Origin of the sequence: Nocardia sp. NPDC019395 (assembly GCF_040632335.1) — a bacterium.
GTDB lineage: Bacteria > Actinomycetota > Actinomycetes > Mycobacteriales > Mycobacteriaceae > Nocardia.
Map to the genome: position 1 here is coordinate 1 of NZ_JBEYBT010000010.1, position 57039 is coordinate 57039.

Annotated in this window: 54 protein-coding genes (1 of these 54 only partly in view); 26 read left to right on the forward strand and 28 right to left on the reverse strand. The window is 65.6% G+C overall.

Annotated features, from left to right (window positions below):
• Positions 1-97: 97 nt before the first annotated feature.
• Positions 98-658 carry a helix-turn-helix domain-containing protein gene (locus ABZ827_RS21155; RefSeq protein ID WP_357239008.1) on the reverse strand — a complete coding sequence of 187 codons (561 nt, stop codon included), beginning with the start codon at positions 656-658 and terminating at the stop codon, positions 98-100.
• 403 nt (positions 659-1061) lie between these two features.
• Here ABZ827_RS21155 and ABZ827_RS21160 point away from each other — a divergent pair, with 403 nt between their 5' ends.
• Positions 1062-1244, forward strand: coding sequence for a hypothetical protein (locus tag ABZ827_RS21160; RefSeq protein WP_357239011.1), 183 nt, complete (start codon positions 1062-1064; stop codon positions 1242-1244).
• On the opposite strand, the gene ABZ827_RS21165 is transcribed toward ABZ827_RS21160, so the two are convergent.
• On the reverse strand, positions 1241-1660 hold the full coding sequence (locus tag ABZ827_RS21165) for a helix-turn-helix domain-containing protein (RefSeq protein ID WP_357239014.1): 420 nt from the start codon (positions 1658-1660) through the stop codon (positions 1241-1243). The genes ABZ827_RS21160 and ABZ827_RS21165 overlap by 4 nt on opposite strands.
• 195 nt (positions 1661-1855) lie before the next feature.
• Here ABZ827_RS21165 and ABZ827_RS21170 point away from each other — a divergent pair, with 195 nt between their 5' ends.
• The 8 genes from ABZ827_RS21170 (at position 1856) to ABZ827_RS21205 (ending at position 7236) form a co-directional block, all read left to right on the forward strand.
• A complete protein-coding gene (locus tag ABZ827_RS21170; protein WP_357239017.1) occupies positions 1856-2017 on the forward strand; it encodes a hypothetical protein in 162 nt (53 codons plus the stop codon).
• Positions 2010-2552: a hypothetical protein gene (locus ABZ827_RS21175; protein ID WP_357239020.1), complete on the forward strand. Its 543-nt coding sequence runs from the start codon at positions 2010-2012 to the stop codon at positions 2550-2552. Before ABZ827_RS21170 ends, ABZ827_RS21175 begins: the two co-directional genes overlap by 8 nt.
• A 133-nt stretch (positions 2553-2685) precedes the next feature.
• Positions 2686-2877 carry a hypothetical protein gene (locus ABZ827_RS21180; protein WP_357239023.1) on the forward strand — a complete coding sequence of 64 codons (192 nt, stop codon included), beginning with the start codon at positions 2686-2688 and terminating at the stop codon, positions 2875-2877.
• Positions 2874-3608, forward strand: coding sequence for an NAD(P)H-binding protein (locus tag ABZ827_RS21185; RefSeq protein WP_357239026.1), 735 nt, complete (start codon positions 2874-2876; stop codon positions 3606-3608). Before ABZ827_RS21180 ends, ABZ827_RS21185 begins: the two co-directional genes overlap by 4 nt.
• 818 nt (positions 3609-4426) lie before the next feature.
• Positions 4427-4699: a hypothetical protein gene (locus ABZ827_RS21190; RefSeq protein WP_357239028.1), complete on the forward strand. Its 273-nt coding sequence runs from the start codon at positions 4427-4429 to the stop codon at positions 4697-4699.
• Positions 4700-5497: 798 nt separating this feature from the next.
• Positions 5498-6403 (forward strand): hypothetical protein, encoded by a 906-nt coding sequence (locus ABZ827_RS21195; RefSeq protein WP_357239031.1) that lies wholly within the window; start codon positions 5498-5500, stop codon positions 6401-6403.
• Between the two features lie 157 nt (positions 6404-6560).
• Entirely contained in the window at positions 6561-6773 is a 213-nt protein-coding gene (locus ABZ827_RS21200) for a hypothetical protein (protein WP_357239034.1), read from the forward strand.
• Between the two features lie 115 nt (positions 6774-6888).
• Positions 6889-7236: a hypothetical protein gene (locus tag ABZ827_RS21205; protein WP_357239036.1), complete on the forward strand. Its 348-nt coding sequence runs from the start codon at positions 6889-6891 to the stop codon at positions 7234-7236.
• 290 nt (positions 7237-7526) lie between these two features.
• Here the strand turns inward: ABZ827_RS21205 and rmuC are convergent, their stop codons facing one another.
• Together rmuC and ABZ827_RS21215 are read right to left on the reverse strand one after the other, a co-directional pair.
• Positions 7527-9116 carry a DNA recombination protein RmuC gene (rmuC, locus tag ABZ827_RS21210; protein ID WP_357239039.1) on the reverse strand — a complete coding sequence of 530 codons (1590 nt, stop codon included), beginning with the start codon at positions 9114-9116 and terminating at the stop codon, positions 7527-7529.
• Between the two features lie 211 nt (positions 9117-9327).
• The gene (locus tag ABZ827_RS21215) at positions 9328-9525 is read right to left on the reverse strand and encodes a hypothetical protein (protein WP_357239042.1); all 198 of its coding nucleotides are present in this window, start codon (positions 9523-9525) and stop codon (positions 9328-9330) included.
• Positions 9526-9633: 108 nt separating this feature from the next.
• On the opposite strand from ABZ827_RS21215, the gene ABZ827_RS21220 reads away from it, so the two are divergent.
• Entirely contained in the window at positions 9634-10227 is a 594-nt protein-coding gene (locus ABZ827_RS21220; protein ID WP_357239045.1) for a hypothetical protein, read from the forward strand.
• Positions 10228-10579: 352 nt separating this feature from the next.
• Here ABZ827_RS21220 and ABZ827_RS21225 read toward each other — a convergent pair whose 3' ends face one another.
• Complete coding sequence (locus tag ABZ827_RS21225) at positions 10580-11194, reverse strand: hypothetical protein (RefSeq protein ID WP_357239048.1); 615 nt, start codon at positions 11192-11194, stop codon at positions 10580-10582.
• 70 nt (positions 11195-11264) lie between these two features.
• On the opposite strand from ABZ827_RS21225, the gene ABZ827_RS21230 reads away from it, so the two are divergent.
• Both ABZ827_RS21230 and ABZ827_RS21235 read left to right on the forward strand, forming a co-directional pair.
• Positions 11265-11612 carry a hypothetical protein gene (locus ABZ827_RS21230; RefSeq protein WP_357239051.1) on the forward strand — a complete coding sequence of 116 codons (348 nt, stop codon included), beginning with the start codon at positions 11265-11267 and terminating at the stop codon, positions 11610-11612.
• Between the two features lie 228 nt (positions 11613-11840).
• Positions 11841-12596 (forward strand): phosphotransferase, encoded by a 756-nt coding sequence (locus ABZ827_RS21235; protein WP_357239053.1) that lies wholly within the window; start codon positions 11841-11843, stop codon positions 12594-12596.
• 398 nt (positions 12597-12994) lie between these two features.
• On the opposite strand, the gene ABZ827_RS21240 is transcribed toward ABZ827_RS21235, so the two are convergent.
• The 10 genes from ABZ827_RS21240 to ABZ827_RS21285 all read right to left on the reverse strand — a co-directional run bounded on the left by ABZ827_RS21240 (position 12995) and on the right by ABZ827_RS21285 (position 25905).
• The gene (locus ABZ827_RS21240; protein ID WP_357239056.1) at positions 12995-13300 is read right to left on the reverse strand and encodes a hypothetical protein; all 306 of its coding nucleotides are present in this window, start codon (positions 13298-13300) and stop codon (positions 12995-12997) included.
• Positions 13301-13378: 78 nt separating this feature from the next.
• Positions 13379-14023, reverse strand: coding sequence for a hypothetical protein (locus tag ABZ827_RS21245; RefSeq protein ID WP_357239059.1), 645 nt, complete (start codon positions 14021-14023; stop codon positions 13379-13381).
• A gap of 279 nt (positions 14024-14302) precedes the next feature.
• Positions 14303-14545 (reverse strand): hypothetical protein, encoded by a 243-nt coding sequence (locus ABZ827_RS21250; protein WP_357239062.1) that lies wholly within the window; start codon positions 14543-14545, stop codon positions 14303-14305.
• Between the two features lie 47 nt (positions 14546-14592).
• A complete protein-coding gene (locus tag ABZ827_RS21255) occupies positions 14593-15609 on the reverse strand; it encodes a bifunctional lytic transglycosylase/C40 family peptidase (protein WP_357239066.1) in 1017 nt (338 codons plus the stop codon).
• The gene (locus tag ABZ827_RS21260; protein ID WP_357239069.1) at positions 15606-16607 is read right to left on the reverse strand and encodes a replication-relaxation family protein; all 1002 of its coding nucleotides are present in this window, start codon (positions 16605-16607) and stop codon (positions 15606-15608) included. Before ABZ827_RS21260 ends, ABZ827_RS21255 begins: the two co-directional genes overlap by 4 nt.
• A 73-nt stretch (positions 16608-16680) precedes the next feature.
• On the reverse strand, positions 16681-19206 hold the full coding sequence (locus ABZ827_RS21265) for a DUF87 domain-containing protein (protein ID WP_357239072.1): 2526 nt from the start codon (positions 19204-19206) through the stop codon (positions 16681-16683).
• A 3-nt stretch (positions 19207-19209) separates the two neighbouring features.
• A complete protein-coding gene (locus tag ABZ827_RS21270) occupies positions 19210-22248 on the reverse strand; it encodes a PrgI family mobile element protein (protein ID WP_357239075.1) in 3039 nt (1012 codons plus the stop codon).
• Complete coding sequence (locus tag ABZ827_RS21275; RefSeq protein ID WP_357239078.1) at positions 22245-24248, reverse strand: hypothetical protein; 2004 nt, start codon at positions 24246-24248, stop codon at positions 22245-22247. The genes ABZ827_RS21270 and ABZ827_RS21275 overlap by 4 nt, the downstream gene beginning before the upstream one ends.
• Positions 24249-24250: 2 nt before the next feature.
• Complete coding sequence (locus ABZ827_RS21280) at positions 24251-24658, reverse strand: pilin (RefSeq protein WP_357239080.1); 408 nt, start codon at positions 24656-24658, stop codon at positions 24251-24253.
• Entirely contained in the window at positions 24649-25905 is a 1257-nt protein-coding gene (locus tag ABZ827_RS21285; RefSeq protein ID WP_357239083.1) for a replication-relaxation family protein, read from the reverse strand. The genes ABZ827_RS21280 and ABZ827_RS21285 overlap by 10 nt, the downstream gene beginning before the upstream one ends.
• Before the next feature lie 529 nt (positions 25906-26434).
• On the opposite strand from ABZ827_RS21285, the gene ABZ827_RS21290 reads away from it, so the two are divergent.
• From ABZ827_RS21290 to ABZ827_RS21305, 4 genes are all read left to right on the forward strand, one after another.
• Complete coding sequence (locus tag ABZ827_RS21290) at positions 26435-27121, forward strand: hypothetical protein (RefSeq protein ID WP_357239086.1); 687 nt, start codon at positions 26435-26437, stop codon at positions 27119-27121.
• Between the two features lie 98 nt (positions 27122-27219).
• On the forward strand, positions 27220-28206 hold the full coding sequence (locus ABZ827_RS21295) for a DNA methyltransferase (RefSeq protein ID WP_357239089.1): 987 nt from the start codon (positions 27220-27222) through the stop codon (positions 28204-28206).
• A gap of 112 nt (positions 28207-28318) precedes the next feature.
• A complete protein-coding gene (locus ABZ827_RS21300; RefSeq protein WP_357239092.1) occupies positions 28319-29989 on the forward strand; it encodes a DUF885 domain-containing protein in 1671 nt (556 codons plus the stop codon).
• Positions 29990-30053: 64 nt separating this feature from the next.
• Positions 30054-30629 (forward strand): NUDIX domain-containing protein, encoded by a 576-nt coding sequence (locus ABZ827_RS21305; RefSeq protein ID WP_357239094.1) that lies wholly within the window; start codon positions 30054-30056, stop codon positions 30627-30629.
• A 108-nt stretch (positions 30630-30737) separates the two neighbouring features.
• On the opposite strand, the gene ABZ827_RS21310 is transcribed toward ABZ827_RS21305, so the two are convergent.
• The 3 genes from ABZ827_RS21310 to ABZ827_RS21320 form a co-directional block, all read right to left on the reverse strand.
• On the reverse strand, positions 30738-31664 hold the full coding sequence (locus ABZ827_RS21310; protein WP_357239097.1) for a nucleoside hydrolase: 927 nt from the start codon (positions 31662-31664) through the stop codon (positions 30738-30740).
• A 48-nt stretch (positions 31665-31712) separates the two neighbouring features.
• A complete protein-coding gene (locus tag ABZ827_RS21315) occupies positions 31713-32039 on the reverse strand; it encodes a DUF4254 domain-containing protein (RefSeq protein ID WP_357239609.1) in 327 nt (108 codons plus the stop codon).
• Between the two features lie 766 nt (positions 32040-32805).
• Positions 32806-33120, reverse strand: coding sequence for a hypothetical protein (locus ABZ827_RS21320; RefSeq protein ID WP_357239100.1), 315 nt, complete (start codon positions 33118-33120; stop codon positions 32806-32808).
• 157 nt (positions 33121-33277) lie between these two features.
• On the opposite strand from ABZ827_RS21320, the gene ABZ827_RS21325 reads away from it, so the two are divergent.
• Positions 33278-34129, forward strand: coding sequence for a DUF5753 domain-containing protein (locus ABZ827_RS21325; protein WP_357239104.1), 852 nt, complete (start codon positions 33278-33280; stop codon positions 34127-34129).
• Positions 34130-34143: 14 nt separating this feature from the next.
• Complete coding sequence (locus tag ABZ827_RS21330; protein WP_357239107.1) at positions 34144-34530, forward strand: DUF397 domain-containing protein; 387 nt, start codon at positions 34144-34146, stop codon at positions 34528-34530.
• A gap of 155 nt (positions 34531-34685) precedes the next feature.
• Here ABZ827_RS21330 and ABZ827_RS21335 read toward each other — a convergent pair whose 3' ends face one another.
• The 6 genes from ABZ827_RS21335 to ABZ827_RS21360 all read right to left on the reverse strand — a co-directional run bounded on the left by ABZ827_RS21335 (position 34686) and on the right by ABZ827_RS21360 (position 42841).
• Positions 34686-35486, reverse strand: coding sequence for a methyltransferase domain-containing protein (locus ABZ827_RS21335; protein WP_357239110.1), 801 nt, complete (start codon positions 35484-35486; stop codon positions 34686-34688).
• Positions 35486-36466, reverse strand: coding sequence for a UDP-glucose 4-epimerase GalE (gene galE / locus ABZ827_RS21340; RefSeq protein ID WP_357239113.1), 981 nt, complete (start codon positions 36464-36466; stop codon positions 35486-35488). Before galE ends, ABZ827_RS21335 begins: the two co-directional genes overlap by 1 nt.
• On the reverse strand, positions 36463-37497 hold the full coding sequence (locus ABZ827_RS21345; protein ID WP_357239116.1) for a hypothetical protein: 1035 nt from the start codon (positions 37495-37497) through the stop codon (positions 36463-36465). The genes galE and ABZ827_RS21345 overlap by 4 nt, the downstream gene beginning before the upstream one ends.
• The gene (locus ABZ827_RS21350) at positions 37494-38804 is read right to left on the reverse strand and encodes a phosphomethylpyrimidine synthase ThiC (protein ID WP_357239119.1); all 1311 of its coding nucleotides are present in this window, start codon (positions 38802-38804) and stop codon (positions 37494-37496) included. The genes ABZ827_RS21345 and ABZ827_RS21350 overlap by 4 nt, the downstream gene beginning before the upstream one ends.
• A gap of 498 nt (positions 38805-39302) precedes the next feature.
• Positions 39303-39779, reverse strand: a complete 477-nt coding sequence (locus ABZ827_RS21355) for a GNAT family N-acetyltransferase (RefSeq protein WP_357239122.1) — start codon at positions 39777-39779, stop codon at positions 39303-39305.
• Positions 39776-42841, reverse strand: a complete 3066-nt coding sequence (locus ABZ827_RS21360; protein WP_357239125.1) for an orotidine 5'-phosphate decarboxylase / HUMPS family protein — start codon at positions 42839-42841, stop codon at positions 39776-39778. Before ABZ827_RS21360 ends, ABZ827_RS21355 begins: the two co-directional genes overlap by 4 nt.
• Positions 42842-43248: 407 nt before the next feature.
• Between ABZ827_RS21360 and ABZ827_RS21365 the strand changes: the two genes are divergently transcribed.
• From ABZ827_RS21365 to ABZ827_RS21375, 3 genes are all read left to right on the forward strand, one after another.
• Positions 43249-43671: a hypothetical protein gene (locus tag ABZ827_RS21365; RefSeq protein ID WP_357239127.1), complete on the forward strand. Its 423-nt coding sequence runs from the start codon at positions 43249-43251 to the stop codon at positions 43669-43671.
• A 187-nt stretch (positions 43672-43858) separates the two neighbouring features.
• Complete coding sequence (locus ABZ827_RS21370; RefSeq protein WP_357239130.1) at positions 43859-45163, forward strand: cytochrome P450; 1305 nt, start codon at positions 43859-43861, stop codon at positions 45161-45163.
• A gap of 17 nt (positions 45164-45180) precedes the next feature.
• A complete protein-coding gene (locus ABZ827_RS21375) occupies positions 45181-46446 on the forward strand; it encodes a cytochrome P450 (RefSeq protein WP_357239133.1) in 1266 nt (421 codons plus the stop codon).
• Positions 46447-47178: 732 nt separating this feature from the next.
• Here the strand turns inward: ABZ827_RS21375 and ABZ827_RS21380 are convergent.
• Positions 47179-47502: an ArsR family transcriptional regulator gene (locus ABZ827_RS21380; RefSeq protein WP_357239136.1), complete on the reverse strand. Its 324-nt coding sequence runs from the start codon at positions 47500-47502 to the stop codon at positions 47179-47181.
• 182 nt (positions 47503-47684) lie between these two features.
• On the opposite strand from ABZ827_RS21380, the gene ABZ827_RS21385 reads away from it, so the two are divergent.
• From ABZ827_RS21385 to ABZ827_RS21400, 4 genes are all read left to right on the forward strand, one after another.
• On the forward strand, positions 47685-48680 hold the full coding sequence (locus ABZ827_RS21385) for a zinc-dependent alcohol dehydrogenase family protein (protein ID WP_357239138.1): 996 nt from the start codon (positions 47685-47687) through the stop codon (positions 48678-48680).
• Positions 48681-49500: 820 nt separating this feature from the next.
• The gene (locus ABZ827_RS21390; protein WP_357239141.1) at positions 49501-50838 is read left to right on the forward strand and encodes an NtaA/DmoA family FMN-dependent monooxygenase; all 1338 of its coding nucleotides are present in this window, start codon (positions 49501-49503) and stop codon (positions 50836-50838) included.
• 263 nt (positions 50839-51101) lie between these two features.
• Positions 51102-51698 (forward strand): TetR family transcriptional regulator, encoded by a 597-nt coding sequence (locus tag ABZ827_RS21395; protein WP_357239144.1) that lies wholly within the window; start codon positions 51102-51104, stop codon positions 51696-51698.
• A gap of 313 nt (positions 51699-52011) precedes the next feature.
• Positions 52012-52758, forward strand: a complete 747-nt coding sequence (locus tag ABZ827_RS21400; RefSeq protein ID WP_357239147.1) for an NAD(P)-binding domain-containing protein — start codon at positions 52012-52014, stop codon at positions 52756-52758.
• An 87-nt stretch (positions 52759-52845) separates the two neighbouring features.
• Here ABZ827_RS21400 and ABZ827_RS21405 read toward each other — a convergent pair whose 3' ends face one another.
• Positions 52846-54594 carry a CocE/NonD family hydrolase gene (locus ABZ827_RS21405; RefSeq protein ID WP_357239150.1) on the reverse strand — a complete coding sequence of 583 codons (1749 nt, stop codon included), beginning with the start codon at positions 54592-54594 and terminating at the stop codon, positions 52846-52848.
• Positions 54595-54833: 239 nt separating this feature from the next.
• Positions 54834-55769, reverse strand: coding sequence for a DMT family transporter (locus ABZ827_RS21410; protein ID WP_357239152.1), 936 nt, complete (start codon positions 55767-55769; stop codon positions 54834-54836).
• Between the two features lie 79 nt (positions 55770-55848).
• Here ABZ827_RS21410 and ABZ827_RS21415 point away from each other — a divergent pair, with 79 nt between their 5' ends.
• The gene (locus ABZ827_RS21415; protein WP_357239155.1) at positions 55849-56679 is read left to right on the forward strand and encodes a LysR family transcriptional regulator; all 831 of its coding nucleotides are present in this window, start codon (positions 55849-55851) and stop codon (positions 56677-56679) included.
• A 118-nt stretch (positions 56680-56797) separates the two neighbouring features.
• Here the strand turns inward: ABZ827_RS21415 and ABZ827_RS21420 are convergent, their stop codons facing one another.
• Positions 56798-57039, reverse strand: the final stretch of a protein-coding gene (locus tag ABZ827_RS21420) for a hypothetical protein (RefSeq protein WP_357239158.1). It continues 949 nt past the right edge of the window; 242 of the gene's 1191 nt are visible here — the last part of the coding sequence; its start codon lies beyond the right edge, outside the window — the gene reads right to left on this strand; its stop codon occupies positions 56798-56800.

Consider the following 57039-nt stretch of genomic DNA (forward strand, 5'->3'; position numbering starts at 1 on the left):
TGCGTGACCAACTCCATTTCCTGGCAACACAGTTCGACTACACCGCACGCACGACCCAGTAGATCGTCCCGGGCTGGACGTGCGGGAGACCAGGCACTCAGCCGGCGGTCGCGGCAAGACTGCGAGCGCTGTTCAGCAACGTCTCGATCACCGCGCGCCGCTGAGCCTGATCCCTCGGATGCGTCAGCAAGCCCTCGACAACGAAAACGCCGATCGCGACCAGCGAATCCACTTCATCAGCGGGCACACCGAGCTCGACCAGCTCCGCCCGGAACAATCCCTCGGCCAATGCGTGGAACTGCTCATGCCATTCCTGGATGGACGCGGACTTCTCGGCGCGCGTGTGCACCGTGCTCACCAATCGCCCCAGCTGCTCCAATTCCTCGACCAGCCACAACAACCGATCAGCCAGCCCCGAACCCAGCACTTCGCCGTAGGCGGCCATCGAGTCGGCCAGGACCGCATCCAGGACCGCAATCAACACCGCGTCCTTGTCCTGGAAGTACCAGTACAACGTGTTCGACACCACTCCGGCGTCACGGGCGATCCGCGTCATCGCCGCCGCGTCATATCCCTCCTCGACGAACAACCGCCGGGCGGCCACCACGATCTCCGCGCGCTTCTCTTCCCGATCCTGCGGACGTCTGTTGCGAGGCATCTCCAGTCCTGACCTAGTACCGGCCCCGATGCTATCTTGACCGGCCCCCAAGAACGGCCCCGGCAGGCGAACGGTCGGGCAGACGGTCCGATCGTCCGTGTAGCAGATTTTGCGCGAGACCCGATCGCCGCATCAGACGCCGGCCACGGTGAACAACTCCCACGCCCGCGTCGGCGCACCGGCCGGGCCTGGCTGCGTTTGTCTGTTCATTAAAGGCGTATTTCTGGACGGATTCACACCTGAACATCGCTGACCAGCGACTATAGTTCGCAGAATTGTTCAACAATGCATCAATTTCTGAACATGCATCCGATGTCGTCCGTCGAACCCGAAACCTCCCGGGTCGCAGTTGGTAGTAGTTGTCACCGACGGTGTGCCGCATTTGGCGCCGCTGTTACGAGCAGTGAGTTGGGATGGTCGATTCAATCCACGGGAAGGCTTGTTCGAAGGGACAGCTCGGCACTACGTCCGCTATCGGCCCGGCTATCCGGACGTGTTCTTCGAAGATCTGAACCGCCGATTCGGCCTCGACGGCACAGGCCGGCTCCTGGATCTGGAGCGCAGGGGGTTCCTGGCGCTGGGTTAGCGGATCTCGTTGTCGGGGTGCGCCTCGTCGTATGCGTTCCGAGCTTCGGCGATGACGCCACGGTGTGCGAGCGACCAGTCGGCAAGCGCCTTGACCAGGTGAGTCAGGCCGGATCCGGTGTCGGTCAGGCGGTAGTCGACCTGGGCCGGGACGGTCGGGTACACGGTGCGCAGCACGAGGCCGTCACGTTCGAGCCGACGCACGGTGAGGGTGAGCATCCGCTGGGAAATGCCGTCGATGGCGCGCTGCAGCTCGCGGAACCGGCGCGGCCCATTCGCAAGTTCCACGATCACGAGAACCGACCACTTGTCGCCGATGCGGTCCAGGACATCACGGATGCCGCAGTCGGGGTGGTCCTCGCGGCCACAGGGGTCGAGGTTGGCGGGTGCGGTTACCTCGGTGTGCGTGAGTGACATCAAACTGCCTTCTTGTGGTCGTCGGTTGTGCGTTCGAGGATCAAGCGTAGTTACTGAAGAGAACCACGACGGAAGAGCACGACTGACATGATCTTGGTGACGGGAGCAAACGGGAGCCTCGGCTCAGCCACCCTTGCGGCGCTGTGTACCCGCGGTGTTGATGCGACGGGCGCCAGCCGCACGCCGGGCGAGAGGGTGCGCTACCTCGACTTCGACGACCCCAAGGGGCTCGACCTCGCCGGTGTCTCGACCCTCGTAATGATCTCCGCCGGTTACGCGGAAGACGATCAGGTCATAGCTCGGCACGGCGCGGTACTGGATGCCGCCGCCCGTGACGGCGTCGGCCACATTGTCTAGCCTGACGGCAGCTGGCGACCACCTCGGGTTCGCACTGGCGCACCGTGCCACCGAGCGCCTCGTTCGTGCGAGCGGACTGCCGTGGACGATCCTGCGCAACGGCCTGTACGCCGAACTCTTCGGCGGGCTCCTGCTGTGGGGCGACGACGGTGTGGAGTCCCCATTCGGGGAGGGGGCGCTGGCGGCAGTTGCGCGGGAGGACCTCGCCGAGGCCGCCGCGATCGTCGCGGCGAATCCCGAGCGGCACGGTGGGCGGGTCTACGACCTTGTCGGCACGCCGATCACCGCGCGGCAGGTCGCCGACCAACTCGGCGTTCCGCACCGCACCATCGATCTGGGCGAGTACCGGCGCAGGCTCCTGCAGGACACACCGGGGCTCCTGCCGTTCCAGCCGCCCATGCTTGCCTCGATCGCCACGGGCATCCGGCACAGCTTCCTGGATGGCACCAACCCCGACCTCGCGAACCTCCTCGGCCATCCGACTCGCAACCCACTGGATACAGCGGTCGCAGCCGCATCCGCCGCGCGGCCGTAATGGTGCAACCGCATCGGGTGGGACTGCGCTGGATGACGCTCGTTGCTATGCCTGTGTGCTGCCGAGCGGAGCAGCAGCTGACTGTTCGACAGCACAGCCAGACCGGCCCGGCACCGGGCCGAGGAGGCCACGGGTGACCGGCCAGATCCGTGCCCGCCGCGACGGCGGCGGCCACCAGCTGGTCGGCTGGCGGGCCGCGTTCTGGGCGACGAGCGTGCTCACCGCGGTCCTGGTCGCCTGGATCAGCGCGGCGGTCCCGGACTGCCCGGGGACGGAGCGTGGCCTCTCACCCACAAGAGAAAACGACAAGGAAGACATGCTATGAAGTTCGCAGTGGCCGGTGGAACTGGGCTGATCGGCTCCAAGATCGTGGAGACCCTCGCCAAGGACGGACACGAAGCTATACCGCACGCACGATCCACCGGCGTGGACCTCCTCACGGGCGAAGGGCTCGTCGCGGCGCTGGCAGGCGCCGATGTCGTCATCGACGCGACGCAGTCGCCCACCGCCGACGACGCCTCCGCCGACTTCTTCCGGACCGCGACAGCCAACCTCCTCACCGCGGCCGAGGCGGCCGGTGTCCAGCACGCCGTCCTGCTGTCTATCGTCGGTGTAGACAGGGTGCCCGACCTCGGCTACTACCGGGCCAAGGTCCTCCAGGAGCAGCTGTTCAAGGCCGGAGCGGTCCACTACTCCGTTGTCCGCGCCACTCAATTCTTCGAGTACATCGAAGACATCATGTCCTGGACTACTGAGGGCGACACCGTTCGGCTGCCCTCTACTTCACTACAGCCCATCGCCGCCGCCGATGCCGCCCGGGCCGTCGCTGACATCGCCGCTGGCGCCCCCCTCCACGGCGTTCGCGATGTCGCCGGTCCCGACGTCTTTCCCCTGGACGAGCTCGGCACGATCACACTCGGCGCCCGCGGCAACGGCCGCACCATCCTCACCGACGACAACGCCGGTCCGTTCGCCTCCGCATCCGGCGACGCCCTCACCGCCACCGACGGCACGCAAATCGCTCCCACGCACTACCGCGACTGGCTCGCGGCCTGATTGTGATCTGGTTCCGACTGACACCAGGGCTGGTCGGGCGAAGCCAAGGGCTACACCTCAGGGGGGGGCAAACCAGGCGACCTATTGAAGATCGAGCGCTTCGCAGCGCTGTACGCCCTGGGCAACCGCGAACTACCTGCGGCCAAGTGGTACATCGTGAACCAGTTTCGCGATCGTGACCCCAGTGCGCGGCGTCCTCTCATGCGCAATCACAGCTCAGATGTCGAAGACTTCGCCGAAGGAGGGGGACTCGTACTCGACACACGGGACCTGTTTCTGCTCGACAAAGCAGTGACATCGGGTCAGCTCGGGGAAAACGAGGCCCGGAGGGCCCTTATGGGGGTGTGACCCGAATACGCCATTGCCCGTTTCTGGCGTATTCGGGTTACACCCCCCACGCCCGAGGAAACAGACCTGCGCAACCGCCTCCAGACCCAGATCCTCCAGCATCCAGGCAGCCAGTAGCCAGCCGGAATTCCCGTCTCATCACCATCTCTGACCAGGTCCAACGGCATATCCGTTGTTTTTTCGGCGATTACTACCGGAACCCCAGATCGCCAACGGCACTCGCCGCGGCGGGCGTTACGAAAGCAGGGCCAATTGGGTGGGAAGTGAAAAGTGGCCCTGTACCAGCGGCTATTCGATGTCCCAGATCGGGTTTGGCTGGATGGTCAAGCTGATACACTGTCTCCCAACGGGGACCTATATCCTCAGCCAGCCTCAGTCCATGGACTGAGGCTTTTTTGTCCCACAACCGAATCGACTACCTAAAGCCCTCGGCGCCGACGCCGGGGGCTTTCTTTGTTTCCGGAGGACCCTTGTACAACAGCATCATCCATTCCGCGGGTTCGGCCGTCGCAGCCAGTACATGGCCGGCGGCCATCTTTCTCGCCGCCATCACGCTCGTGACGGTCGTCGCCCTGGTCCGCGCCCCGCGAAGCGACGCTTCGAACATCTTCGCAGCGTTCGCGGCCGCTTTCGGATTCCGGGGCGTCGGTAAGCCTGGCAAGGACAACGACCACAGTGGGGGCCGCGGCCCTTCGAGCACAAAAGCATCCTGGCAGCCGATCGAACAGGAAGAGACCGAATGAGCAAGCGCGGCGCGAACCGTGCACCAGTGGAGCGGGCGATCATCTCATCGGACGCCGCCCAACAATTCTTCCAATGCTTCACCGACGCTTTCGAACGTGCATTCCTTTCCCCGGAGATACAAGACGACATCCAACAGCTTCGCGGCTGGGCAGTGCGGGACCCACAAGAGGTCATTGCCCGGGCGTTTCAGAGCATCGTGTGGGGAATTATCTCGTCGATGCTGCTCCGCGGAGGAGAACTGAGTTCGATGCTCGCTGCGTTGGACGCAGCCGACCGGGACCGGATGCTCCAGCAGATCGGGGACTTCGCAGCGGGAATCGGTGACCCTGCCATCGGGGTCGAGCCGAGACCGCTCACGTGGTGCGAGTACCACGGCTACACCCCTTCGCTCGGGCGTGGACACTGCCCGCAATGCCCGTGTGATCTGCCTGTTCAGTACGGCCGCGGGTGGGCAGACCGTCACATCCACCGCAGGATCGTCTTCTCCCGACGTCTCTTCCCCGCCCCTACTGGTCGATACCGTAAGTACTGCAGCAATGCCTGCCGGCAACGTGCGTACCGACAGCGGCAAGCCGAACTCAAGAAAAAGCAAGCCAGGCAGCGCGCCTATCGAGGCTGGCAGCGGACCGCTCGCAGCGGAGAAGAGGCCCAGGAACCTCCGGGAGAAAGGTTACGGTAAGAAACTGCCACGCGGGTGCACACGGCCAACGCGCCGAGGCAACTGCAGCATGCCGAACCGGCGGCCGACAAACCAGAGTAATGGTGCGCTGACCTGCAAAAATATCTACTATACGACTATGGTCGATGTGTCTGCTCCTGCCCTTCCACCGCTGGAAGTCCTGCGCTGGAAGGAAGGCTATGCCGAGCATCTGGCCGGGCCCCTCGCAGCAGAGATGTTCGCCGAGCTCGGAACCCCGCGGGATCAGGGCACCGATTCCGGACCTGAGATGGAGTTGGATAGCCTGCGTCAGGCGCAAAACTTCTGGATGTCCACCGACATGGTGACGATCATCGACACGGCCCAGGCCACGATGCCCGATGACGACTTCGTCGTCGCTGAAACGCCAGCTCCGCACGGGTTCCTGCTCATGGAGCGGCCCGTGCGCCTGCGATGCAACGAGCGGACCTGCGACATCTTGCACGTACTGCAGGGGTTCGCCTGGCATCCGGCTACCCGCACCCTTTTCGGCCGAGTTGATGACGGTGTCACGGTGTCCTGGCTCTCGCCGAACGAGCCCGATCTTCCCGTCAGTGTTTTTGGGCCGTTGGGCTCCTTCGGCGACTCGCTCTTTCTGCCGGTCGGTCATCCCATCAGCAACCAACCCAGTCGCGAGGCAGGGGTCCTGAACGCCCAGTCAGAAGTGTTGTGCCGCTATGTCCGAGCCACCTGGGCACTGATGGACGCACCGTTGGCCGACATCGCCGAGCCGGCCGTCCCGCGCCCGCTACGGCGACGACTGGGCAAAGCCGGGATCCCCTCGACACTGCTGACAGTCGACCTGAAGTCCCGGCACCGGCCGCCCAGCGGCACCGCAGGAGAGGCACCGGACTGGAGCCACCGGTGGATGGTCCGCGGGCACTGGCGCCACCTCAAGCATGCGCGCTTCAAAAACCCACGCGCTGTGTGGATCCCCGAATACGTCAAAGGACCGGAGGACGCCCCCCTCGTCGTGAAGGACAAGGTGATCACAGTCACCGAGTGACGCAGGATCGATGAGGGAACCACTGCACCACGCATTGACATCAGGCAACCTGGCCCGGACTGCCTCGAAAACTTGGTTATGAGACGCAGGGCGCATGCCGATTGCGTTGCGGGCGTTCGCACGTATGGTCGAACGAACTGGGATTTAGTATTGCGCGATGGGATTCGATGCGGCGAAGGGCGCCATCGTGGCAGATGCTTACCGCCGCACCAAGGGGCCGGTGGCCTACCTCGACGAGTCGTACCAAACGCACAAACCTGATGTGAAGCCGGCGGAGACGTTCTACGTCTTCACCGCAGTGGTTGTCCGCCAGCCGGATATGGCCGAACTTCGTACAGGTCTGCGGCAGATCGTCGGCGGCACCTACTGACACTCCACATAGGCCCTGCAAGATCCTGACGGTCCCGATGCGATGAAGGACATGCTGGATCCTCGCCGAAGGGTCCGACCCTGCGTGATCGCCCACCGCGTCCCCCTGGCCGGCGATGACCGCGACGGCGAAGCTTGCCCGCCGCGCGTGCTACCGCGGGATCACCCTCGAACTGGCCGCCGGCGGTGAAGGGTGGGATCCCGTCGAGCTGCTCGTGCTTGAAGAACGCAACCAGCAGAACTTCCGCAACAAGGATCGCGCCAACCACAAGGAACTGGTATCGGCGAACCCTCAGCTCCGAAATGTCCGTCTGCTGCAGACCTCACCGAGGTATGAGCACCTGCTCTGGCTGCCCGATGTTGTGTCTTCGGCCTACCGCCGTAGCCTCACCCACCGCGACCGGACCTCGCGGCTGTTCAGCATCGTCGAGAACCGCGTGCACTTCGTGAACCCGGTCGAGTGACCCACCCCTGGAAAAGAAGCAGCCCCCGGCTGCTGTAGCTACACCGAGGGCCAGACCGACCGTCGAGGCGTACGCCCGGACAGCCGGTTCCTTGCTTGCATAGAGGTTAACACGGAAACCGTGCGAATCCATCCCGTGTTATCGGAATCGCACAATGCCACCGACACGCGCTTGACCGGGGCAAATCCGGTGTCGAGAGGGGTAGCAATGACCTCCTGGGGCCCCGGCTTGGGGCAGGGCCTGGTGTCGGCTTTCTCGGTGGCCAAGCCGCCGGCCTCGCCGCCGGAGGGTTAAGCCGCGGTCGGACTGTCGCCGTCGAGTTCGGCGAAAGAACTGGCAACCTGGCGAAGATCCACGTTGACCGCGTCGAGCTCGCGAAGCGAAGTCTCCCCACCTTGCAGCTCGTTAACCCTGCGGCCCTGGGGCAACACGCGGTCATTCATGCAGCCCACTACCGAGTTGAAGCTCTGCATCGACTTGCCGAGATGCCCGCCCAGAGTTCTTACGTGATCGGCGAGCTTGGCCAGCCGCTTGACCAGCTCAGCGCAGCCGTCCACGGTGGCCTGCACGTTGGTGACCCTCTTGTCGTAGCGCAGCACCGCCGCGGCGGACTGCAGGATCGCCAGCAGGCTGGTCGGGGTCGCCAGGATGACGTTCTTGCGCGCGGCGTAGTCCCACAGGCTACGGTCGTGCTCCCACGCCGCGTACAAGAAGGTGTCCGAGGGCACGAACATCACGACGAACTCTGGTGACCTGGTCGGCAGCCGCCAGTACTGCTTGGCGGAGAGCTGATCGATGTGGGTGCGGACGTGCCTGGCGTGGGCCGCGAGCCGTTCCTGCATTGCGGCCTCGTCGCTGGCTTCGGAGGCTTGGATCAGTGCGTTGAACGGGGCCTTGGCGTCGACGACCACGGCCATATCGGCGTTGATCTTGACGACCAGGTCAGGGCGCTGGGTGCGGTCGTCGGTGTCGAACGTCGGCTGGTCGTCGAAGTCGATCAGGTTCACCATTCCGGAGGCCTCGACGACCGCCTGCAGGGTCTGCTCGCCCCACTGGCCGCGCGCCTCCGGTTTGCGGAACACGTTTCTGAGCTGCCCGACCTCCCTGAGTACTTCGTCGGTGGACTTCACCACCAGGTCGCGGTCGGTGCTCACCTGCTTGACCTGCGCACGGAACTCGGCCTGGGCGACGCTGCTCTGCTTGATCAGCTCGGTGATCTGTTCGGTCATCTGCCCGGATGTTGCCTTGATCAGCTCCACCGCGGGCTTGACCAGTTCGTCGAACGAGTTTTCCCGCTTGTCGAACTCACGGCTGGTCGCCTGTGCGCGCTGTTCGGCCATATCGGTGAACTGCTTGACCAGCTTTTCCCCGGCCGAATTCAATGCCGCCGTGGTCAGCCGCACGTTGGCCGCCTCCATCTCGGTGTGCATGCTGTGCGCGCGAGCGAGCTCCCCGACATGACGCTCCTGCAGCTCGGCGAGCTCCTCGGTGTGGCGCTGCTGTAGCGCCGCAAGCTCGGTTTCGGCGGCTGTGCTCCGGGTCGCTGCCTCTTGCAGTTGTTCCTGCAGCGCCGCCCGCTGCTCCTCTGCGTCGGCGCGCTCGCTTTGTATCTGCGCGAGTGCGGCGTCACGCTCGGACCGTGCCCGCGTGACCTCGACATCACGCTCGCGCCGCGCCTCCGCCACGCCTGAATCTCGCTCCTGGCGAGCCTGTTCCCCGGCGGCATCACGCTCCGATTGCATCCGTTCGGCTGCTTGGCGCCAGTGGCGTGCCTGCTCCTCGGCGACGGCCGCCCGGCCGCGCCCCACCATGAATCCGATGCCGACGGTGAGGCAGGCCACTACGGAAACCATCACCGCGAACACATCAATGCCGATCAAGTCGAAACCTTCCTGAACGTCGATGCGACCCCTGCCCCTCGTGAGCGGGGGAAGTGGAACATCGCCCGGCCGAGCGCTCGCCGAACGTGCAGGGAGGTGTATCACCAGCCACCGACACGAAAGGATCTGGCGACTACCAGCTAAAACTTGCTATCCACAAGGCTTTTCGACGGTCGGGAGGCTTCGGCTACGGCCGGGCTGGGGCAGGGCTTCAGGACTTCGCCGCGGGTCGCCGCTCTTCGGGGTGTGTCCTGTAGTGCACTTCCTGCCACTGGCGAGGGACGTAGTACCGCACGTCGAGGTGGCTGCGAACGACCAGCACCGGCCCCTCGAACCAGAACTCATCCTGATCCCCGAACTGGAGTCCGTGATGCGAATCGACGTCGGGAGTGAACACGCTGAAGGCCATGCGTTCACACTACTGTCCAGGCCGTGTCGCCGGATAGCATTGCAGCATTTGGCAATTCGATATTCCAACGGCGACGCAGCGCCGCTGTGACCGTGCGAGACTTGCCTGGTGTCCGGATTCACGCGCGATACCTACCACTTCGGTGACGAGCTGGTTTACGAGGCACTGCACTCGAAATGGAGCCGCTACCACGCCAACTACTGTGGGTGCGGGCAGGACTGGCTTACCGCTCACGTCGAACCGGCTGGGTTCTCTGTCGTCCGCCGTGGCGGCGGTTACACCGCTCTGACCGGCCCGGGTCTCACCGAGGATGTCGACGAGGAATCTCTGACCACAAACGTCTTGTGGGAGGCTGTGACCGGCAAGCCCGGCACGCAGGATTGGTTCGAGCGAGTCCGGGTCATCGACCGTGGGCCTGAAGTCCAGGCTGCCCGTAAGGCCGCCCGCGACGCGCACTACGCCGAGCTGAGACAGCGCTCTGCGCGGGCCGAAGCCGAGCCGGTAACCGTCAAGCAGGTCGACTACCTCAAGACACTGGCTGCGAAGGCCGATGCCGAGCATTTCAGGACCGAGTTCGCCAAAGCGACCAAGGGGACAGAGATTGATCCGCTCGCAGAGGGTGAAACCTCTGGTCGTGCGGTACGACGACTCTCCCGGGCAGCTGCCCGCAGACTTATCACCGCGCTGGCAGGCCGCCCGTGAACGGGGCAGGGGTCCAGACGACCGGAATCCGGCGCTAGCGGGACAAAACCATCGCCGAACAGGGCCTTTGCAATCCGTCGGCCCAATGTCGCGAAATCCGGCGCTAAGGAAGTTGGCGCATACAACTGCCGATTATCTGCGGTAGTTCTAGTGCCGACCTGGGCAAATACTCTTATCAGATGGAGCCGGCTCCGCAAATTATCTGCGGTACCGGGGGCTTACAGCCGGATTCCGGCCGTTTGGACCTCTCGTGCCGGCACCCTCTGTTGGGCTCCTGACTCTGCGCACACGGGTGCACGCAGGCTCGTCGCACCGGGCTATTCCGATTGCCAGGACGGCGACCGGAGCGTTGTCAACGGTCCCGACCGCGCCCCTGATCGCGTCGGCGCTCTTGATTGAGATGCATCTGCCGGAGCCTCCTATCGCGCAGTTGCTGGTCGGCGACTGTACGGGCATCGTCCGCCCCATCCGGTACCGAGCCGCTGACCTTCATCAGCCCGTCGGAGGCTTGAAGCCCGAACTGGGTGTAGTAGGAGGTGGTGGCGACTCGCCACTGACCGCCCTGCTTGCCGAGGAAGACCTGTTCCAGACCGGGATTCACGAGCAGGAACGGACGCCAAGTCTCGGGCCCGCCGAGTTCGGTGACGGTGGGTAGCTGGAAGGTTCGAAGCACGAAGTTGAGTGGGCGGGCCCTTTCCGAGGGCGGCGCCGACGACCGCTCGTTATCCCAGCGGGCTGGTTGACAATCGGGATGGTGCAAGCCGGCGGTCGCGATGGCAGGGTCTCCCGCTCGGACGTAGACCGCCGGACGGGTGCCAGCGAAGTGCTGCCCGCAGGTCTGGCATTCGTGAGGCCACAGGTTCGCGGCGAGGTCTGCCAGCCCCGCCGGGCCCAGGAGCTTTCGGGTGGTCTCGTCGACGCCGAACGGATAGGGCGTCGGCCGCCCCTGCTCGCCGGTTCCGGTCATGCTGTTCCTCCCCACTGGTCAGCGCACGCGGATCGTGCACGGTCCAGCATGCCTTGAGGACACCTAATCGGTGTACGAAATCTTCTACGGCAGAGGCTATTTACATATCGTTGCGGTCATGGCAGAAATAGAAGCCTTCGTGTACCTGACCGAAGAAGCGGCTCGGCATCTCCCCGAGGAGTTTCCTTTCGGTGCCCGCCACGGCCGCATCACCCGCCGAATCGACGCCGGATCCCTCACCTTCCTCGACAACGGCTGGGTGGGTTTGGGCGCCATTCCCGCCGGAGAAGGCCCTGATGGCGTCGCCAAGGGGTCTCTGTCACCCTGCCACCACCTCTGTATCCGCAATCGTCTGGACCTGAGCGCAGTAGGCCCGGAACTGGTTGTGCTGGCGAATTCTGACGTCGTTTATCGGTGAATCCGACCGTTGCTCAGAGTCGGATGTGATCGATCCGATCGGTGAATTCTGACGTCACCGAGCGTGGGCAGGGTCGAGATTGTCGAGCAGTCTGCAGCACGCAACGGTGACAGCGGGGACCAGCAGGGCGTCCGGACCCACACCCGTTGAGACAACGCCTCGGCCAAGCCAGCGACGGGTCACTCACACGCGATAATCCCGGCGACGTCGATGGTCATCCCAGCCATAATGGCCGCCGTGAAAGAAGTCGAGGTCATTGTCGCCCATCATGAGCGCGCGACTTTGCGCGTCGGCGGGATGTTCCTGAAGATTGACGCAGATCAGTCAAACACCGACGTCGAGGTCGAGGCGATGGCCAGGGCGCCGATCCCGACCCCGGAGGTTCTGTGGCGCAAGCCGCCCGTGCTCGCGCTCGCCGCTCTGCCAGGGACGGCACTCGGCCGCCTCGGTGAGCCGTCGACCGCGTCTCCGGCGGCGTGGGCTGCGGCTGGTGCCGCCGTACGGAAGTTGCACGACGCGCCGCTGCCGCCATGGCCTGGCCACAGCCTCGACGCGCTCGCATCCGAGCTCGACCGCGAATGTGTATGGCTTGCGATGAGCGGGGTGGTCCCCACCGACGTAGTCGCATACAACCGCCGGATAGCCGAGATCGCGCTCCGGCCGTGGACGCCGACGTTCACACACGGCGACCTCCAGACCTCTCACGTGTTCGTCGACGGTGACGAGGTCACCGGCATTATCGACTGGTCCGAGGCGGCACAGGGCGATCCCTTGTATGACCTCGCCACCTTGACGCTTGGACACCAGGAACACCTCGGCGACGTCATCGCTGGCTACGGTGCCGACGTCGACCTCGACGTGATCCGCGCCTGGTGGTCGTTGCGTAGCCTGCGCGGGGCCCGCTGGCTGGTTGAGCACGGTTTCGATCCGGCCTCGCCAGGCTGCGAGGTCGACGTGCTGAGAACCCAGGCGATGGAGGATTGACCACTTGGTCTTCGGCTACACCCATCGACCCGAAATCCCCGCTCGTGCATCGCATCGGATCGCGGCGTAGCGCTCGACCTCCGTCTGACGAGGCAACGGCGACTCTCTCCAACGCGTGTATATGGGGCGAAGGACACGCATCTTTGCACTGCAACCAAGATCGCGACGTCAAAATTCGCCGATACAAACATCTTTAGATCTGGCGCGACGTCAGGATCCACCGATCGGTGACGTCACAGAACACCGATAGAACCAGGAGCGGTTCGGTCCGCAGGATGTAACCCGTGTTCTCGATCATCGTTCTCTCAGATCCTGTTGTCGTCGAGGCGTGACAGTGGCCCCAGGACAGCGCCTCCCCGGCATCGTTGCGGGGGAGGCGCTGCCACAGTATTTCCCGATCACGCGGGTGCCGGTCCGCGTCGTGCAGCGTTATTTCGGATCGGCCGGGTGTGCGGCGGTTTCCATGCGGGATACATGCGGGTCAGCATCGCGGCGGCCGCTTGCTGGGCGGTGTCGTAGCCGTGGCCGGTGGCGGTGGGTAATCCGGTGTGTTTGTCGACCCATCGCCACTGGTGGCCGTCGGTGTGTACCGCGCCTAGGCAGATACTGGTGCCGTCGTCGTATTCGGCGAAGACACGGTGAACGAGTCGGCACAAGGGCAATGGTTCGGTCCGCAGTCGATGCGCGGGTTTGTTGATGATCATGGTTTGTCGGTCCTTCTGACTCCATCTGTGCCCCGCTGTCTTCTTGGCCGGGGCGGGTATTTTCGTGCAGCCGGGGTGCTACTGCGTGTCCCGAGCGAGTGCGAACTTTTTGGGGCGGTCGCAGGTCTGCTTCGCGACGCCGGTCTGGGTGAGTTTCATCAGCGCGTTGTGCACGGCGCCGGAGGAACGTCCCGCGAGAGCTTTGCCGATCTGGTGAGGGGTGAATTCTTGCCCGGGATGGTCACGCAGGTGGTCTTCGACCAGTCCACGCAAGGCTCCGGGAGCGAGTTTGTCCTGGTCGGGGTCGCTCTGGTTGGTCGACTCCGCCGCCGACTCGGGGTCCTGTTCGCCGGGTGCCTCGGCGACAACCGTGTCCGGTTCGGGATTCGTGTCGATCGGATCGGGTGGGGGCGTGAGTTCGGGTTCGCTGGTGGCCGCCTCGGGCTGTGAAGGTGCGTCTGCCTGCGTGGTGGCGGGTTCCGACTCGCTGATTATGGTGCTGTCGGAACTGTGGTCGGTGGTGATGCTCCAGCGAGCGGCGGCGCGGGGGTCCTCATCGGCGTGGCGGGTGATGCTGCCGTCGGCTGCCCATTGGTTGAGGATTTTGCGGGTCTTGGATGGGCTGATTCCGGCGGCGGTGGCCAGTTCGGTGGCGGGGCGGGGTTCGGTGTCGATGACAGCCCACAGGGCGTCTTCGGCGGTGGGTCGGATAGTGGTGGACATGACGGGTCCCTCCTCGAAAGGGGTGGAGTGGTGGTGTGTTTCGTCATGTCCCGGCCGGGACGGTTCCCCGCGGTTTCGGATTCGTGGGGTTCCGGGATCCATGGACGCTCCGTACGCGGTGAAATGTCAAGCGGTATCGGAAGCAAGACGGTCGGCCCGGCCCGGGTATCCGCCCCAGTTCCTGTGTCTACCTGCGTCGCGACGTTTTCGTAGGCAGGTGCCCAGGGGGATGCAGGGCGCGGTGGTTTCGTTTCCGGCGCTATCTCCAGCGGGCAGATTTCACTCTTGACTGTCAGGATGTGCAGTGTCTCGGGGGTGATCCCAGGGGAGCGGTTCGGCGAACAGGTGCTCGGTTGCCCATAGGGAGGCGCATTCGGGGCAGAGGGTGTCCTGGTGGTCGCAGTGGTGGGGATCGGTGGTGATGGGGATCTGGACTTCGTCGATGTGGTGGACGAGTTCGGTGCCGCCGGGTGGGATGTGGGAGAAGTCCACCAGGGCGCTGACGGTGCTTCGTGTGGTCATGGCGATGGGGCTCCTGTTCGGACGACGCTCGATTCGGGAATTCCGGTTCAGAGCCGCGGGGCCGGCTCGCGTGCCGGTGTGTGGGCGGCGGGTCGGGTAGCTGCGTAATAGTCGTCGCCGGGCCAGCGATGGTCCGAGATTTGTACGGGCTGGTCGAATGTCGGTGCGTGGAGCATTTTTCCGGCGCCGAGATAGATGCTGACGTGGTGGACATCGGCGGTGGTGCCGTAGAAGAGCAGGTCACCGGGCTGAAGCTGGTCTTCGGAGATGCGGGGGCCGGCGTGTACTTGGTCGTAGGTGGTGCGGGGGATAGCGATGCCGGCTTCGCTATAGGCGGCTTGGGTGAGCCCGGAGCAGTCCCATCCGCCAGATTGCTCCGGCCCGTTCCCACCCCAGACATACGGTTGCCCGAGTTGCCGGCAGGCGAACGAGATGACAGCCGCCGCCGCAGGACTCGCGGCCCGGATATCGGCACAGTTCCCGCTTCCTGGCGGTGGGACGGTGGCGCGGGTGGAGTAGCGGTCGGCTTGGGCGAGGACGTCGCGGACGTACCAATCGGCGTGGTTGTAGGCGAAGATCGCGGCATAGATATCGGCCGGTGCTCCGGAGTCGCACAGGTAATGCGCGGCAGCGTGGACGGCGTCGTGGGGGTTGTAGCGCGACGGTGGGTTCGCTCCGCCCGGTGGTAGCGGGTGGCGGTCGACGACGGAGTCGAAGGTCGCGGCGAGGAACTGCATCGGCCCCGCGGCGCCGGCGAAGTTCTCGCCCGTGGTGACACCGGGTAGCGGGGAGCGGCCGTGATCGGTTTCGACCTTGCCGATTGCGGCGAGGATAGACCAGTCCAGGCCGGGACATGATCGGGCGCCGTCCTGGTAGAGCACCAGCCTCTCCGGTGGGATGTCGGTGAGCGCTTCGGTGCTCGGCGCAGTGTCAGCGCCTGGCGCGGGGACCGGTGTCGTAGGGGTGTGGTTGTAGAGGACGACGGTGGCGACGACCGCGGCGATGACGACCGAGCAGAACACGACCGCAGCCGAACCGGTGGCGAGGACTTTGCCGAACATCATTGCCCTCCTGCGCTGGACGGAGGAGTCGGTGAAGGCGGGGGAAGGTCCGTCGGTTCGCCGGGTGCTGGCAGGCCGGCATCGTCGTTGCTGGGCGGTGGTGGGGTGAGGTGTGGCCAGGAAGCGGGGAGGTGGTGGAGAGCGATACGTTCGGCGACGCCGGTGGCGTTGAGGGGCAGCCACACTCGGTCGGCGGGGCTCGGGTGTGGTTCGGTGTCGTCGAGGAGCTCGGCTGCCGCGGTGGCAACGGGTACCGCGGCAGGGTCGGGCAGCGTTCTCCAGGAGTCGAGCAGGGCGCGGCGGAGGGTGGTTTCGCGGCCGATCGTGGGCACCCAGAACAAGACGGGGGTGATGATGCCGGTGGAGCGGGCGAGTTCGGCGTAGCCGGTGAGCTTGCCGGCTACCGACGACAGGTTGACGGTGCCGAGGACGAACTCCAGGAAGAAGTCCAGCGTTGCGCCGTTATGGGCGTAGCGGCCGTAAGCGTCGGGGCGGACCAGGTCGCCCCAGAGTCGGCGGCAGCGGGTTTCCGACGACCACGCGAGGACCCGCCCGGCTCCGGGGGCAGTGGCGAGGGCGGTGAACCATTCGTTGACACCGATGGTGTGCGCCAGCTGCAGGCTGTGGGCGATGGCCAGGGCGTGTTCGCGGCGGTAGCGCAGGTGGCGGACCTCGATACCTGCTTCGGCCGCCACCACGGCGGCGCCGGACGGGGCCAGTACCCAGTGTCCGGGAGCGGTGCCGTGGGTGCGCAGGGGCCGGAACCGGTCGACGACCCGGTAGCGGTGCAGGAGCGCGAGCCGTCGGCGAGCTGTGACGAGGGAGGGGAACGCCAAGTCCGCGAGCTGGGTGGTGGTCAATACCCGGTGCTCGTGCAGCATTCGCAGAATCCACCGATCGCGTGCGGTGAGCCGCACCACCAGCCCGGCATGGTCGGTGGCCGGTGCTCGGGTGGGGCGGGGTGCTCGGAGATCGGTTTGCCGGAGCGGGCGATTGATCATGTGGGCCAAACCTCCGGTGATGAAATGTGCTGGGCAGGTGTATCCGCTCGTCGGTCCGTGGACGTCGTAGGTGTCAGGACAGGCGTGGATCGCCGTTGCGTGCTGGTAGCGCCGCAGGTTTGGTGAGGTCGGGATTCGATTCGTGTTCGGGTTCGGCCGGCTGGATGGTCGGCTCTGGCGGCGAGGTGAGGCGAGCGCGGGCAGCCGCGCGGATTTCGCGGGCGCGGCCTGGGACAGCTGGGGGCAGCGTTCGGGTGGTGAGGGTGAACGGCGGAGCCTGCTGGCCGCGGACCAGGATGCGGGCGGTGGCGTGGAAGGCGTCGAGGTGGGTGAGATCGTGTTCGGATAGCCAGGGGCTGGTGTGGCGGGCAAGGTCGCGGGCGTCTTCGGGGGATGCGGTGAAAATGACCTTGTTGCGTGCGTTGGCCGATACCGCGGCCCGCATATCGGAGGGCAGCTGGCCGAGGTTCTGGTGGGCGAGGACCAAGGACAGGCGCAGGCCGCGGGCTTCCGCGAGCATGTCCTCCAAAGGCGTGGCGAGGTTCAAGAAGTTGTGGGCCTCGTCGAGGGCGAGGGTGGCGTCGGGGCGCCGATCGGGGTGCGTGCCGACCCGAGCCGTGGTCGCCTGCCAAGTACGGGCCACCAACAGCGACCCCATGAGCCGGCTGGTGTCCTCGCCGAGGGAGCCTTTCGGGATCCGGGCCAGACAGATCCCGCCCTGGTCGAGGACCTCGCCCAGGTCGACGGTGGAGGGGCCGGCGGTGAGGGAATCCCGGACGAATTGACGGAACAGGAAGTGCCGCAGCTTGTTCAATAGCGGCCCGATGACCTGGTTACGGGCCGAGTCGGTCAGTTCCTCGTACGAGGACCAGAACCCTCGAAGCACTGGGTCGGCGGTGGCGCGGGTGACTCGGGTGCGGAACGCCGGTTCGGTCAACAGCCGGGGGAGGTCGGTCAAGGTCGCGACGCCGGGCTGCCGGCACAACGTGAGCAGGCTCGCACGCAGGACATCGTCGGTGCGCGGACCCCACCATTGGGCGAAGGTGCGGTGGAAGATCGTGGCCAGGTTGTCCACGGCCCGGTCGGTGCCCGCGCGGTCGGCTGGGGTGTCGAGGGGGTTCAAACAGGGCGGTTGGCTGCGGGAGTCGGCGTCGAACAACACGACCCGGTCGGCGCAGCGGCGGGGGAGACGGGCGAGGATATCGGTGATCAGATCGCCTTTGGGGTCGACCACGACCACGCTGCGGTCTTGGTCGGCTTCATCGAGTATCAACTGCGCGAGCAGGGTGGATTTCCCGACACCGGTGGGGCCGAGGACGTGCAGGTGGTGTCGGGCGTCAGCGACCCGCACCGCCACCGACCGCGCACCCGGGGTGTCGGAGACCCCGAGTGGTTTCGCGAATGGTCCTGCCGCCGGGATATCCGGCGTCGGAGCCACGGCACGGGCACCCGCCCGCTGCACCCCGGGAATCGCGGGATCATGCGGAAGGTGGGCAACAGCCGCCAATTCCGGGACCGACAGTAAATCGCCGCGCCCGAGTCGTCGCTGCGCCAATGCATTCGCGAGCCTCCGGCGTCTGCGGTGCCGGTAATAGTTGTGATCGGTGCACGACCCGAACACCACGGCCAGGGCATCCGCCCGCCCCCGCGCAACGGCCCGTGCCGCCGTCCGGTCGCCGGTATCGGGCACGGTGACGGCGTAGCGGATGATGCTCTCCCAGAGCGGGCCCCGGGCTTTATCGGCGGCGGCTCGGTGCTCGGTGTTTTCCTGCATCGCTGTCTGCCGGTCTCGGGTCTGGGCTGCGGCTGCTGCACGGGTGCGGCCGGACCGGCGGACCGGGCCTGGCATGAGCAGGTCGAGGATTTCTCGTAGCAGCGGCACCGGCCACACCGCCGGGCCGCTGCGGGTGCCGCGGCTGACGCGCCGGCCGGTGACCGGCCGCGCCAGCACCTGCACGCAGGCAGCCTGACCAGGAGCGAGATCGTCAGCGGCGGAGATGAGGTCGCGGACCAGATCCCCGCCCCGGTAGTCGGTGCGGATCGGCAGCGCCTCGCGGCGTCCCAGCCGCAGCTCACCCGCAGACAGCACACGCCGAACCTTGGCCCCGTGGAGTGGGAGCGGTTCGGTGGTGGTGTGGCTGGTGCGGGTGTGCGCACCCGGCCATGCCGATGCCACAGCCCGCTCCACCAGCCCGGGCGGAAGTTGCCCGGGTACCCAGATCCGGATCGCCACACCGGCTTCCGGAGTCACCGCATACTCGAATCCCAGGTGTGGTTGCCCGAGCACCACACGCCGCCAAGCCGGGCGAAGCTGCCCCGTCAGATGCGCCCACAACGTGTACGCGCCTTTCGGGTCGACCTCTGGTGGGGTGAGGACGGTGATCTGGCGTGCGTCGGCGCCCAGCCGGCGTCGTCGCACGGATCCGAGCACCTGCGCGAGTGCGAACGCCCCCGCTCCGATGATGATGGTGATCACCGCCGTGGGACCGGTCATGAACTGGATGACGGCGGTGACGAATTCCCGCATGGTTGTGGCGGGGTCGAGTAGTAGTTCGGTGAGCCCGTCGTGCGGCGGCGAAGCCAGCAGTTGAGGTGACACGGCCTACGCCTCCTGCAGATCGAGATATGTGTTCCCGTCGCCGTCGTCATCACCGTGATCGACTTCGGTACCGCCGCCGGCGTCGTCCGTGGCATCGCCGGCGGAAGTGAATGCGACGGCGTCGGGAGGGTCGAGCCCCGCCTCTGCGGCGTCGTCGGTGCCGGCGAGCTCGCTGGGGTCGGTGGTGATCAACGCGTGTTCCTCGGGCGAGGCCATGGCCGCGAAGACAGCGCGGTCGGTGCCGTCGATCGCGAGTAGTCCTTGGCCGCGTGCGGCCGACAGCAGGAATTGGCGTTCGCCGTCGGATAGTTTGAACGCGGTCGCGACCTCGTCGATCGCCTGTGGGGCCTGGTGGAGGAGGATCTGGGTGGCCGCGTTGGACACGATCGCTTTGCCGAGGTCGGTGCCGAGTACATCGGCGCAGTCCTGGGTCGCGACAGTGAGCCCGGCCCAGTACTTGCGGAACGATTTCGCGGCCCGGAACAAGAACTGTGCACCGGCGGCTTGGCGCATGATCAGCCACGCCTCGTCAACGGTCACCATCCGTGGCCGACGGCCGCCGGGATCGGCGACCCTCCGCCACGTAGCATCCAGCACCAGGAGTGTCCCGATCGTTTTCAGTTCATCGGGCAGCTCTCGCAGCGAGTAGGCGACCATCGCCGCGTCCGGGCTGATGGTGGTCGGCCCGTCCAGGAGGCCGGCGAATGCGCCATTGCCGACGAACGGCGCCAACGCGGCAGCGAGATCATCGGCGACCGCTGAACCGAGGGCAGCCAACTGGTGGCGCAGCATGCCCAGAGTAGGGGCAGGCCGAGTCCAGGTGGCGGGGTCGTCGGTGATGCCTGCACTGCTGTAGGTGGCGTTGACGGCGGTGTCGAGGGTGGCACGATGCGCCGGGGTCTGTTCTCCGAGAAGTACACTGATTACGGTGTGGCAGAACAGTTTCCGATGCGTCAACGCATCGGCGGGAGCGGTGCGGCGGCCGTCGGTGCGGGTGTGAATTTCCAGGTCGAAGGGGTTGAGCCGGATTCCGGGGGCGCCGAGGTGAATGTAGGTGCCGCCGACGGCCTCGGTCAGGGTGCGGTATTCGTCTTCGGGGTCGATGATGACCTGTTCGATTCCGCGGTAGAGCGAGCGCAGGATCTCGGTTTTGACGAGATAGCTTTTCCCCGCGCCGGAGCGGCCGAGGACTACCGTGTTGTGGTTGTTGGACCCGGTGCCGAACCGGTCGACGAACACCAATCCCGCCGCGGCGTCGCGACCGTAGAGCACGCCCTCGGGGGATGCCGCGTGGGCCGGGTCGCCGACAGGTAGTTGGGGGCTGGAGAACGGGAATGCGGCCGCCAGGGCGTTGGTGTCGAAGGTTCGCCGCAGCCGGATCAGGTCCAAGCCGAGTGGAAGGGTGGACACCCACCCCTGGGCGCTGCGGTAGGACAGGGGGCAGGTGTCGACCAGCAGGCTCGCCGCCAGAGCCCGGACTGCGGCGACTTCGTCGGCGAGTTCGGTTTCCGATCCGGCGTGCACGGTCAGATACAGACCGACCCGGAACAGACGTGCTTCGGCACGCGCCACTCGCGCGGAGAGATCGGCGGCATCTTCGGCTGCCACCTCGACCAGAGGGTCGGTGCGGCGCCCGTAGCCGGCGTCGTGCAGCCTCGATGATTCCAGCCGCGCGGTCTGGCGCCGCAACCGCGACGCCGCGGTGACCGGGTCCACCGGATCGACATGCACGGCGACATCGAGGCGGCCCGGGTGTGAGAGCAGCGGCGCGAGCCAACCAGCGGTGACTTCCCGTGGGTATCCGGTGACCGCGAGGGTGGCCACCCAGCCGGAGCCGACCTCGAGATGGCGGGCCCCGATCGACAGCGAATCCGGGCCGAACCCGTCTCCGGCACGGGAAGTTCGGTGATCTCGCAGCCAGAGGCGCCGGTCCCGTGGTGCGTTGGCCTGTGCGATGGTGTCGTGCGGGCCGATATCTTCGGTGATGTGCTCGGCGTCGGTGCTGATGACGGTGTGGGGGCCGGCCACATCGGCGGAGGAAGGCACAAGGCTGCCCGGGTTGCAGCACCCTCTGACCACAGCTGTGGCCTGGATATCGTCGAGCGGCGTCACGGTGACCCCCATGGGAGCCAAGAGATCGGCGGCCTCGTGCACCCGGCGCAACAACCGCGACTCCGCGGCGCGGCGCGCCGCACTCGAAAGCTCCCGGCGGGCGTGGCGCCGTCCCGACGCCAGCCAGCCGAGCATTGCAGCGGGGGACGGTCCGCCGAGCCCATCGCCCGAAGCGGGGATGTCGAGGGGTTCGCGCCACACCAACAGCACCTGCCGGTGCATCAAATCCTCACTCGCAGCCAATTCGGCTAAATCGTCAGCGTGACCATGGGCCGCGGCGGCCAGCTCCGGAGACATTTCCCCGACTGCGTTCCGCAGGCTCTCGAGTTGGTCGGTCAGGTCCAGGCGAGTCGAGCGCAGGAGGATTTGGACCGGCTGACGTAGCGTGTGCAGCCAGCCACCGAGCTGGGACACCAGGGCTTCCTGCTCCTCGGGAGTGCGCAGGGCGAGGTTGACCGTCCCGGCCGCGGCGATCACTGCCAGTCCGTCCGGGCCGAGATCGACGACCCCCGTTTCACCAGTCGAGGTCACCGATTCGGGAAGTTGCAGGGTGCGGGAGCGTAACTGGTGCGGGGCAACGGGTTTCTTGCCTCGACGTGCGGCTCGCGCGATCCAGCGTGGTACCGGATCGATGCCTTCGGGCGCTGCGGCCAGATGGCGCGGCTGTAGCCTTTGGCGAGCTGCGGCCAACAGCAGCCGGTCGGCTGATAGGCCGTCGCGGGTGGCCATGGTCAGTGCCGCGACCGCGGCGCCGACCGGGATGGCGCCGGCGACAAATACCACGGGCGCGACCACCTCGCGGGTTACCGACCACACAAAGTAGAGGAGCAGCGCGGTGGCCGCGAGGATCGCGAGCTGGCGGGCGGTGAACGGGCCGATCAGCCGGTCCGGCCGGTCGACATCGGAGGGGATACGAACGGGTGTGGTCATCGGTTGTTTCCTCCTCGGGGAGAGCGGCGGCGGGCTCGGCGGCGCACCGGAAGATCGGGTAGCGGAAGGTGTAACTGGCGGCCGGTCGGTGACGGGGGTGTAGGTGAGGTCGGTGGTGGCGGCGGTGTGGTAGCGCGGTCGCCGGGCCGGGCCCTCGGTACCGGGAACGGCAGCCGGTACTGGCCACTGCGCAGTGGCCGGTTGCCCTCATAGGGGTCGGGCGGCTCGAACTCGAACGCCAATTGAGTGGGCCGGCGCGGCCGCCCGGGAGTCGAGGGCGTCGCTGGTGCCGGCGCGGTGGGGCGCTGAGCGGGTGCGGCGGTGTGTGCAGGCTGAACTCGGTGGACGGGGATCGGCAGCGGGTATTGGCCGCGGTGGTCGGCGCGGATCCCCTTGTACGGATCCGGTGGTGTGAAATCGAACGCGAGCTGGCGGCCCCGCGGTTTCCTGCGGGCTGGCGTCGGGGTGGCAGCGCCCGGCGGGTTGGCAGCGTAGGTGTTGGCCGCTGACGGCTGCGGCTGGTGCGGAGTCGGCGCGGGTGTTCGCCGAACGCGGCGAACCCCTTCGAGCGGCAGCATCAGCTGGCCGTCGCGAGTCGACCGCGTCCGCGAGTACGGATCGGCACCGCCCACCACGGCGGCGGAATTGCGGCGGCCACTGCCTGTTCGGGCGCGGGCGACGGGGATGTTGTTACCGGGCTGCGAGGGAGCCGGGCGCCGGAAAGTGGCGACGGCCGCTTTCTCGCCGCCCTTGAGCAGACCGAAGGTCTTGTAGGTGACATAGCCGCGCACCAATGACCCGACCATGCTTCGGCCGCCGCCATGGCCGATCCGCATGCTCGACAGCAACCAGAACGGAACCTTGATCAATACGGCGATCAGCGCGAGCCCGATGATCAAGCTCACCAATCCGTCGGCGTTGGGCCCGAAGAATTCCCATCCTCCGGGAGTGAGGAACACTCGCAGTGCGGTAACCAACACGAGCGACTGCACCACCTGGATCGCCAGACAGGCGGCGAACGAGCGCCACCACCACCGCGCTACCGAATCCAGCCCCGGCAGAACATGACACATCAGCGCGAGTGGCGCGGCGACGACCAGGATGATGGTGACCGCCACCCGCACCACGTAGGTGATGAGCAAAACCACCAGCAGCACCACCAGCGCGACCTCCAACAGGATCACAAAGATCCCGGCCCCGGCCGCCGGACTGGCTAGCCCCCTCACCGCAGTGATGGTTGCCAGTTCCCGCAGCGCCGCGCCGGCGGAATCGGAGTCGACTCCGTCGCCGGCCAATGCGGTGGCGAGGGCGTTGGCGACGCGGATTGCCTGCGTGGCGATGAGGAGGCTCATCGCTGCGGCGAGGAACCCGACCGCGATCCGCGGCGCCAGATCTTGCACCGACCATCGGGTCTGGAGGGTTTCGCGCACCATCAGCAGCACCCCGGCGGCCATCACCAGCAGCCCGTACACCGCCAGCATCAGTTGCCACGATGAATCCCACAGCTCACCGACTCGTGGCAGGTCACCGGGCTCGGGGGTTGTCAGGAGGGTGTGTGAGAGCAGTTCGAGCAGGGGGTTGAGCGCGGATTCGACCAGGCGCTGGAAGAATCCGTCGATCGCTTCGGCGACACACCCGGAGATATTGCGGACCCCGCAGTCGGAGTCACTGGGATCCGATGGCTCGATTGGTGCCGTCCCATCCGGACCAGTCGGAGACGGAGCCTGCGTGGGGTGCGGGGCCTGGGGTTCGGGGACGGTAGGAGCGCTCGGCACCGGGGTGGCAGGTGTGGCCTGGCCGGGAGTCGTTGTGGGTGGCGGTGGCCACTGCGGAGTGGTCGTCCCGGGTGGCAGCGGCGGCGGTTCCGCTGGCTGCGCCGCCGCGGTCACACTGACGCCGAGACCGATTGCCAGGAGCGCGACGGCCGTTACCGCGAGCCGGAATACCCACAATGACCGGGGAAGTGGTGGTGAGGTGCCGCCGGGGTGGAGGGCGGTCATGGTCAAGCACCCACGATCGATTTGAGGACGGCAACGATGACCGGCGCGAGCATCGCCAGGCCATAGCCGATACATGCCGCCCGCAGTGCGGTCTTGGACTTCTCGACCTCACCGGGATCACCCGAGGCCAGGACGTATCGGGCGCCGCCGACGGTGAGGCATACCGTCGCCAGGCCGGCAAGGATGCCGACCAGCCAGTTGCGGATGTTGTCGAGCACCTGGTCGAACGATTCAGCGATCGCCAGCACTGACACCGGCTCCGCGGCAGCAGTACCGGCGGTCACCACGATCATCGACGCCATCAGGGCCAGAGCTGTCGACCAGGCAAACGCCCGCCGGACCGGCCGGGACCGGGGTGCGCGACCTGGTGAGGTCGAGGAAAGGGATTCGGGGATACCGATCATGCGCATCGGCGGTTCACCTCCACAGTTGCCGGGTATGCGGGGGCAGCCGATGTCCGCCCGCATCGGTTACTCCGCGTTCGCGTCCCGGATTTGGACCGGGACGTCTCCGGCGAATCGCCTGATGTCGCGACGTGATCCCGCGAGACGGTCGCGGGCAGCTCAGCTGGTGCAGCCCCAGGAGGGGGCATGGACTGCTGCGGTCGCGTCATGTGTGCGGGCCTCGGCCGTGTCGCGGACAGGGGGTCGCGTCGGTCTGCGGCGAGGAGCGCTGAACCGGTCGGACCGAGGGCGTAGTGCCATGGCGGTACACCTCGGTGACCGTCGCCGGGGTGGCTGCGGAACCGAGTCAGGACCCCGCGGCGGGTCAACGCCGTCAATCGCTTGCGGGCGGTGTCGATGCTGGGAAACAACCGATCCGCGACCTGCGCGGCACTCAATTCACGCTCGGTGCTCAGCAAGTGGAGCAACTCCCGGTCACGACCGGTGAGACGCTGCCGCTGCTTCGCAAGCTCTGCCGCCCGGTCGTCGCCGTCACAGGAAAGCTGATGTAAGGCGCGGCGCTCGACGGTGCTGGTCCGGGCGGGGTCGGTTGCTGCGGCGCGGGCAGCCAACCACCCAACGAGATCTCGTTCACCGCGTTGCCGCGCCTTACGCAATGCCCAATGCGACAACCCAGCGGTACGAGACGCGAGAGCCGTCATCGACTGCGCCTCCAACCGCGTGGCCGCGATCAACTCCGCCACTTCGGCGGTGATCACGTTCTCCGCGACCGCTTCCGCGAGGACCTGCTCCGGATGGCCCTCCGGGGTCCACATCGCCGGCACCGGCTCGTGACCGCCGGCATCGGTGCCGAGGTCTGCGCCCGGCACCGGCGCAGCTGCCTCCTGCCGCACCCAGCTACGGCCTCCGCGGAACAGGGCCCAACGCAGCCGAAACCATAGAAACGGCCGCTCGAGATCGATTCGAGACAGCTCGGCGAAGAATGCGGCAAGCAAGTCGGCCTCGACATCGGCGCGATCCTCCCGCCGGCGTGGGCCGAAGACACTCGCCATCCCCGCCAACATCGGCGCCGCCATACCAGCACATATCAGCGCCGCGTCCGCCCCGTCGACACGGGACCGGCTGATCAGCCTCACCCACACCGCGTCCACGGTCGCGATCGGCACACCCGGATCCGACAGCACCTGCCGCACCTGCCCCCAGGTCCTCACCTGCCCACCCAGCTCAGGCACCTCGCCCGCCTCGAACGGCACCAAGTGATCAGATATTCGGTCGAATGCCGACCTGACCACCGCCAGCGGCGAGCTTTCCGCTCGGCCCCTCTTCCTTGCAGAAATATCGTATTTCGCGTTCATGGTCACCCGTTCCCTTGCATTCGGTAGTTGTAAGAACTGACCCGGCAAGGACACAGAACGAGCGCCACCAAAACGCCACCGAATGACCCCCAAGCAACCCCGAAAAAACCTCCGAATGCCCAGCGATGAACGATGACAGACTACGAATCCCGGGGAGATACGGTGGTGAACACCGCGAATAACAAGGCTTCTACCAGGATCTGTGTACTTTCGGTGGCGTTCCGGTGGCGTGGTACATCGCACGGTAGAAAGACGGAATGCGCTCGGTCAAAAAATTCCTACAAATTGATTCGACTTTCGAGTGACTCTGGAATCTATTGCTTGAGGCTAATCGGTTTCCGAGATGGGGCGGTGTCCAAAAACGGCGAATTCCCGGGGAGTTGTCCAGTGCCTAAACCTCATGCACTGGACTGAGAGGGACCCGCCGATGACCGGACATATCCGAACTCGCCGCCGTACCAGTTCGACCCCGTCGCGCGGCCGTCCTCCCGCGGTGGACGTCCCGTCGACGATCTGGGCGGGCGGAACTGAACCGATCGAGGCCGACACCCAGTGGCCGAAGCAGATCGTGTCCCGCGCGGTCATCGAGTTCTCCCGACCGGGAGACCAGGTGACGGTTGTGTCCTCACCGGCTCCCACTGCCCGCAGGCGTCGGCGCTTCCTGACACCGGACACCAAAGCCGCGCTCACCACCATCGAGGGCCTCGGCCGTTCCAGCGTGATCGAACATCTCGCCGCCGGTCCCGCCACGTCCCGAACTCCGGCTCCGAGCGAGGACGGCAAGATCTCGCTCATCCTGGCGAGCCTGCTGCCTCCCGAGAACACGTCACTCTCTGTGGTGGACGAGATCGTGACGCTGGCGGCTACGCGGCTGGCGTCTGGCGGCGTGCTGGTCGTATTCACCCGCGCTACCCACACCCCCGCAGGTGCCCTGTTGGATTCGACCGGTCACGTCGTGTCCGCTGGCCAGACCGCCGATCTGCTCTTCCTCCAACACATCGTCGCCGCACCGATAAGCGACGACACCATCGTGGCCCCCGCACCCGATACCGCCGGGCAAGCCCGTGGGCACATCGTCGTGCACACCGACGTCACCGTGCTCCTGCGACCTTGAGCTGGCGCTGCGCTCGTCGCACAAATTTCGGCCGTCACGCACTCCTGGTATCCCGCGTGCGGGACTCCGCGTCACAACCCCCGAATTGAGGACCTTCGATGACCCCCACTCCCAAGCCCGAACACACGGTCGGCACCAGTGGTGTGTCGGTGTGGGCGACCGCGCAGGCCGCACCCGCCACCCAACGATCCGGCCGCTACCACCCCGACAGCGTGAAACACCCAGCGAAAATGCTGCCCGCGATCGCCGCCCACGCCGTCGAGGCATACACCCGCCCCGGCGACTTGGTCCTGGACCCGATGTGCGGAATCGGCACCACCCTGGTCGAAGCGCTGCACCGAGGCCGCCGCACGGTCGGTGTCGAATACGAAACCCGCTGGGCCGACCTCGCCCGCAGCAACATCGACCTCACCCGCGCTGCCGGTATCGATCCGGATGCAGCCGTCTACCAAGGTGATGCCCGCAAACTGTCCACTCTGCTTCCCGCCAACCTGCGCGGGCGAGTCGACCTCGTGATCACCTCACCCCCGTACGGCGACTCCACTCACGGCCATGTCCGGGCCAAGGCCGGCGAAGGTGTCCGCAAGTACGACCACCGATACGGCTCCGTCCTCGACCGCGGCAACCTCGCCAATGTCGGCATCGGCCGGCTACTGACCGGATTCACCAAGATCCTCACCGGAGTTACCGACTACCTCAAACCCGGCGGACACGTCGTCATCACCGCACGCCCCTGGCGTCAGCACGCCGAACTGATCGACCTGCCCACCCATATCACCACCTGCGGCACCCTCGCCGGACTCACAACCGTCGAACGATGCGTCGCGCTGCTGGGCCGCCTCGCCGACGACGACCTCATTGCCCGCAGCAGCTTCTTCCAGCGCGACTTCATCGTCAAGAATCGACGCGGCGGACTGCCCGTCCACCTGATCGCCCACGAGGACGTCATCGTGCTCCAACGCAGGCAAGATTCCGCGAGTGCACCGACGGAAAAGCAACTCCAGAACGACGGACAGCGGTCTGCCGTGCACCATGGGTCGTTCGGTTCCCGAATCGGACCCGACCCAGGGGCGACGGCCGCGTAACAGTTGCCAACAGGGAGCAACTACCAGCGCCAGTCCCGCTCGCCAGGGATGGCACTCGGATTTCGTACGGATCGGCCCTCGGAACAGTGGCCCGGTCGGGCATGATGCCGTGATGGAGGCGAAGCTGGCACGGTTGTCGGACTTGTACTGGGATGCGGTACTTGCCGCGGCGCCGACCGAGGCAACGACACTGGGTGACCACCGTTTCGACGCCCAGATCGAGGACTTCTCGGTCGAAGCCGAGCAGCAGCGGCTGGCCACCATGACCGACCTGCTGTCCCGGGTGAACGCACTGGACCCGGGCGGGCTGAACGAACCGGAGCGAGTGACCTACAGCTTGCTGCGTGGCGCACTCGCCACGGAAGTCGACCGGTTGGTGTGGCGGCCACTGGAACTGGCCTCGGACCAGATGGACGGTGTGCACGCCACCGCCCTGACGCTGGCCCCGCAGATACAGGCCCCCGAACCCGAGCACGCCCGGGCGCTGCTGCAGCGGTACCGGCAGTTCGGGAGCATGCTCGCACAGGCGGAGCGGCGGTTTCGTGACGGATTGGCCGCGGGCCGGCTGCCTGCCCGGTTGGTGATCGAGCGGTCTCTGCGCCAGCTCGACGGCTATCTCGCTTCGGACCTCGGCGCCGACCCGTTCGCCACTATGGCGGGACCATCCAGTTGGGACGGGGAGAGCAGGTGGCGTGCCGAGCTGGCGCAGGTGGTGGCCGAGGTGATCCGGCCGGCGTTCGCCCGGTACAGGGACGTCCTGGCCGATGAGCTGCTGCCGGTGTCCCGGCCGGACGAGCGCGCCGGGTTGTGCTGGCTCGGCGACGACGGCACCGATATCTACCAGCGACTATTACGTGAGCACACCACGCTGCCGGATGCGGACGCCGACGAGATCCACGAGCTCGGACTCGCCGAGGTGGCGCGGCTGCGCGGTGAGTATGCCGCGATGGGCGAACGGGTATTCGGCACCAGCGACGTCGCCGCGGTCTTCACTCGGCTGCGCACCGATCCGAGCCTGCGCTACCGCAACGGACAGCAGATCATCGCCGACGCCCGCCGCTACCTCGCCGCCGCGGCGGACCGGATGGGGGACTGGTTCGGCCGGCTACCCGTACAAACCTGCGACATCGTCGAGGTCCCCGAATTCCTCGCAGCGGATTCACCGGCGGCCTACTACTTCCCGCCGCCGGCCGACGGCTCCCGGCCCGGCGCCTATTACGTCAACGGTCACGACCCGCAGGATCGGGGCCGCTACGAAACCGGAGCGGTCGCGTTCCACGAGGCCATCCCGGGACACCACCTCCAGCTGACCATCGCCGGCGAACTCACCCACCTGCCGCGGTTCCAGCGCCAGTCGTTCGGCAATACCGCTTTCGTGGAGGGTTGGGGCCTCTACGCCGAACGCCTCGCCGACGAAATGGGCCTCTACGACGATGATCTGGCTCGCCTGGGCATGCTTACCGGCGACTCGTGGCGGTCGTGCCGACTCGTTGTCGATACCGGACTGCACGCGAAGGGATGGAGCCGCCGGCAAGCGATCGACTATATGACCGAGAACGTGCCCGCGGGGCTGTCCGAGATCGAGGTCGAGGTCGACCGCTACATCGCCATCCCCGGCCAAGCCGTGGCCTACAAGATCGGGCAGCTGGAAATCCAGCGACAACGCGCCGTCACGGCCGCCCGCCTCGGGGCACGGTTCGATATCGCGGCCTTCCACGACACCGTTCTGGGCTCCGGGTCGGTCAGCCTGCCGGTCCTGCGGGAGATGGTGGGCGCGATTTGAGAGCCGGAGGATCCGGACTCCCGGCCCGAAGATGATGTCGTCGAGGATGGATATCCTCGTGTGCATGGAGTCCGCCACGGCAGCCGTTGCCGAACTCATCGACACGATTACTCCGGTCGACGACCTGGAGCGGCAACATATCGAGCAGACTCTGGCGTGGCTTGCTGGCACCGACGACATTTATCGTCGCGTTCCACCGGCCATACCTTCACCGCATCTGGTGTCCTACGTGGTCCTGGTGGACCCCATCGAACGCGGTATCTACCTGGGCCGGCACCGCAAGTCCGGCTTGAACCTGCCGATGGGCGGGCATCTGGAACCTTTCGAGCACCCGCTGGCGGCGGCGCGCCGGGAAGCCCGAGAGGAACTCGGGCTCGATGTGAGTTTCGATGTCGTTGGTGACGTGCCGTTGTTTCTGACCGTGACTACCACCGTCGGTCCGACTGGTGGACATGTCGATACCTCGCTGTGGTTCGTTGCTCATGGTCACCGTCGCGAGCAATACGCTCTCGACCCTGACGAGTTCGACGGCGGCCGTTGGTGGGATCTCGACCCCTACGGTCTCCCGAGTTCGGATCCGCATTTGGGGCGCTTCATCGACAAGTTCGACAGCACGCTGCAGCCTGCACTCACACGATGAGACCACTGGTCGCGAACTGAGAGGCTCGCCTACGGAACCGATCAGTTGGCTGGCGAATGGCCGGAGTTTCGTCGCGACCCCATCGTGAGAAGAACGCGAGCAGTGCGGTTATGGCCTGATCATCTCGTACATCCAGGTGAGGAATGCTTCGTAGTCGACAGCGCTGGATGCCTGTACCGGTCGTCCGTGGGGTGTGCGGTAGATACAGGCATCAGCGCGGATCCCGATCCGTTCGGTGTGGACGGAGACGAAAGGCAGGCCAAGGGCGGCACTGAGCGTTAGCGGGTCCTGCATCGACGTTCCGGGTTTGCGGGTGAACCACGCCCGCAGGTGCTGCGCCAGCAACTGCGCCCAGTCCGATGCAGTGGCGTGTTCGAGGGCCGGAAGGAGTGGAGAGTCGGGGGTCAGCTGGATGGCGGCAGCATTGGTGTGGTCGGCGAGCATCAGGCGTGGTGTGTGCAGTGCCCGCAATGCCAGTCCGGCGGAGGTGTAATCGGTGCGGAAATTCTGTGAGGCTTGGGTCTTGTCTCGATAGCCTGCGAGCGATCCGCCCATCTGGGTGACCGTCACCCGGTCGGAGATCTCGGGCATGCGGGAGATAACGGCGTTGAGGTTGGACATCGGACCGAGCCCCACCCAGCGGATCGGCTCGGTGGTGGTGTCGCAGAGCTCGACGATGGCAGCGATCATCCGATCGAGGCTGCGGATGCGCTCGAGGAAGTCCTCCATCGGCGGAGCAGGCGGATGGTCGTTGCTCATGAGGAAGCGGTCTTCGCCTCCCAGATCGAAGCCGGCGATCACGCGGACGTCGCTGCGACCGAGCAGGTTCAGAAGGTGACGGGCCAGCTGTGCTCGGCGGCCGCGAGTTTCGTCCGCGGTTACTACTGCCAGATTCGGCACCATTCGGCCCGCGATTACCAGGGCAACGATATCGGCCGGGTCCCAGCCGATATCGGTATCGACGATCACGAGATCGTCGGGCGTCCCAGCGATGTGCGGTCGTATCCATCGGTCGGGTGAGGATAGGCCGGACATGGAAATTTCGATGCTCCTTCGTGTGTGAGCGGCGAACCTGGTCCGCAGTCACGAGAGCCGGGCGGGCGGTAGGCGTAGTGACCGGTTGGTGACCGCGGTGGTCAGGTCGGTGTAGTAGTCGCGCAGTTCGGCGAGTCGATACCAGGCCTTGTGGACGCTGGGGTGGGTCGGTTCGATCGTCATGAGCAGATGGAATGCGAAGACCTGTGTTTCGGCGAGGCGGTCGATCACTACTCCTATCGACTCGGCGTGCAGTGTCGATGCCGGATGCGGGGGAGGGAGGTGGTGCGCCACCCACTCATTGACGGCATGTACCAGGGTGTTTCGACGATGGGGATCCGAAGGGACAATCCGGTGGAGTCGGCGCCGGTGCATCCGGCCGAAGTCTCGGGCCAGCTCGGTCAGGGGATGGGCGGAGACACGGTGCCCCCGTATGGCGGACAGCAGTTCCTCGCCGGAGGGGAACAGCGCCGTTGGATTCGTGGCGGTGCCGGTGTACACGGGTCACCGCCGTATCGCCGAGCGTGGCGGTAAGGACAGGAGATGACGCGTGGCGGTTAGCACCGTGGTCCGCGACGGTAGGTCTGTGTCATGGGCGGGTGGCGATACCCAGTACCACTCGATGAAGCTGTCGCTCATCGGAAGCCATACTCGCTGTCCGGAAGTCAGGATTCGCACTCCAGCAGCGTCGAGCGTATTTCGGGCGCTGTCGCCCAGACTGCGGCCTGCAGCTGGACCGACAAGGAAGACCCATTCTCGGTCGGTTCGGTGAAAGCTGATGATCGGCACATGGGTCACACGTCGGCCGTCCGTGAGTTCGCGGCGCACCCTGGCGCCCAGGTCGGCGGGCATCACCACGGCTCCGAGTGCGCTGGATGCGGTCAGCGCGACTCTATGGAAGACGAGCGACGCATCGAAACCCATTGCGCGATATACATGGGCAACTTCGAGCGCGCTGTGACACCGCTCGAACATCATGCCTCCCGCCGATGACGACCGCCGGGCCCGGCAACAGGCATCGGCCTGGATCGCGACGCCTCCTTTGCCTGCTCCGCTGTCCGGCGGCCACGGGCTGCTCCCGCGCTGAACATGATGACGAGGACAGCCGAGGCCCGCCGAATCTCTACCGCGCGATGGCTTCTCATGCCGACCGCCGCATCGCCCGGCGGCCGAGCCGACGAAATGTGCGCCGTGTGGTGACGGCCGACTCGTCGTCGGGCGGGGGCTCTTTGGCAGCCAGACCGCAGGCTTCGAGCACGGTCAACCCCAGGTGCTGGGCCAATATCAGGTTGTCTGCGACGGATTCGGCGATCTGCATCGCCGCGGCGGCCTGCTCCGTCGACAGCGTGCGGCCGGGCAGGAAGCTGACCACCCACTGCTGGTCGCCGACGCTTCTGGCTTGATGTCGGCACCGGTCACTGACCATCAGTGTCCGGTCGATGACTTGTATCGGCATGACTTCTCCCCTGTCTGACAGATTCGATCCGAACTAGTCGGATGTCGTGGCCGATGGCATGTCTGACAGTAGCTCTGACAAGTTGTCAGCACAACTGCCTGAATGGTTTCACAGCCGAGATGTAGGATCGGCCTGACCTCAGGGAAGGAGCTGATGCGTGAAGTCACCCACCGTTGCCCGCTGGGAACTGCTGCTTCGGGTCACCCAGTGGAAATCTGCGCAGCAGATCGATGTCAAGACCGCCGCCAAAGCGCTGGGCATCACCACCAACCACTGGCATCAGCTCATGAGCGACCGTCGCGCTCTGACCGACGAGAACTTTCACGCGCTGCTGAAACTGTTCGGCATTGCCGCTGCCGACAACGAGGAACGGCAGCTGCTGGAATCGCTCCGCGCGGATGCCCGTGAGCGCGGCTGGTGGATGGATTTCTCCGCCCTCTTCGACGCCGAGACCTTGAGGTTGTTCGGCCTCGAGCACGGCGCGAAGACCATCCAGAGCTATGAAGGGCTGATTGTCCCGGGCCTGCTGCAGACCGTGGATTATGCCCGCGCGATTATGGATTCCGATATCGCCCGAATCCGCCCGGTCGACGCCGACCTCTATATCGAGGCCCGGATGAAACGACAGGAACGATTAGGCGGCGACGACCCGCTGGAGCTGACAGCGCTGATCCACGAAGCCGCGCTGCATCAGCTCACCGGCAGTCCCGCGGTAATGGCCGGTCAACTGCGCCACCTCAACAACATGACGCGACACGAGACGATAGATATCAGAATCGTCCCTTTTACTGCACCGATACGCCCGATCCTGTCGGGCTCGCCGTTCCACATCATTCACTTCGCAAGCTCCATGCTTCCGTCGCTGGCATGGCACGAATCGGTCGCTACCCGGGGGGATCATCGACGACGCCTCCCGGGTACGCGAGCTGCGGATCCTGTTCGACCGGCAACTCGACCTGGCGTTGAGCTCCGAGGAGTCCTCGGCCTTGATCCGGCAAGTCGCAGATAGGATAGCCTGACAAGATGAGCACTGCTAAGCCCGTCACCAGCAATAACGGTGGCTTCTTCAAGTCGTCGTACTCCAATGACGGCCCGTCGTGTGTCGAGGTCCGGTTCCACGGCGATCGCGTGCTCATCCGGGACAGCAAACAGAACCACGAGTACACCGACGTCCCCACCTCCCAGCCGACAATTGCTGTCCCGACCGGCCGCTGGGCGAGCTTTCTCGACCTCGTGCTCAGCAGCCGGTCCGGCACGGTCGACACTCTCGCGGTCGCCATCGACGGGGACGATCGAGCTGAACTCACCGGCGCCGACACTTCCGGAAAAACCACCACGCTCCGCTACACCGCTGATGAATGGGATGCCTTCAGCAAAGGTGTGGCCGACGGCGAATTCCGTCGCGGCTGAGCCAGGGCGATTCGGTGCTGTGCAGCCCGTGGCCGCCGCCCGACCGGTGTCCGCAGCCGATAAGGTAAGGCGCGTAACGCTGGCCGCGCACTTGTCGGTGTTTGATCGGTCTGCTCTCAATCTCCACGGCGAATGCGGCCGCTCTGCTCACGAAGTCAGCGCGTTGCTGTTGCGACCGTGTAGCCCTTTGGATCGCGCCAGGCTTGGCCTGGGTGAGAGGAGAACCAGTGCTCGATTTCGCTTGTGACGTCGGCGAGGATTTGAGCGCGGGTTGGGGCGTCGGATGCGATGCCGTAGAAGGTGAACAGGGCCTCTGCGAACGTGATCAGAGGCCGAGGCTGGTCGAAAACCAGGGCGTTGTCATGGGTTTCGATGATTGTGTTGCCGAATATTTCGCGCATCATGTCGGGCAGAGTTTCGCTGGTGACGGTGTGGTTGATCATTCCGTCCGGTGGGGTGAGGCCGTGATTGCGGGCGTGGGCAGCGACGAGTTGGTGTGTGTAGTGGCAGGTTCGGGCGTGGTTGACGACCACCACGACGGTGCCCCCGGCGCGGGTGATACGCCGGAATTCTGAGAGTGCGGCGAGCGGGTCGGGGACGTGATAGAGCATGTGCCGGGCCGTACACGCATCGAACTCGCCATCTCGAACGGGTAGGTTCTGGGCATCGCCGCTTACCGCGGTGACGCCACCGATCGCGGCCGCGGCGGCCACCATCGCGGCTGAGGTGTCCACACCGACGAGCCGTCCGATGTGTCCAGCCGCGTGCAGGTGGGCGAGGAATCGTGCGTCACCACAGCCGATATCGGCGAGGTCCTCAGTGCCCGTGAGTTCCAGAGCGGCCAGGACCGCGGTGGAGGGGTCGTCGGGGTGTTCGGAGTGTTCCTGGTGGGTGGCGATCCGGGCTTGAAGCGGGATGGGGCTTGCGTATTCGGAGGTCAGCGAGGGCATGGTCATCAGCCGCGCCGAGTGGTGCTGTGGAAAGTCCAGGCGTCCTGGACGATGTCGGTGATATCGGGTTTCTCCGGTTTCCATCCGAGTTCGCGGTGCGCGAGATCCGAGGAGGCGTAGAGCGTAGCGGGATCGCCGGGGCGACGCGGTGCGATCTCGATGTCGAAGTGTGTGCCGGTGACTTCGCGGACGGCGCGGACGACTTGGAGGTTGGAGAAGCCGATGCCGTTACCGAGGTTGTAGATCTTGTGCTCGCCCGGGTGGATGGTGTCGAGCGCGAGGAGGTGTGCGCGGGCGAGGTCGGTGATGTGGATGTAGTCGCGGACGCAGGTGCCGTCGGGGGTGGGGTAGTCGTCGCCGAACAGAGAGAACTTGTCGCGGTGTCCGGTTGCGGCATCGAGGGCCAAGGGGATGAGGTGGGTTTCGGGGTCGTGCCGCTCACCGATCATGGTGCCGTCGCCGCAGTCGTGGGCGCCGGCGACGTTGAAATAGCGCAGCGAGATCGCGCCGAGGGCTCCTGTGCGGGTGTAGGAGGCGATGGCTCGGTCGACCGCGAGTTTGGTGTCGCCGTAGGTGTTGACCGGGTCGGTGGGTGCTGTCTCGGTGAGCGGCAGTTGGGTCGGTTCGCCGTAGACGGCAGCGGTGGAGGAGAACACGAGCCGACCGACCTCGGCGGCGCCCATAGCGTCGAGCAAGGCCAGCGAGGCGCGGGTGTTGTTGTCCCAGTGCCATTCCGGGTGCGACATGGATTCGCCGGCGGCGATGAGGCCGGCGAAGTGCAGGACGGCGTCGAAGCCGGCGTCGGGGGTGAGGACTTCGGCGATATCGTGCACGCGGAGGCGCGCGAAGACGACGCCGGAGGGTATCTGTCGCTCGTCGTTGCGGGAGAGGTCGTCGACGATGACGACCTGGTGGCCTGCGTCGCGAGCCATGCGCGCGACGGTGGCGCCGACATAGCCCGCGCCTCCGGTGACCAGCAGTTTCATACGGCCTGCACTTTCATTGCCAGCAGATGATCGTGGATTTCTTGCTTGTAGCGGCGGAAGTACTCCTCCGGGCTCGGCTGGGCGCGGGTGCCGTCCCAGCCGGTGTACTGCGCCCACACTCGGTGCTTCACCGTAGCCAACGCGCGCGGATCCCCGGTGATAGGCCATGCGGTGGTCATGGCCCGCGCCAGATGATGCACCGCATGGTGATGGCGGGCGACAATCCGGCCGCTGCTGGTGGTCGCGTAGCGGCTGTGGTTGACCGCGTCGGCCCGCGGTTGCCCGAATTCGATATCGAACCGCGCCAGCGCATCTGCGAGATATGTCCAGAACCGGCCCACGCTCATCGGGGGCAGGTCCGGATCGCTGCGCCAGCGCAGTTCTGCTTGCATTCGTTCGGCGAGGTGCGGGGCCATGCGGTCGAAGTCGTGGTGCGCGTAGGCGCCATCGAGCATCGCAGTGGCGCGCAAGATCTTCATACACAACCGATTGGTCACGAGGTGGTACTGGATGGTGTCCGCACCGGCCAGCCAGGAGTCGTGCAACCCGCACCAGAAATACGCCTGGGTGTAGTAAAGCAGGATCTCGTAAGCGTCGCGGGCGTCCAGCTCGACCCGGAAGTGGTCCGGGATGCCGCGTTCGGTGACGGGCAAGCCGAGGTTTTTGAAGTCGTAACCGAGCGAAGTCCGGATACTGCGGTAGCCGGATAAGGGAAGGACCATGAGATCGACTACCGAGAAGTACTGTTCGGCTGTTTCGATCAGCTTCTCCGCCGGTATCGACGGATCTTGTCCAGAATGAACGTAGAGGAAGTCGACATCGGAGAGCAGCACCCGTTTTCCCTCGTTCCGGACAAAGGTGGGCTCGCCCCGTGCCAGGGACCCGCCGACGATCAGCCAGTCGCTCGGAGGTACGCGTCGGCCGATCGACAGAAGGTTGTCGGCGATGGCGGTCGCGGCGTCTTCGAGATCGGCGGCGTTGTCGAGGCGTCGCACGATGCTGTGTCCCACCGTGGGGGCCGGCGTGATCATTTTCCCGCCCTGATTACGGGCGTAGGCAGCGATGCGGAAGTCGTCACCGGCTTTTCGCCGTCTTTGTGGACAATGACCAGCGGACAGTATTTTCCGCAGATCGTGCAAGGGGCTCCGTCTTTGAGTCCTTCCTGGATGAATGCCTGGTTGGCCAGATCCGGGTACAGCGCCAGGTCGGCCTGTTCGGCCCAGGAGTTGCGGCGCCGCGCATGGCCCATCGCACGCTGGTGCGTGACTTCGGATTCCCGGCCGCGGGCCAGCTCCAGCGCAGCGATCGCGACCCGTGCGAACCGGATGGCTTCGGCGGTATCGGGCGCTGTCGGCATGGCGTAGTGCTCGTTGTGGGTGATGGAGGCGAACATGTCGCCGCCGTACTGGCCGGCGGTGAGGATGCCGAGGGTGTTGACGACCTGGTCGAGAGTGACCGCGTTATCGATCACCATCGGCCCGGCCAGCCACAGCGGCGCGCCGCCCAAGGCTTCCTTATATGCGGGAATGAGTTCGGGGATCAGGTGTAGCGGGATGTGCCCACCGCTTTCACACAGCACCTGCACCCCACCGCGCAGGACTTCGTCGCGAAGCTGGGCCAGTAGCCGCAGCTCCATCCACTTCAGTTCATCGTTGGCGGCATCCGCGGTGCAGGCGGGGCGGAAGATATCGCCGAGGTCGAGTACGACTTCGCGGCGTCGGCAGATCTCGATGATGCCGTCGAGGTGCTCGATCAAGGGATTGTCGCAGTGGTTCATTCGCATGTAGCGGTCGATCAGGCCGCCGCCGCGCGAGGTGGTCGGCACGATACGGGTCGATTTCTTCATCGCCTCGGATATCGCCGGTGTGATGCCCATGTGGACGAGCACGTAGTCGACTCCGGTCGCCAATCCCATCTCGAACCGCTCGAGGAACTCCCCGCGGCTCATGCGCCGCCGCGGATCGGTGAACAAGTCGTATGTCAAGCAAGCGCCGAGTGGAACTCCCATGACCTCCTTGAGATCGGTGCGCAGCGCGACGCCCTCCGGATTGGTGGTGAGGTCCATGACGGCGTCTGGGCGTGCGGCGAGGATGACGCTCATCGTGTCGACGATGGATTGCCGGTCGGTGTCGCGGGGCCCCAGCCCGATCAGACCGCTGATCTTGGGCCTGGTACCGGTACCGACCAGGAGCGGCTTGAAATTCTCCATGTGACGACTGTCTTCGGACCGAAGAAATACCATCGTCCCGGCGGCTACCGAGCGCGCAGCTTCCGCTTCGTCGAGTCCTTCCTCCCGACACGATTCGACGAACTGGGAATCTGTTGCCAGTGTGAGCATTGCGGGGCCCGCCTCTCTTACGAATGAAAACTCCTCGCGCGGTTGGTCGGTGCCGTCTCGGACAGCAGATTGCGAAGCCCGAGCCGTCGGCGACGAGGAGCCGCTGTACCCGATACAAGCGTCAGCGTCGGCGCCAGGAATGGATACCCGGGTAAGGCCCTAGTGCTGCTGTAGTTCTGCCGGGTTTCACACGGCAGGTTTCCTTCCCAGGGCACCGGGCCGATGGGCAATGATCCCTGACATGGGCACCGCTCTACGCGACACCGCGGCCGACCAGGTCGCCGCCGCCATGCTCGCCCTGTAACGCCTGGATCCCAGGCATCCCTAGCTGGCGGATCGCGCGATATACCGCGAGGCGGGGCACATCGCTCGGAGTACGTCCCTGCCGGACTGCTGGCAGCGGCCGAATAGCCCCCCCCGGTAATTGACCGTTGATGGGGAGTCGCAACTGGCCGCTGACAATCGATGAGCCGGAGTCGCGCTCGGAGCAGGGTTTCCCTACCCCAGGGACAGGGCGTAGACAGCGCGATCTCGGCCGGGACCTTTAAAGTCGGCGGTCACGGATATTCCGTCGATGTCGTGGTCGCCGGCCAGGTTCTCGAACCCGAGCGCGATCCAACTGGCGTGTGCTGCGTGGTTGTCGGGTTCGGAGGTCAAGTACAGGCGCCCGCAACCCCATTCCTCGGCTCGGGCTCGCACAGCGTCGAGAAGTGTCCGTGCAATGTTTCGGCGTCGGTGCTGTGGGTGGACCATGACGTCCTGGATGTACACATCGGCGGGGTTGTCCTGGCTTCGGAAGGCGATTATTGCGCCGGCGATTGTGTTGTCAGAACCGATTGCGATAGGGCAGGTGGTCGAGAACAGCGTTGCGTACAGCCAGTAGTCGGACAGGGTGCGGGCACTGATGTAGGGCTCTCCGAGCTTCATCAGCTGACGGACTTCGCCGATGTGTTCGGGCTGGAGAGGCGTGATCACAGGTCCTCCTTGGTGCGGATCTTTCGGGCCAGCCTTGCCAATTGGGAGACGGCGTCGGCTGGCACGACGGCGTCGGCGACGCTGCGACCGATGATGGCGATGTCCCATTCGTCACTGTTGAGCGCGTCGTCGCCGGGGCTGAAGCCGCCGGAGACCGCGACAGGAAGCTGACTGCATCTGCGTATCTCGGCAGCCGTGGCGAGCGGGTGGGTGCTTCCGACACCGAGGTCGATGTTGGTGGTGACGACGAACCCGTCAATTCCCGTGCGTTCCATATCACGTAGCCAGGTCGGCGTAGCGTGTTGTGGCGCAACATCGAGGGTGAGGGCGACGCCGAGGCGCCGGGCGGCCGCGACCGCGGTAGAAACGCTGGCTATCGACGCGGGGCCGATGAGGAGGACGACATCAGCGCCGGCTTCGGCGGCGAGTTCGACCTGGTCGCGGCCCCAGTCGGCGGACATCATCTCAGCGACGACGGCCGTATCCGGTGCGCACTGCTTGATCGTCTCGATTGCTGTGACACCTTCTCGCTTGATCAGCGGGTCGCCGACCTCGACGAAGTCTGCCCCAGCTTTCTGGGCGACCTGGGCTATCTCCACGGCTCGGTCGAGCGTGTGGACATCGAGGGCGATCTGTAGGGAGTGTTTGCCGCGTCGCCGTCGATACTGTTCCTGGATGTTCGAGACTCCGGGCTCATATCGCCGTTGGACTGCGTTGGCTTCGTGAGCAGTGAGCCAATGAGCCGACCGTGCGCCCTCATTGACGAGGGAACGTTCGAGTTCGGGCGGCAGGGCGATCCAGCCTGAACGCATCTCCTTGAGGAGACCGACGAGTCCGATGCTCCCCGCCGGGAGTGAATCCGGGGTAGAGATGCCGCTCAGCAGCTGTATCCGCGTAGCGAGCTTCGACACGTGCACCGGAGGTCTGAGCCAGCTTGCCTCGGTTGCGATGACGGAGTTTACGTCGTCGGCAAATGTCGGATCGGGCAACGAATTCTGTCTACCGGCCAGAAGCCCCTGCAGTGCTTGCTCGCGGACGTGCCAATTGCTGTCGGTGAGTAGGCGTCGAAAGACCTGATGGGCGGTGGGAGTGTCGAGCGCGCTGATCGATCGGGCCAGGCTGGCTCGCACTTTGTAGTCGTCATCACGGACGAGTTGCTCGATGGAGGAAGTCACCTGCTCCGAGCTCGGCGCACCGTATCTTGGCAATGCTTCGCCGAGTGCGGCGCGTACGCGCCAGTCGAGATGATGCACGAGCTGATGAATGACCCCTTGTGGGTCGTGTCCCGGATCGGTGAAGAGATCGAAGTAGCGGGCGAGGAAAGCGGCTTCCGTCGCGCTCTCCAAGTCGAGGTGGCTCACGATCAGTGTGCTGACCTCGATATTGAGGATGCCCTCGACATGTCCGGCGATGTCGGGCCAGATCTCCGATCCATGGGTGCGAAGTTGCCCGACTACCCACGACGGATGCTGGTCACCGAGTATTTCTGGGAGATTCGGTGTCGCCAGCACTGCCTTGGTCAGTGCCCGTGTCTTTGCTTGTGTACAGCGTTGGGCAGCGGAACGAACGACGTCGCCCATCGTCACACCGGTGGTCGCCATGGTTTCGACGAGCATCGGCAGCGCGATGTCGATAGTGATCGATGGCGCCGAGGCCATGAGTTCGATGAGGTGTGGTGCGCGGGAATCGAGTGCGCAGACCACGAATTCGAATACGTTGCGATCGGCGGCCGACTGGGAGGCTCGGTCGGCCAGCTCGTTGAACGTCGTCACGGTTGCCGAGGAGCGGCCGCGATCTGCCATCAGTTCCGCGATCTGGACTGCGAGGAAGTATGCCCGGAAAATATCGTGGGTGAACCTCGGCCTCCCGTCCGGTGCCCGTTCCAGGAGCGGGTGAGTCGACGAGGGGAGTTCAACCAGGTCAATAGCTGTTTCCGACGCGCCGGCCAGGCCCGCGGGGAGCGCGGTGGGTGTCAGTGCACGGGCGATCCGGGCGAGGTTGTCGACGGTGGGCTCGATAGCCTGGCCGTTACGACCGAGAACCGTTCGGACGCAGTGGCCGATGAGATGAAATCCGTTCGCCACGCCGTTCCCTGTTCCGGCTTGGACTACTCCTCCTGCGCTGTGGAGCATCTGGGAATACAAGGGGATGGTCGCCAGGGATTGCAGTGGTTCGGGCAAACGCGCGAAGGGTATTTCGTTCTCGCCACGGGTGCGGTCCCACCATTCCCGGGTGGTGGTCTTTGACCATGGAGTCAATGTGTACGCCGCTGATTGTGGGGTGCTCGCGGAACTGAACGCGGAAGCCGCCAGGATGGGGAACGCGGAGAGGTCGAGCTCGGGCGGAGTCCGGGCGACGAGAACGAACCGAAGCTGATTCGAATTGGTTTGACGCAGAATTCCATCGACCTGCCGGCCGATGAACGAGAGCTGTTCCTCCGACGCGATGCCATCGATGACGACCACACACGGGCAGGGGAGTGTGTTGGTCGCGCCTTCCAAGGTGAGTAGCGCATCAGTGCCACTGGGCAGCGAGGCATACCGCAAGATTTCGGTTGCGAGATCCGTGGCCGCTGATGACTGTGGCGAACAGGTGTGTAGCTGGAAATCCGCCACATCTTGACAATCGCGCACCAGGTATCGGGCGAGGCAACTCTTCCCACTTCCCACGCCGCCGGCGAGTACGAACACTCGTGCTGTAGAACCGAGAAACTGCCGAAACCGGGCAACCGCCGCATGGTCGATCCTGTACTGCGCTTCGAAGAGAGCTGTTCCTGAGGTATCCAAGAGGACCGTCGTGCGCGGCTTGGACCGCGCGCCGAGATGAGGCTCGCCCGTCATCGCCCCTCCGGGCACAGGCGCGCCTCCAGAAGAATCGCGGTCGGTTTCGGACCGGAGAATGAACTCGAATCTGGCGACCACATCCGGCTGGGACCGGGCGAGTTCCGTATCGAGAATCTGCTGCGTCTCATAGCGCAGCTTCGCTTCGATTCCCCGGCGCTCCCAGTTGGATACCGCCGCGTCATTGACACCGAGATGAGCGGCGAACTCCCGAACGCTCATCCTCGTGGCCTCACGCAGAGCGCGTGCCTCATATCCCGTCCATCGGGCCACCACCGACGCCATCAGCCCGGCTCATCCCCCTTAGCGGTCGCACTGAGACTGTCCATCGACAGCCGGTCGAACACGAGAGTAGGGCAAGTCTAGGACAGCGGCTCGTGTTCGCGTCCCTTCGCCGGTGCGAGCCTGAATCTGCTTATCCCATAACCCCTCAGTGGACCGATCCTGTATCGGCATCAACGAAAGAGCAGACAGAAAATGCAGTCGCAGTCGGTGACCTGTACACGCGCCCGAGTCGGTCTGAATACCGCCCTGAACACTACATACATCACCTCCACCTTCTGATGGTCGACCTGCACCAGGTCATGCCCGATGAGACTGTGCTCGAGCATGCGTGTCGCGGACTTCCAGTGGACAGCTCGAGCCCGATCGTGGATGCCGCGGCCGAACTCGGTGAACTCCACGCCACCCGCCACACCGACATCTGCTCCCGGTGCGACACAGACCGTCAGCGGCGGCGCTTGATAGGCCATATCGATGTCCTGGTGGCCGCGCTGGCGCCACCTCCACGGCCGGGCGCCCGGGCACACACGGAGTCGGTGGGCTCCGTAGTCGACCAGATTGCCAGCTGCTGCGCGATCGCATTCCACGCGCCCCTCTCTCGAGTCAGCCCGGGGGAAATCGCCGATGCGCAGGCTCAGTTACGCGGGCTCTGCGGCGAATACAGCGATCTCATCGACGAGGTCGCCGCAGGTATTTGCCGCCTACCCACAAACACGCTGCCCAACGCCGGGCCCTCGGGCATCGACGTGCTGTCGAAACGGGAGCGCTGACCAAGCGCGGCGGGTCAGGCCTCCCGCAGGTTCCGTCCGTCCGGGCCATCCCATCGACACCTACCGCCAGATTCAGAAAGTACGAAAGGTTGCGTCTCCGAATGAAGTCGGGGGAGAACACAATGCCGCGCATCGACTGCGGTGAAGACATCGGAAATCGCACGTCGGGACCGATCGGGGGCCACCGATGACCGCGGCGCCCACCCTGCACGAGATAACCCAGCCTGTCCTCGGCGCCAATGCGCACACCAGGGTCGAGTCGCGGGTGCCGCTGTATACCTCGGAGTTCGCGGCCGATCCGCATTCCGCCTATCGGGCCATGCGGCAGCTCTACGGGTCGCTTGTTCCGGTGTGGCTGGCGCCGGGGGTCCCGGCGACGTTGGTGATCGGTTATCGGACCGGGCTACAGATTCTCAACGATCCCGACCACTTTCCTGCCGATCCACAGGCCTGGGAGCGCGACATCCCGGACGAATGCCCGGCCAAGGCGATGTTGATGCGCCGTAACAACGCGGTCCGCACCGCCGGCGAGGAGCATGCCAGATACCGGAAAGCCATCGTCGATGCACTGGCCCCGCTGGACCTGTTCGCGGTGGAACGAGCGGTCGATCGTGCCGCCGAGCGCTTGATCAACGCATTTTGTGAGGCAGGCACTGCGGATCTACGGGCCCAGTACGCGGCTCCGTTGACCTTCTACGTGATGTGCGACCTGCTGGGGCTGCCGCCCGCCGAAGCCGAGCAGGCCTGGGCGGATATGGCGGCGATTCTGGACGGTGTTGCCGAGGCGGGACCACGCTTCGCTGCCTCCCTGTACGGGGTCGTCACGGCCAAACGCGCTGCGCTGGAGACCAGCGGGGGTGCCGTGGGCGATGATGTTGTTTCGAGGTTGATCACGCATCCCGCGGGCTTGGCGGATTTCGAGGTGGTCGAGCAGCTTGCGCTGCTGCTCGGGCCCGGGACCGAGCCGACCTGCAACACGATCACCAACACCGTGTTGCTGATGATGACCGATCCCCGGTTCGCCGGCGGCATGCTCGACGGCTCGCTCTCGGTCCGGGACACGATCGACGAAGTCCTCTACACCGACACCCCGCTCATGAATTTCTGCATGTCCTACCCTCGGCAGCCACAGCTGGTCGAGGGTGTGTGGCTACCCGCGCATCAGCCGGTCGTGATCAGCATGGCTGCCTGCAACAACGACCCGCACATTCTGCCCGCCGACGGCGAACGCACAGGTAACCGTGCCCACTTGTCGTGGGGTGCGGGACCGCACCAGTGCCCCGCACAAGCGCTGGCGGAAATCATCATTCACCGAGCCATCGGCCAGCTCCTCGATGTTGCCCCCGATATCGAACCCGCCGAGCCCGGCACGGTGCGCTGGCGACCCGGCGCGTTCCACCGTGCCCTGGCCGACTTACAGGTGGTCTTTCCTGCCGTGTCGTCGGTGCAACTGGCGATGCCACCCCAACTCACACCCAACCGCTACCGCTGATCTGTCGAGGAGAACCGATGACACACACCGTGAACCAGGAACCGATCGTGTTGACCGGCGTGGACATGGCGGACGAGCTGAAGCAGCTACAGGCCCGGCGCCCGATCAGCCGAGTGGAGCTGCCCGGTGGGGTGCTGGCCTGGTCGGTCACCGACCCCGACCTGCTGAAACGATTGATGACCGACCCCCGGGTGTCCAAAGACGCCCACCAACACTGGCCCGCTCTCATCAACGATGAGATCACTCAGGACTGGGTGATGTATCCGTGGGTGGCGGTGCGCAGCATGCTCACCCGCTACGGCACCGACCACCAGCGGCTCCGCAAAATCGTCACCCCTGTGTTCACCCATCGCCGGATCCAGGCGCTGCGCCCCACCATCGAGGCCATCACCACAGAGCTCCTCGACGATATCGCTGCAGTACCGGCCGGTGAAGCCGTCGACCTGCGGGCACGGTTCGCCGACGAGGTCCCGATCCGGGTAATCACCCACATAATGGGCGTGGACCCGTACCAAGCCGCCGATCTCGCCACCGGCGCGCACGCGATCCTCGATACCACCCTCACCCCCGACCAGGCAGCCCTGAACTTCGCCGAGATGAACCGGGTGCTCGGCGAACTCATTGCCGACAAACGCTCCCACCCAAGGGACGACCTCACCACCGCCCTGATTACCGCGAGCGACGAGGACGGTCGGCGGCTCAGCGAACAAGAACTCGGCGACACGTTGATGCTGATCATCACCGCCGGTCACGAAACCACCGCCCACCTGCTGGACCAGGCGATCACCGCACTGCTCGCCCACTCACAGATCTGTGCCGATGTCCTTGCCGGGGACATACCGTGGGAAGCAGTGGTGGAAGAAACTCTGCGCCGTGATCCGCCGATCATTCACATGCCGTTCCGGTTCGCGGTCGACGATATCGACCTCGACCTCCACAACGGTTCCTTCCGGATCGCTCGAGGCGAGGTCCTGCTCGCATCGCTCGCCGCTGTCGGACGCGACCCGCGGATCCATCACGACCCGGATCGGTTCGATCCGCGCCGCCCAGTGAAAGACCATCTCGCTTTCGGTCACGGTGCGCACTTCTGTCTGGGCGCGCCCCTGGCCCGACTGGAAGCCACTGTCGCACTGCCGGCTCTGTGGACCCGGTTTCGGGACATGCAGCTGGCCATCGCTGCTGATCGGCTGAAACGGCTTCCCAGCATCGTCGTCAACGGACACCGAGAATTGCCGGTGTATCTCGGGCGGGAGCCGCGGACAACCCCGAAAGACCGGTTGTGACCGGCATCGAGGACGAAAAACTCGCCTCCGACAGGCTCCTGGCATGGTCGTGACCGATGGCAGTGATGGGAACAAGCTAGGACCCCCGTGAGCGCTTCCTGACATGGACCCACGTTGTCGTCGGTGATCGCGGATCCTCGTCCTGACTGTCCTGCCGCCGCATCGATCCGGTCGTTCTTGCGTCGCGGTAGTCGGCACATCCACCATCACCTCACCTCGAGCGATCAGCGATCGCGACAAGTGACGGCCCAAGCCATCGGCGTACTCCACCGCCCAGCGACGTTGGGCCACGGCTTCGCCCACGCGATCAATAGCTTGTACTCAGTCAGAGTGGCGTCTATGTGGATCGAGCCGAGATCGGTGTTCCGGGAAGGTTCCCATCCGCCGGATTGTTCGGGATAGTTGCCGCCCCAGCCATGAGGTTGGCTGGGTTGCTGGCAGACGAACGCGGCCAGCGTCGCTCCGGTGGGGTTCGCGGCCTGGATGTCGGTGCAGTCGCCGCTGCCGGGCGGTGGATAGTGGCGTGGGTGGAGTAGCGGTCGGTTTGGGCGAGGACGTTCTCGGACATGCCAGTCGGCGTGGTTGAGGCTTCTAGCGCTCATCAACTCGCCACATGTCCGATTCGTGTGTTCGGCGTGACAGTCAGCGCGGTGGCGCCGTCGCGCAGCCCCTGGGCACCTCCACCGTATGGTCGTCTCGTCGCCTACCGGAACCATGGGCACGTGGAGCCGCTCAAGCAGGGGAGGACGGTAGTCGCGCGTGTTGGTGCGTGACACCGACCTGGTATGCGCGACCTTCCGCGATGGCCATGTCGAGCAGGCCGGGGAAACGGCGATCGCACTCGAGTTTGCGCAAGGCGTTGAGCCGGCGGGTGCCTTCGTCCCACTGCTGCAGCACACCCGACTCGCGCAGGATTCGAAAGTGGCGGCTGCTGGCTGATTTCCCCACCGGGAGGTCGAAGCCGCCGCAGGGCACGTTCGGCGTCTCAGCCAGGGCCGCCACGATCCCGAGCCGCAGCGGGTCGCTCAGCGCTTCGAGAACGTCGAGGAAGCGCATCTCCTCCTCACGAGGATGTACCAGCGGGGACGCGGTCCGGCTTGCCATGCCCCCAGTATTGCATTCCCCGACACTCATGTTCCACAAACAGTGAACATGATGCTACCGTCGATGTTCGATAACCAGTGAACATGGCGAGCGTGCTACGCGTCCGCCGCCGATATGACCAGGAAGGATAGTTTATGCCATGCATCGTGCGATTCCATGAGATCGGCGGCCCCGAGGTGCTCAGTCTCGATGAGGTCGCCGTCCCGCAGCCAGGGCCGGACGAGGTCGTCATCGAGGCCCGGGCGCTGGGGCTGAACCGTGCCGAAGAGATGTTCCGCAGCGGACAGTACGTGCAGGAACCGGTCCTGCCCGCCAAGATCGGCTATGAGGTCGCCGGGATAGTCCAGGCGGTGGGCGCGAACGTCACCCATGTCCGGGTAGGCGATGCCGTGAGCGTCATCCCGGCATTCGGTATGAACGACTACGGAATGCACGGCGAAGTCGTGCTGGCCCCGGCGCATGCTGTCGTCGCGCATCCGCAGCACTTGTCGTGGGACGAGGCCGCCGCGGCATGGATGATGTTCATCACCGCCTACGGCGGGCTGATAGATCTGGCCGGGGTCGGAGAGGGCGATACAGTGCTCATTCCTGCCGCCTCCAGCAGTGTCGGCCTGGCGGCGATCCAGATCTGCACTATGGTCGGCGCCACGCCTGTGGCCTTGTCTCGTACCAGCAGCAAGCGTCAGGCGCTCCTCGAGCACGGGGCCGCTGCGGTCATCGCCACCCAGGAACAGGACGTGCTCGCCGAAGTGCGCCGCCTCACCGGCGGCACCGGTGCGCGCGTGGCCTTCGACCCCGTCGGCGGCCCGGGCTTCGCCGAGCTCACCGCCGCACTCGCGAAGGACGGCATCATCCTCGTCTACGGCGCCCTGTCCTCCGAAGCGACACCGCTGCCCGTCATGGACGTGCTCGGCAAACATCTGACCATCCGCGGCTACGAGCTTTTCGAACTCACCACGGACCCGGAACGCCGCGCCCGGGCCACCGAGTTCGTCTACAACGGACTCGACAGCGGCGCCCTCAAACCGGTTGTGAGCACGACGTTCACGCTCGACGAGATCGTCGCCTCGCACGAGTACCTGGCCTCCAATCAGCAGTTCGGCAAGATCATCGTCCGCGTGACGCCCTGAACGGTCCGCCGTGGCGGCTCGGTTCTTTCCGGGTCCCGCGTATAAGTCGGCCGGGCTGATCGGAGGTTTGCGGTGGTTGTGTCCGTAGGTGATCGCCACCCGTCGGGGTGTTGGTGCGGCCCCCGTGGACGCACCCGCTGGGCCCGGAGTCGATCTGGCGGCCACGATCGGCGTCCTGGCTGGTGCGGCGAAGTCCTTGCGGTTGTGGAACTCGTTGTCCGGGGACTCGCATCCGGAGCTGCATTGCCCGTCGACGGGCACGACCCGGCCGCCGACTGTGGGTTCGGTGGCCCGGTGTGTCTGGGCTTTGTCGAGAACCTCAACCTTGCGGACCTACCGGTCGGCCCTGTTGTAGGCGAAGATTGCACCGCAGTGGTCGCTCACGTCGCGGCTCCCGAGTCGCATAGGCGGCGGGCGGCCGCATAGATTGCGTTGACCGGGTCGTTCAGACTCCTCGAGTAGTTCCCGTCTGGGGGCGAGGTTTCGGCGTCGGCGGCGAAGGCGTAGGACAAGAACTGCCTCGTCCCTCGAGGCTTCATGTGGGGATCCGTCGTGGATGCCGGGCGTGTTCAGGTGACCGTGGGTGGCTTCGATCCTGCCGATGGCTGCAAGCATCGCCGGTCCAGTCCGGGCATTCTCCGGCCGCCTGCTGGTACAGGGGGAGGTGGTCCGTGGGGTGTCGGCGACGACTTCCGGGCTTTGGGCGGCCGGAGTGGCCGCAGTGATCGTTTCTTTGACAACTCGGAGACTGCCTCCGTATTGTCGGTCATTGAAGCGGATGAAGCCTCCGCTTCGATCCGAAACGATCAGAGGAGCGGCTATGACGCATCCACAGATGATCCTGTGCATGCAGTTCACCAGCGGCTACGGCGCCGAACCCGGGTCGTGGCGGCTGCCCGGAGTGAACCTGTCCAGCTATACCGATATGGACCAGTTCGTGCGCTACGCCCAGGCGGCCGAACGGGGCAAGATCCAGTTGCTGTTCTTCGCCGACACCCCGGTTCTGGACGTGGACCTCTCCCACGAGGTCCCGCATTTCCCGATCGACCCCATCTTGGTCATGACCTCCATTGCCCGCGAAACCGAACGCATCGGGCTGGTCGCCACAGCCTCGACCACATTCAATGAGCCCTACAACCTCGCCCGCCAGTTCAAGGCCCTGGATGTCGTCAGCCACGGCCGGGTCGGCTGGAACGCCGTTACCACATCCGACCCCGCGGCCGCGGCGAACTTTGGCCGCCCGGTCCCGCCCCGCCCGGAAAAATACGAGCGCGCCCACGAAGTTGTCCAGATCGTGCAAGCTCTGTGGGGTAGCTGGGAAAAGGATGCTTGGACACTCGACGTCCGCGGAAACCGGTTCGCCGATATGGCCAAGATCCGGCCCGTCGACCTCCGAGGTCGCCACGTCGCTTCCCGGGGACCGCTACCCATTCCGCCGTCCGAACAAGGCCAGCCGGTGATCTTCCAGGCCGGGGGTGGGACGAACGGGCTGGCACTGGCGGGTCGTTTCGCCGATGGCGTCTACGCCAACCCCTACACCATCGAAGACGGCCGCGCCCAGCGCAACGCACTCCGCGAAGCCGCCGAACGTGCCGGACGCGACCCCGACGAGATCAAGATGTTCGCCGGTTTCATGCCCACCATCGCCGCCTCCCGCCGAGCCGCCCTCGACCGCCGACGCCTGCTCGACGAATCCGTCGACCTGCGTCAGCGGGTCCGCTACCTGGGGGCCATGATCGGGATCCCGTTCGACTACGACCGCATCGACGAACCGATCCCAGAATCTATGCTCGCCGCCGCCCGGCCCAGCCCGTTCGACCCGCGCTCGGCCCGCGCCCTCGAAGTCGCCCGGCAAGGCTGGACCCTGCGCGATATCCTCGCCCACGGCGTCATCGACTACCACCCCGTCGTCGCCGGAACCGCCACCGACATCGCCGACCACATGCAGCAGTGGTTCGAAGCCGGCGCCTGCGACGGCTTCTCTCTGGCTATCGACGGCTACCACGACGGCGTCGACGCCTTCGTCGACCAGGTCGTCCCGATCCTGCAGAACCGCGGCCTGTTCCACCACGACTACGAAGGCCCCACCCTGCGCGACCATCTCGGCGCCCGCGCTCAATACGGACTCGACGAGCGCTTATCGGTACCCGTTCGCTGAGCGCTACGCGCAGGCGCCGTTTCGAACCAGCGGCGGCAACCGGTGGCGGGTGGTTGTCCGCGGGCGGATGTAGCAACTCCACGGCAGTGTCCGGGTCGGCGCCTACAGGGCTCGATCTACCTGTCGAACGGCACAGGTGACCGCCGCACGAGAGGTCTTCCACGACCGGATGGATTGACCGGATGGCGCCTCCGCTTTACGCTGATCGATATGCGGAGGTGTTATCCGCTTCATGGAGGAGTGTGGTGGAGACAGGAGGGTATATGAGCACCGAGGAGCGGCCCGGGCGGCGGACACGCGCTGATGTCCAACGCAATCGAGCCGCCCTGCTGGAGGCGGCTCAGCGGCAGTTCCTGAAATTCGGGGTCGGCACCTCCCTCGAGGCGGTGGCCAAGGAAGCGGGAGTCGGTCCGGGCACGTTGTACCGGCACTTCCCGAACCGGGAGGCTCTCCTGGCGGCGGTGCTGCAGACCCGCTCGGCGGAGTTGGAGGCCCAGCGAGCCGAGATCGCGCAACTCGACGACGCATTCGAGCGGTTGCGGCGGTGGTTGCGCGCCATGGAGGAGTACTTCAGTGCTTTCAGCGGATTACCGGAACCGCTCATGGCCGCCGCGAGGGCGCTGGAGCCGGATAATCCGCTGACAGTTCCCTGCGAGCAGATCATCGCCACCACCGACGAGTATGTGCGCGCCGCCCAGCTCTCGGGGCAGGTGCGTGGGGCAGTCACCGGACGCGACTTGTTCTTCTTGGCCGTCTCCGTGGCGTGGACCGTGGGCGCCGCCGCGGCCGACGAGGAATCGGTCGGCCGTCTCCGTGCCCTGATGGAAAACGGCTATCGCGAGCAGAACCCGCGAGAATAGTCGCCATTGCCCGCTGTACAGCGGGTTCGGAACCGGCTGCCGTTGCTCTCTTCGCTCTCCGGGCTTCCCCGTCCGCCGCGAAGCCCAGGCGCAAGGTGGTATTGCCGGGATCCCGGAGGGTGCGCTGACCGCCTGGCTTCGGGAGAGCACCGAGTAGTGCGCCGTTATATGTGTTCAGGCGCCTCGATTCCTTCGCGTGCGGCGGTTGGAGTGTCGCGGATCGGGGACGATCCACCATTGAGCTGGAAACGTTCGATACGAAAAAACGTGACCGACCAGTCGAAACGAATAATTCGATGAAAAGGAGTTCTGTATGAAAATTGGCATTCTCGGAGTCGGGTACATCGGCAAATCCTTGAGCCGGAAATTGGCCGCCGCCGGACACGACGTGAAAGTGGCCAATTCGCGCGGGCCCGAAACAATCGAAGCCGATGTGCTCGCCACCGGTGCACGCGCGGTGGCCGCGACCGAAGCGGTGAAAGACGTAGACGTCGTGATCCTGTCCATCCCGCTCAACCGGCTCCCCGATATCGCACCGCTGATCGCGACCGTGCCCGCCGAAACCGTCGTCGTCGACACCTCGAACTACTACCCGGCACGGGATACCGCGATCCCGGCCATCGAGGCAGGTCAGGTCGAAAGCCTCTGGGCAGCCGAACAACTCGGCCGCCCGATCGTCAAGGCGTGGAACGCTATCGGATCCGGTTCCCTCGCCGAGAAAGGCGCACCCGCAGGAACCACGGGCCGCATCGCCATTCCGGTCGCGGCGGACGACGATACCGCCCGCGCGGTGGGGATGGCATTGGTCGAGGACACCGGATTCGACGGCTTCGACGCCGGGACGCTCGCGCAATCGTGGCGCCAGCAACCTGGCGCACCCGCCTACTGCACCGACCTCACGCGCGAGGAGATGCCGGCCGCGCTGGCCGCGGCCGACGCCGAGAGGCTGCCGAAGCGGCGCGACCTGGCGGTTGCCATCTTCGCCGAACGGGCCGGCGATCCGAAGACGAATCCCGATTCGGACTTCGGCGTCCGTGTGAGCCGCCTGCTGTTCATGTAGTTCTGCCGGCACCACCCTGAGCTGGAAGCAGGAAGGGCCGCGCCACCGGTGGCGGCGCGGCCCTTCCTCATGGCAGCCGGGGCCGGTTTACCGGCGGATGACCGGGAGGATCAGCCGGCTGGGGTGGTCGGGACCGTGCAATACCCGATTGACTGCGACGACGGCTTGGTCGAGGGTTTCCGTGTTGATCTGCCCGCCAGTATTGGTATTCCGGTCGAACCGGGGGAAATTGCTGCTGGAGACCTCCAGGCGGAGGCGGTGACCGGGCAGGAACACATTCGAGGTCACCGAAAGGTCCAGCGTGACCTCGTACACCTGTTCCGGTTCGAGAAGCTCGGGTGCGGCAAGAGAATTCCGATAGCGTGCGCGCAGAATACCGTCGGTCAGATAGATGGCGCGGCCGTCCGGGAAGACGTCGACCAGTTTGCCGGTGAAGTCGGTATCCCGGGCAGACGAGGCGATATGGAGCACCAGCGATATATGGCCGGTGACCTCGAGCGGTTCGTCGAGTACGGGTGTGCTGTAGCAGAGGACGTCGTCGCGGCTTTCGACTTCCCGTTGGTCGACCGGTCCTACCGCGTTGAGCGCGGAGGGCAGCCACAGCCGGCCGCCGAGTGTGGGGACCGGCCGGGCCGGGTCGTAGGTGTAGGTGTCGGTGGCCTCCGCCGACGGGAGGTCGGTGCGCAGTATTCCGTCGCCTTCGGCGGTGGCGGCCCGGCCGGCGCCGTCGAGGTAGTAGTCGACATAGGTGGTGTCGGGCAGGGGCCAGTCCTGTTCGTCGCGCCACTGATCGATACCCATGACGAAGATCCGCACCGGGGCGTGGCCGTCGAGAGCGTCGGCCCGCTCGCGTAGCCACCGGTCGAAGAAACGTAGATAGGTATCGGTGACGTCGGTGCCGACAATATCGGCGGCACCGCCGAACTGCCGATCGTGGTTGATGCCCGAGTAGTCCTGATGATTCCACGGACCCATGATCAGCCGCTGACCCTCGCGCGCCTCAGGGCTGCCGGCCTCGGCCTTCATCCGGGTATACGTGCGTGCGGTGGTTTCGGCGAAAAGATCGAACCAGCCGCCGATGTGCAGCGCCGGAACGGTGATCTCACCGAACCGCTCGGACGAAGAGAGCCGACGCCAGTAGTCGTCGCGATCGGGATGGTTCAGCCACTCCGGCCACCACGGCAGCAGTTCGGCCAGCAGCGTCTGCCCGCTGGGCATCGAGTCCGCCAATGCCGCGTTCGGCGTGTTCAGTAGTTCGGTAACTGCGTCGGAAAGGTTCATCGAGGCCTGCGGGTCACCGCCACCGGCCGCCAAGGCCCGCTGATTGGCGGTGAGCGCCATGAAGGTGGCCCAGAATACGACGTTGTGCCAGGTGAGCGCGCCACCTTCGGAGTGCCAGGCATTGTAGAAATCCGGATTGCTCACCGACGGTGCGATGGCCTTCAAACCCTCGGGATTCTGTACCGCCGATGCCCACTGGGTGAAGCCCAGGTACGACGCACCGTAGGTCCCTACGGTGCCGTCGCTCCAGGGTTGCTCGCGGATCCACGCCAGCGTATCGACGCCGTCCTCGAACTCGGCTGTCAAGGGAGTGAACTCGCCACTCGACGCGAACGAACCGCGGCAGTCCTGCCGCACGACCGCATACCCGGCATCGAGGAGGGCCATCGTATTCGGATTCACGGCCAGCGCCATCACGGTCGTGGTGTCCTTGCCATAGGGCAGGCGTACCAGCAGCGTAGGCACCGGTTCGCCTTCGGGTATCCACACATCCGTGGCAAGGGTGACGCCATCTCGCATCGGGACCATGACATTTCGCTCGACCCGAAAACTCATCTGGGGCCTTTCTCCTCGGTCTCGGGCTACTTCCCGAATGACGCACTCATACTATTTAGTAGATGGACAACTAACAAGGAATGTGGAAGACGGATCCGCGCTTCTTCGCGTCGAACAGGACCCGTCCGGCTCCGGCGGGGTAGTCGTCGGTAACTCCACACACGGGTTTTGCCCAGGTTGTCGTGCGCCGCAGCGTCCGCAGCGGCAGCCGCTGCGCTATGCGTGGAATCGACCGTCGATCAACGATGGGCCGTGGGCGTGGTCCGGACCGTGACCCGTTGCTGTTCTTGGTACTTCGGCGAAGGCGCGCCGGCCCGTGCCTGCATCATGCACGCCGCGGCTCCGAGGGTCAGACCTGCGACGGCCAGGGGCGACAGTGTTTCGCCGAGCGCGGCCCACGCCATGACGCTGGCCGCGGCGGGAATGACCGCGAACAACACCGAAGCCGCCCGGGCTCCCGATTTCTTGATGCACGCCGAGTACAGGGTGGTAGCGCCTACCGAGGTCGCAATGATCATGACTGCCAGCAGCAGCAGGGCGCGCGGCCAGTTCGTCGACTGGGGGCCGGTGAGTATCGCGGCCAACCCCGCGACCGGCGTTGCTGCTGTGACTCCGAGGGCCGTGACCAGCCACGGGTCTATATCAGCGCAGAAGCGGCCCTGGTACACGCCGCCGGCCGATAGTCCCAGCATGGCGATCACCACCGCGACAATGCCGATCCCCATCTGGTGGTCGGCGGCGATTCTGGGTGCGCACGCCAAGAGGACTGCCGCGGCGGCCAGGATCAGAGCGACAACTCCGGAGCGGGACTCACGGTGGCCGGTGACCACGATCATCACTGCGGCCGTGATCACCGGGTTGAGTGCGATGACCAGTGACGCCAGTCCGGCCGAGACGCCGTGGGCCAATCCCCAGTACAGGCCGAGGAACTGTACTGCCTGAGTCAGCAGCCCGGCAATCATCGCGTGCACTATCTGTCGCCGGGGCGGCAGTGCCGTCCGGCGAGCGGCCACGATTGCCCACAGAACCAGCGCCGAGCCCGCGAAACGGAGAAAGATCACGAGGAACGGGGACATGACCGCGACCGTCGCCGTGCCGAGGGGGTAGCCGGCGGCGTACAGCAGCACCGTCGGAATTGCTAGTCGAGGGGAGAGGCGTGTGATGGTCGCGGGCATGGCTCCACCGTCGGTCCCGGCCCACTGAACCATCAAGACTGTTCACAAATCATGAACAGTCTTGCGGCATACTGGTGGCATGGTCACGCTCGACATCCCGCAGCTCCGCAGCCTGGTGGCGGTCGCCGCGTTCTCCAGCGTGCGCCGGGCCGCCGAGGCTCTGCACCTCGCACCTTCGGCAATCAGCAACCACCTGCGCAAGCTGGAGAAAACACTCGGCACCCGGCTGGTCACTGCCCAAGGCCGCGGTATCGGGCTCACCAGCGACGGTGAAGAACTGGTCGCGCGTGCCCGGCTCCTGCTGGCCCACCACGACGACGCCGTCCAAGCCCTCGCCCCGCCCGGTCACGACGAATTCCTTGTCGCCGCCACCGAACACGCCGCACAGTTCCTCGTTCCGGCCGTCGTCTCCACGCTGAACGGCATGCACCCCGGCAAAGAGATCAGACTGCGGCTGACGCGCAGCGCCCACGTACGAGACCTGGTTCACGACGAGCGCGCCGACGTCGCATTGATGCTCACCCGCCCGGCGCGCGGCAGCGTAGCCATCGCAGAACTTCCGTTGCAATGGTTCGGCACCGACGACGCTCCACGCGACCGAATGATCTTCTTCGCCCCGCCGTGCGCCGTGCGCCACCAGGCGCTCGCGTCGCTGGCCAAAGCGCCACACCGCATCGTCAAGGAATGTTCGGACCTGACCGGTGTCCTCACCGCCGCGCGACAAGGCCTCGGAATCACACCCCTACCGAGGCTGGGGCCACCGCCCGATGGGGTCCGCCGGATCGAAACCCTGACCCCCATCCCCGACGTCACCCTGTACGCGGCCACCAGTGACCGCATCGACCTCACCACCAGAACACATATCATCGACACGCTACGAACGCGTCTGACCGATGCGGTGTCCCGCTGATTCGGCCCGCTCGGTTTTCTTCGGTGCAGGGTCCTGGCCAGATTGCCGTTCCGCGCTTCTCGGTTTGGCACCGATCGGCGAATGATCGCAACGGCCACCCAGGAAACGACTCCGCAAGCTATGGATGCCAGGCGGCCGGCCGCCGGTGCAGGCTTGCCTTGCGCTGCGCCAGCTGAGCTTGACGGCCTCCGTGGTTGATCTTCGGGATATCCGCGAGTGCCTTGTCCAGATTGTCGGCGGAGACAACCTGCGCGGTCACCGGGCCCGGCACGACATCCGTCGGTAGATCCTGCCACCTCAGGAAGATCAATCCGCGGCTGTGTCCCGTGGGATCGAGCCAGTTGCACACGGTGGGATCGC

What these genes read in the sequence shown, in the direction of transcription:
- ABZ827_RS21370 (WP_357239130.1), top strand. Translation starts at nt 43,859, where the DNA reads ATGACCGCGGCGCCCACCCTGCACGAGATAACCCAGCCTGTCCTCGGC.
- ABZ827_RS21330 (WP_357239107.1), top strand. Translation starts at nt 34,144, where the DNA reads ATGAGCACTGCTAAGCCCGTCACCAGCAATAACGGTGGCTTCTTCAAG.
- ABZ827_RS21320 (WP_357239100.1), bottom strand. Translation starts at nt 33,120, where the DNA reads ATGCCGATACAAGTCATCGACCGGACACTGATGGTCAGTGACCGGTGC.
- ABZ827_RS21345 (WP_357239116.1), bottom strand. Translation starts at nt 37,497, where the DNA reads ATGATCACGCCGGCCCCCACGGTGGGACACAGCATCGTGCGACGCCTC.
- ABZ827_RS21240 (WP_357239056.1), bottom strand. Translation starts at nt 13,300, where the DNA reads ATGATCATCAACAAACCCGCGCATCGACTGCGGACCGAACCATTGCCC.
- ABZ827_RS21280 (WP_357239080.1), bottom strand. Translation starts at nt 24,658, where the DNA reads ATGCGCATGATCGGTATCCCCGAATCCCTTTCCTCGACCTCACCAGGT.
- ABZ827_RS21395 (WP_357239144.1), top strand. Translation starts at nt 51,102, where the DNA reads ATGAGCACCGAGGAGCGGCCCGGGCGGCGGACACGCGCTGATGTCCAA.
- ABZ827_RS21165 (WP_357239014.1), bottom strand. Translation starts at nt 1,660, where the DNA reads ATGTCACTCACGCACACCGAGGTAACCGCACCCGCCAACCTCGACCCC.
- ABZ827_RS21225 (WP_357239048.1), bottom strand. Translation starts at nt 11,194, where the DNA reads ATGACCGGAACCGGCGAGCAGGGGCGGCCGACGCCCTATCCGTTCGGC.
- ABZ827_RS21410 (WP_357239152.1), bottom strand. Translation starts at nt 55,769, where the DNA reads ATGCCCGCGACCATCACACGCCTCTCCCCTCGACTAGCAATTCCGACG.
- ABZ827_RS21310 (WP_357239097.1), bottom strand. Translation starts at nt 31,664, where the DNA reads ATGTCCGGCCTATCCTCACCCGACCGATGGATACGACCGCACATCGCT.
- ABZ827_RS21375 (WP_357239133.1), top strand. Translation starts at nt 45,181, where the DNA reads ATGACACACACCGTGAACCAGGAACCGATCGTGTTGACCGGCGTGGAC.
- galE (WP_357239113.1), bottom strand. Translation starts at nt 36,466, where the DNA reads ATGAAACTGCTGGTCACCGGAGGCGCGGGCTATGTCGGCGCCACCGTC.
- ABZ827_RS21380 (WP_357239136.1), bottom strand. Translation starts at nt 47,502, where the DNA reads ATGCGCTTCCTCGACGTTCTCGAAGCGCTGAGCGACCCGCTGCGGCTC.
- ABZ827_RS21300 (WP_357239092.1), top strand. Translation starts at nt 28,319, where the DNA reads ATGGAGGCGAAGCTGGCACGGTTGTCGGACTTGTACTGGGATGCGGTA.
- ABZ827_RS21305 (WP_357239094.1), top strand. Translation starts at nt 30,054, where the DNA reads ATGGAGTCCGCCACGGCAGCCGTTGCCGAACTCATCGACACGATTACT.
- ABZ827_RS21290 (WP_357239086.1), top strand. Translation starts at nt 26,435, where the DNA reads ATGACCGGACATATCCGAACTCGCCGCCGTACCAGTTCGACCCCGTCG.
- ABZ827_RS21255 (WP_357239066.1), bottom strand. Translation starts at nt 15,609, where the DNA reads ATGATGTTCGGCAAAGTCCTCGCCACCGGTTCGGCTGCGGTCGTGTTC.
- ABZ827_RS21295 (WP_357239089.1), top strand. Translation starts at nt 27,220, where the DNA reads ATGACCCCCACTCCCAAGCCCGAACACACGGTCGGCACCAGTGGTGTG.
- ABZ827_RS21415 (WP_357239155.1), top strand. Translation starts at nt 55,849, where the DNA reads ATGGTCACGCTCGACATCCCGCAGCTCCGCAGCCTGGTGGCGGTCGCC.
- ABZ827_RS21405 (WP_357239150.1), bottom strand. Translation starts at nt 54,594, where the DNA reads ATGAGTTTTCGGGTCGAGCGAAATGTCATGGTCCCGATGCGAGATGGC.
- ABZ827_RS21195 (WP_357239031.1), top strand. Translation starts at nt 5,498, where the DNA reads ATGGTCGATGTGTCTGCTCCTGCCCTTCCACCGCTGGAAGTCCTGCGC.
- ABZ827_RS21155 (WP_357239008.1), bottom strand. Translation starts at nt 658, where the DNA reads ATGCCTCGCAACAGACGTCCGCAGGATCGGGAAGAGAAGCGCGCGGAG.
- ABZ827_RS21200 (WP_357239034.1), top strand. Translation starts at nt 6,561, where the DNA reads ATGGGATTCGATGCGGCGAAGGGCGCCATCGTGGCAGATGCTTACCGC.
- ABZ827_RS21315 (WP_357239609.1), bottom strand. Translation starts at nt 32,039, where the DNA reads ATGCACCGGCGCCGACTCCACCGGATTGTCCCTTCGGATCCCCATCGT.
- ABZ827_RS21270 (WP_357239075.1), bottom strand. Translation starts at nt 22,248, where the DNA reads ATGACCACACCCGTTCGTATCCCCTCCGATGTCGACCGGCCGGACCGG.
- ABZ827_RS21385 (WP_357239138.1), top strand. Translation starts at nt 47,685, where the DNA reads ATGCCATGCATCGTGCGATTCCATGAGATCGGCGGCCCCGAGGTGCTC.
- ABZ827_RS21245 (WP_357239059.1), bottom strand. Translation starts at nt 14,023, where the DNA reads ATGTCCACCACTATCCGACCCACCGCCGAAGACGCCCTGTGGGCTGTC.
- ABZ827_RS21360 (WP_357239125.1), bottom strand. Translation starts at nt 42,841, where the DNA reads ATGAGCGTTCGGGAGTTCGCCGCTCATCTCGGTGTCAATGACGCGGCG.
- ABZ827_RS21350 (WP_357239119.1), bottom strand. Translation starts at nt 38,804, where the DNA reads ATGCTCACACTGGCAACAGATTCCCAGTTCGTCGAATCGTGTCGGGAG.
- ABZ827_RS21185 (WP_357239026.1), top strand. Translation starts at nt 2,874, where the DNA reads ATGAAGTTCGCAGTGGCCGGTGGAACTGGGCTGATCGGCTCCAAGATC.
- ABZ827_RS21335 (WP_357239110.1), bottom strand. Translation starts at nt 35,486, where the DNA reads ATGACCATGCCCTCGCTGACCTCCGAATACGCAAGCCCCATCCCGCTT.
- ABZ827_RS21205 (WP_357239036.1), top strand. Translation starts at nt 6,889, where the DNA reads ATGACCGCGACGGCGAAGCTTGCCCGCCGCGCGTGCTACCGCGGGATC.
- ABZ827_RS21250 (WP_357239062.1), bottom strand. Translation starts at nt 14,545, where the DNA reads ATGACCACACGAAGCACCGTCAGCGCCCTGGTGGACTTCTCCCACATC.
- ABZ827_RS21390 (WP_357239141.1), top strand. Translation starts at nt 49,501, where the DNA reads ATGACGCATCCACAGATGATCCTGTGCATGCAGTTCACCAGCGGCTAC.
- ABZ827_RS21215 (WP_357239042.1), bottom strand. Translation starts at nt 9,525, where the DNA reads ATGGCCTTCAGCGTGTTCACTCCCGACGTCGATTCGCATCACGGACTC.
- ABZ827_RS21235 (WP_357239053.1), top strand. Translation starts at nt 11,841, where the DNA reads ATGGCCGCCGTGAAAGAAGTCGAGGTCATTGTCGCCCATCATGAGCGC.
- ABZ827_RS21400 (WP_357239147.1), top strand. Translation starts at nt 52,012, where the DNA reads ATGAAAATTGGCATTCTCGGAGTCGGGTACATCGGCAAATCCTTGAGC.
- ABZ827_RS21260 (WP_357239069.1), bottom strand. Translation starts at nt 16,607, where the DNA reads ATGATCAATCGCCCGCTCCGGCAAACCGATCTCCGAGCACCCCGCCCC.
- ABZ827_RS21275 (WP_357239078.1), bottom strand. Translation starts at nt 24,248, where the DNA reads ATGACCGCCCTCCACCCCGGCGGCACCTCACCACCACTTCCCCGGTCA.